General features: G+C 64.6%; 39 protein-coding genes (2 of these 39 only partly in view). 28 read left to right on the forward strand and 11 right to left on the reverse strand.

What is annotated here, in order from left to right; translation table 11 throughout:
* Window positions 1-1,693 carry the 5' portion of an excinuclease ABC subunit UvrA gene (gene uvrA, locus DCO45_RS12185; protein ID WP_116926095.1) on the reverse strand. The gene continues 1,454 nt to the left of window position 1, outside the view, so only the first 1,693 of its 3,147 coding nucleotides appear in the window; it begins with the start codon at window positions 1,691-1,693; its stop codon lies off the left edge, out of view.
* 315 nt (window positions 1,694-2,008) lie between these two features.
* Here uvrA and DCO45_RS12190 point away from each other — a divergent pair, with 315 nt between their 5' ends.
* Together DCO45_RS12190 and ssb are read left to right on the forward strand one after the other, a co-directional pair.
* The gene (locus tag DCO45_RS12190; protein ID WP_116926096.1) at window positions 2,009-3,208 is read left to right on the forward strand and encodes an MFS transporter; all 1,200 of its coding nucleotides are present in this window, start codon (window positions 2,009-2,011) and stop codon (window positions 3,206-3,208) included.
* A 190-nt stretch (window positions 3,209-3,398) separates the two neighbouring features.
* Window positions 3,399-3,983 carry a single-stranded DNA-binding protein gene (ssb, locus tag DCO45_RS12195; RefSeq protein WP_116926097.1) on the forward strand — a complete coding sequence of 195 codons (585 nt, stop codon included), beginning with the start codon at window positions 3,399-3,401 and terminating at the stop codon, window positions 3,981-3,983.
* A 442-nt stretch (window positions 3,984-4,425) separates the two neighbouring features.
* Here ssb and DCO45_RS12200 read toward each other — a convergent pair whose 3' ends face one another.
* Window positions 4,426-4,896 carry a DUF417 family protein gene (locus tag DCO45_RS12200; RefSeq protein ID WP_116926098.1) on the reverse strand — a complete coding sequence of 157 codons (471 nt, stop codon included), beginning with the start codon at window positions 4,894-4,896 and terminating at the stop codon, window positions 4,426-4,428.
* Window positions 4,897-4,935: 39 nt separating this feature from the next.
* Entirely contained in the window at window positions 4,936-5,496 is a 561-nt protein-coding gene (locus DCO45_RS12205; protein ID WP_116926099.1) for a TetR/AcrR family transcriptional regulator, read from the reverse strand.
* 329 nt (window positions 5,497-5,825) lie between these two features.
* Between DCO45_RS12205 and DCO45_RS12210 the strand changes: the two genes are divergently transcribed.
* The 4 genes from DCO45_RS12210 to DCO45_RS12225 all read left to right on the forward strand — a co-directional run bounded on the left by DCO45_RS12210 (window position 5,826) and on the right by DCO45_RS12225 (window position 10,099).
* Entirely contained in the window at window positions 5,826-6,590 is a 765-nt protein-coding gene (locus tag DCO45_RS12210) for a transporter substrate-binding domain-containing protein (RefSeq protein ID WP_116926204.1), read from the forward strand.
* The gene (locus DCO45_RS12215; RefSeq protein ID WP_182344692.1) at window positions 6,587-7,066 is read left to right on the forward strand and encodes a YbaK/prolyl-tRNA synthetase associated domain-containing protein; all 480 of its coding nucleotides are present in this window, start codon (window positions 6,587-6,589) and stop codon (window positions 7,064-7,066) included. The genes DCO45_RS12210 and DCO45_RS12215 overlap by 4 nt, the downstream gene beginning before the upstream one ends.
* A 48-nt stretch (window positions 7,067-7,114) precedes the next feature.
* Complete coding sequence (locus DCO45_RS12220; RefSeq protein WP_116926100.1) at window positions 7,115-8,629, forward strand: rhomboid family intramembrane serine protease; 1,515 nt, start codon at window positions 7,115-7,117, stop codon at window positions 8,627-8,629.
* 183 nt (window positions 8,630-8,812) lie between these two features.
* The gene (locus DCO45_RS12225; protein ID WP_243419332.1) at window positions 8,813-10,099 is read left to right on the forward strand and encodes a hypothetical protein; all 1,287 of its coding nucleotides are present in this window, start codon (window positions 8,813-8,815) and stop codon (window positions 10,097-10,099) included.
* Window positions 10,100-10,103: 4 nt separating this feature from the next.
* Here DCO45_RS12225 and mnmA read toward each other — a convergent pair whose 3' ends face one another.
* The 3 genes from mnmA to DCO45_RS12240 all read right to left on the reverse strand — a co-directional run bounded on the left by mnmA (window position 10,104) and on the right by DCO45_RS12240 (window position 14,480).
* The gene (gene mnmA, locus DCO45_RS12230; RefSeq protein ID WP_021027022.1) at window positions 10,104-11,231 is read right to left on the reverse strand and encodes a tRNA 2-thiouridine(34) synthase MnmA; all 1,128 of its coding nucleotides are present in this window, start codon (window positions 11,229-11,231) and stop codon (window positions 10,104-10,106) included.
* 125 nt (window positions 11,232-11,356) lie between these two features.
* Window positions 11,357-13,825, reverse strand: coding sequence for a penicillin acylase family protein (locus tag DCO45_RS12235; RefSeq protein WP_116926102.1), 2,469 nt, complete (start codon window positions 13,823-13,825; stop codon window positions 11,357-11,359).
* A gap of 151 nt (window positions 13,826-13,976) precedes the next feature.
* Complete coding sequence (locus DCO45_RS12240; protein ID WP_116926103.1) at window positions 13,977-14,480, reverse strand: NUDIX hydrolase; 504 nt, start codon at window positions 14,478-14,480, stop codon at window positions 13,977-13,979.
* A gap of 104 nt (window positions 14,481-14,584) precedes the next feature.
* Here DCO45_RS12240 and DCO45_RS12245 point away from each other — a divergent pair, with 104 nt between their 5' ends.
* From DCO45_RS12245 to DCO45_RS12270, 6 genes are all read left to right on the forward strand, one after another.
* Entirely contained in the window at window positions 14,585-16,027 is a 1,443-nt protein-coding gene (locus DCO45_RS12245; RefSeq protein ID WP_116926104.1) for an aminopeptidase P N-terminal domain-containing protein, read from the forward strand.
* Window positions 16,028-16,238: 211 nt separating this feature from the next.
* A complete protein-coding gene (gene pyk, locus DCO45_RS12250) occupies window positions 16,239-17,684 on the forward strand; it encodes a pyruvate kinase (RefSeq protein WP_116926105.1) in 1,446 nt (481 codons plus the stop codon).
* A 353-nt stretch (window positions 17,685-18,037) separates the two neighbouring features.
* The gene (locus DCO45_RS12255; RefSeq protein ID WP_116926106.1) at window positions 18,038-19,240 is read left to right on the forward strand and encodes an imelysin family protein; all 1,203 of its coding nucleotides are present in this window, start codon (window positions 18,038-18,040) and stop codon (window positions 19,238-19,240) included.
* A 20-nt stretch (window positions 19,241-19,260) separates the two neighbouring features.
* Complete coding sequence (locus DCO45_RS12260) at window positions 19,261-20,820, forward strand: di-heme oxidoredictase family protein (protein ID WP_243419333.1); 1,560 nt, start codon at window positions 19,261-19,263, stop codon at window positions 20,818-20,820.
* Between the two features lie 80 nt (window positions 20,821-20,900).
* Window positions 20,901-21,986 carry an imelysin family protein gene (locus tag DCO45_RS22965; RefSeq protein ID WP_165841187.1) on the forward strand — a complete coding sequence of 362 codons (1,086 nt, stop codon included), beginning with the start codon at window positions 20,901-20,903 and terminating at the stop codon, window positions 21,984-21,986.
* 10 nt (window positions 21,987-21,996) lie between these two features.
* Window positions 21,997-23,217 (forward strand): DUF1513 domain-containing protein, encoded by a 1,221-nt coding sequence (locus DCO45_RS12270; RefSeq protein ID WP_165841188.1) that lies wholly within the window; start codon window positions 21,997-21,999, stop codon window positions 23,215-23,217.
* Window positions 23,218-23,238: 21 nt separating this feature from the next.
* Here DCO45_RS12270 and DCO45_RS12275 read toward each other — a convergent pair whose 3' ends face one another.
* The gene (locus tag DCO45_RS12275; RefSeq protein ID WP_116926109.1) at window positions 23,239-23,946 is read right to left on the reverse strand and encodes a phosphatase PAP2 family protein; all 708 of its coding nucleotides are present in this window, start codon (window positions 23,944-23,946) and stop codon (window positions 23,239-23,241) included.
* A 99-nt stretch (window positions 23,947-24,045) separates the two neighbouring features.
* On the opposite strand from DCO45_RS12275, the gene DCO45_RS12280 reads away from it, so the two are divergent.
* The 9 genes from DCO45_RS12280 to DCO45_RS12320 all read left to right on the forward strand — a co-directional run bounded on the left by DCO45_RS12280 (window position 24,046) and on the right by DCO45_RS12320 (window position 35,245).
* On the forward strand, window positions 24,046-24,747 hold the full coding sequence (locus DCO45_RS12280) for a response regulator transcription factor (RefSeq protein ID WP_116926110.1): 702 nt from the start codon (window positions 24,046-24,048) through the stop codon (window positions 24,745-24,747).
* 2 nt (window positions 24,748-24,749) lie between these two features.
* Entirely contained in the window at window positions 24,750-26,099 is a 1,350-nt protein-coding gene (locus tag DCO45_RS12285) for a histidine kinase dimerization/phospho-acceptor domain-containing protein (RefSeq protein WP_116926207.1), read from the forward strand.
* Window positions 26,100-26,211: 112 nt separating this feature from the next.
* Entirely contained in the window at window positions 26,212-27,276 is a 1,065-nt protein-coding gene (gene fba / locus DCO45_RS12290) for a class II fructose-bisphosphate aldolase (protein ID WP_116926111.1), read from the forward strand.
* Window positions 27,277-27,448: 172 nt separating this feature from the next.
* Window positions 27,449-28,834, forward strand: coding sequence for a glutathione-disulfide reductase (gorA, locus tag DCO45_RS12295; protein ID WP_116926112.1), 1,386 nt, complete (start codon window positions 27,449-27,451; stop codon window positions 28,832-28,834).
* A gap of 118 nt (window positions 28,835-28,952) precedes the next feature.
* Window positions 28,953-30,185: a M48 family metallopeptidase gene (locus tag DCO45_RS12300; protein WP_116926113.1), complete on the forward strand. Its 1,233-nt coding sequence runs from the start codon at window positions 28,953-28,955 to the stop codon at window positions 30,183-30,185.
* A gap of 153 nt (window positions 30,186-30,338) precedes the next feature.
* Window positions 30,339-31,211, forward strand: a complete 873-nt coding sequence (locus DCO45_RS12305) for a hypothetical protein (RefSeq protein ID WP_133248144.1) — start codon at window positions 30,339-30,341, stop codon at window positions 31,209-31,211.
* A gap of 188 nt (window positions 31,212-31,399) precedes the next feature.
* Window positions 31,400-33,088, forward strand: coding sequence for an AMP-binding protein (locus tag DCO45_RS12310; protein ID WP_116926115.1), 1,689 nt, complete (start codon window positions 31,400-31,402; stop codon window positions 33,086-33,088).
* A 112-nt stretch (window positions 33,089-33,200) separates the two neighbouring features.
* Window positions 33,201-33,959: a 5'-methylthioadenosine/adenosylhomocysteine nucleosidase gene (locus DCO45_RS12315; protein WP_116926116.1), complete on the forward strand. Its 759-nt coding sequence runs from the start codon at window positions 33,201-33,203 to the stop codon at window positions 33,957-33,959.
* An 86-nt stretch (window positions 33,960-34,045) separates the two neighbouring features.
* Window positions 34,046-35,245, forward strand: coding sequence for an MFS transporter (locus tag DCO45_RS12320; RefSeq protein ID WP_116926117.1), 1,200 nt, complete (start codon window positions 34,046-34,048; stop codon window positions 35,243-35,245).
* 15 nt (window positions 35,246-35,260) lie between these two features.
* Here DCO45_RS12320 and corA read toward each other — a convergent pair whose 3' ends face one another.
* The 4 genes from corA to tsaB form a co-directional block, all read right to left on the reverse strand.
* Window positions 35,261-36,247: a magnesium/cobalt transporter CorA gene (gene corA, locus DCO45_RS12325; protein ID WP_116926118.1), complete on the reverse strand. Its 987-nt coding sequence runs from the start codon at window positions 36,245-36,247 to the stop codon at window positions 35,261-35,263.
* Between the two features lie 303 nt (window positions 36,248-36,550).
* Complete coding sequence (locus DCO45_RS12330; protein WP_116926119.1) at window positions 36,551-37,411, reverse strand: hypothetical protein; 861 nt, start codon at window positions 37,409-37,411, stop codon at window positions 36,551-36,553.
* On the reverse strand, window positions 37,408-37,884 hold the full coding sequence (gene rimI, locus DCO45_RS12335) for a ribosomal protein S18-alanine N-acetyltransferase (RefSeq protein WP_116926120.1): 477 nt from the start codon (window positions 37,882-37,884) through the stop codon (window positions 37,408-37,410). The genes DCO45_RS12330 and rimI overlap by 4 nt, the downstream gene beginning before the upstream one ends.
* Window positions 37,881-38,600, reverse strand: coding sequence for a tRNA (adenosine(37)-N6)-threonylcarbamoyltransferase complex dimerization subunit type 1 TsaB (tsaB, locus tag DCO45_RS12340; RefSeq protein WP_116926121.1), 720 nt, complete (start codon window positions 38,598-38,600; stop codon window positions 37,881-37,883). The genes rimI and tsaB overlap by 4 nt, the downstream gene beginning before the upstream one ends.
* Window positions 38,601-38,730: 130 nt before the next feature.
* On the opposite strand from tsaB, the gene dacB reads away from it, so the two are divergent.
* The 7 genes from dacB to DCO45_RS23240 form a co-directional block, all read left to right on the forward strand.
* The gene (gene dacB / locus DCO45_RS12345; RefSeq protein ID WP_243419334.1) at window positions 38,731-40,353 is read left to right on the forward strand and encodes a D-alanyl-D-alanine carboxypeptidase/D-alanyl-D-alanine-endopeptidase; all 1,623 of its coding nucleotides are present in this window, start codon (window positions 38,731-38,733) and stop codon (window positions 40,351-40,353) included.
* A gap of 113 nt (window positions 40,354-40,466) precedes the next feature.
* Window positions 40,467-41,099 (forward strand): ankyrin repeat domain-containing protein, encoded by a 633-nt coding sequence (locus DCO45_RS12350; protein ID WP_165841189.1) that lies wholly within the window; start codon window positions 40,467-40,469, stop codon window positions 41,097-41,099.
* 352 nt (window positions 41,100-41,451) lie between these two features.
* Window positions 41,452-46,617, forward strand: a complete 5,166-nt coding sequence (locus DCO45_RS12355; RefSeq protein ID WP_116926124.1) for a choice-of-anchor U domain-containing protein — start codon at window positions 41,452-41,454, stop codon at window positions 46,615-46,617.
* Window positions 46,618-46,909: 292 nt separating this feature from the next.
* Window positions 46,910-47,680: a hypothetical protein gene (locus DCO45_RS12360; protein WP_165841190.1), complete on the forward strand. Its 771-nt coding sequence runs from the start codon at window positions 46,910-46,912 to the stop codon at window positions 47,678-47,680.
* Window positions 47,681-47,714: 34 nt separating this feature from the next.
* The gene (locus DCO45_RS12365; RefSeq protein ID WP_133248146.1) at window positions 47,715-52,121 is read left to right on the forward strand and encodes a hypothetical protein; all 4,407 of its coding nucleotides are present in this window, start codon (window positions 47,715-47,717) and stop codon (window positions 52,119-52,121) included.
* 109 nt (window positions 52,122-52,230) lie between these two features.
* Window positions 52,231-56,403, forward strand: a complete 4,173-nt coding sequence (locus DCO45_RS12370; RefSeq protein ID WP_165841191.1) for an Ig-like domain-containing protein — start codon at window positions 52,231-52,233, stop codon at window positions 56,401-56,403.
* Window positions 56,404-57,214: 811 nt separating this feature from the next.
* Window positions 57,215-57,671 carry the 5' end (the start) of an RHS repeat-associated core domain-containing protein gene (locus DCO45_RS23240; protein WP_279324815.1) on the forward strand. It continues 3,248 nt past the right edge of the window, so only the first 457 of its 3,705 coding nucleotides appear in the window; the start codon lies at window positions 57,215-57,217; the stop codon falls past the right edge of the window.

Raw genomic sequence — 57,671 nt, forward strand, 5'->3', positions numbered from 1 at the left:
CGATCGAGGGCTCGTCGAGCACATACATCACGCCCGTCAGGCCCGAGCCGATCTGCGAGGCCAGGCGAATGCGCTGCGCCTCACCGCCCGAGAGCGTCTCGGCGCTGCGCGCCAGGCTCAGGTAGGTCAGGCCCACATCGTTGAGGAACTGCAGCCGCGTGCTGATTTCCTGGATCACCCGCGCGGCAATATCGGCCTTGGCGCCCGTCAGCTGCACGGTGCTGAACCAGGCGTGGGCCTCGCTCAGGGTGACCTGGCTGATGTCCTGGATCGCACGGGCCTGGTCACCATCGCCCACGCGCACAAAGCGCGCCTCGCGGCGCAGGCGCGCGCCGTGGCAGTCGGGGCAGGGCTGCACGCTTTGGTAGCGGGCCAGCTCATCGCGCACGATGCTCGAATCGGTCTCGCGGTAGCGCCGCGTCATGTTCGGCAGGATGCCTTCGAAGGGGTGCTTCTTGGTGACCATCTTGCCGGCGTTCTCGCCGCTGGCCAGCTCGTACTTGAAGGCGATCTCTTCGTCGCCCGAGCCATACAGCACCACCTGGCGCACGGCTTCGGGCAGGCTCTCGAAAGGCTGCTCGATATCGAACTTGTAGTGGCGGCCCAGGCTCTCGAGCATCGCAAAGTAGTAGCCATTGCGCCGGTCCCAGCCCTTGATGGCGCCACTGGCCAGGCTGAGCGTGGGGAAAGCCACCACGCGCTCGACGTCGAACACCTCGTGCAGGCCCAGGCCATCGCAGGACGGGCAGGCGCCCTGGGGCGAGTTGAAGGAGAACAGGCGCGGCTCCAGCTCGGCCAGCGCATAGCTGCAGACCGGGCAGGAGAACTTGCTGCTGAACAGATGCTCTTCGCCGGTGTCCATCTCCAGCGCCAGCACGCGGCCATTGCCTTCGTTGCCGCCCACGCGCAGTGCCGCCTCAATGCTTTCGGCCAGGCGCTGCTGCAGCCCGGCGCGTACCTTGACCCGGTCGATGACCACATCGACATCGTGCTTCTCGTTCTTGGCCAGCGCGGGCAGGGTCTCGTGCTCGTACATCTGGCCATCGACCCGAAAGCGCACATAGCCCAGCGCCTGCATCTGCGCAAACAGCTCGACGAACTCGCCCTTCTTGCCGCGCGCCACCGGCGCCAGGATCATCAGCTTGGTGTCCTCGGGCAGGGCCAGCACGGCGTCGACCATCTGGCTGACGGTCTGGGCCGCCAGTGGCAGGTTGTGGTCGGGGCAGAACGGCGTGCCTGCGCGGGCATACAACAGGCGCAGGTAGTCATGGATTTCGGTGACCGTGCCCACGGTCGAGCGCGGGTTGTGGCTGGTCGCCTTCTGCTCGATCGAGATGGCCGGTGACAGGCCCTCGATCAGGTCGACATCGGGTTTGTCCAGCCGGCCCAGAAACTGGCGCGCATAGGCCGAGAGGCTCTCGACATAGCGGCGCTGGCCTTCGGCATACAAGGTGTCAAAGGCCAGGCTGGATTTGCCCGAGCCCGACAAGCCGGTGATCACCACCAGCTGGTGGCGCGGAATGTCCAGATCGATGTTCTTGAGGTTGTGCGTGCGCGCGCCACGGATGGCGATGCGACTGTGTGCCAGCCGCGCGCCCAGGTAGCGGCTGTCGTCCTGCTGCGCCTCGGACAGGCCGAGTTCATGGTGCAAGTCGATGGCAGCGGAAGGGTCGGTGGGGGTGCGTGGTGGCATGTGGGCTTCAAGATCCAAAACCCCTCATGATAGCCAGCCTGCCCGTTCGTTGTGCAATCTGCCGGGTATCGCTGCACATGCGTTGCGGATAAACCCAGGGGCGTGGCCCGCTGTCTGGCGCCAAAACCGAGGTGAGGGCTTGCGGCAGCTTTGCGCCTAGCTATGGTTTCTGATGCGCTGCTGGGCGCAGAGATTCCGTCTGCCAGCAGGGCTTGCGGCTGCGCTCTACACTTGCCGCTGGCGATCGTCGCCATCCGTCCCTTGTTTGCCTGCGTATCGCCCTTGTCTCTCACTTCTGTTTCTTCTTCCACGGCCATGCTGCCGGCCGAGCGGCGCGCCAGTTTCAGCCTGGCGCTGATCTTTGCATTGCGCATGCTGGGCCTGTTTCTGGTGCTGCCGGTGTTTGCGCTGGAAGCCCACAAATACCCCGGCGGTGATGACCCGGCGCTGGTCGGGCTGGCCATGGGCGTCTATGGCCTGACACAGGCCGTCTGCCAGCTGCCGCTGGGCATGGCGTCGGACCGCTTCGGGCGCAAAAAGGTCATTGTGCTGGGCCTCTTGGTGTTTGCCGCCGGCAGCCTGATCGCCGGCATGGCGGGCAACCTGCATACCCTGCTGCTGGGTCGGGCGCTGCAAGGCGCAGGCGCGGTGTCCGCCGCCGTCACGGCGCTCTTGGCCGACCAGACCCGCGACGAAGTGCGCACCAAGGCCATGGCCCTGGTGGGCGCCAGCATCGGCCTGATGTTTGCGCTGGCGCTGGTGCTCAGCCCGCTGCTGGTGGTGCACATCGGCCTGAGCGGCCTGTTTTTGATGACCTGCGGCCTGGCGCTGGGCGGTATTGCGGTGGTGCTGTGGGTCGTGCCGCCTGAGCCGCTGGAGCACCGGGGCGGCGCACGCGGCGGACTGCGCGAGGTGTTCCGCCATGCCGACCTGGTGCGCCTCAATGCCGGTGTGTTTGTGCTGCACACGGTGCAGATGTCGATGTGGGTGGCCGTGCCCGCGATGCTGGTGGCCGCAGGCCTGCCCAAGGCTGAGCACTGGCAGGTCTACCTGCCGGCCGTGCTGCTGTCCTTTGTGCTGATGGGTGGGCTGTTTGCGCTGGAGCGGCGCGGTTACCTGCGCGGCGCCTTGCTGGGCTCGATCGCGCTGGTGGCCCTGGTGCAGATGGCCCTGGGCCTAGTGGCGACCTCGGGCCATGCGCCCGCGCTGTGGCTGATGGGCGTGCTGCTGTTCGTGTTTTTCTGCGGCTTCAATGCGCTGGAGGCCACGCAGCCCAGCCTGGTCTCGCGCATGGCGCCGGCATCGCTGCGCGGCGCGGCGCTGGGCAGTTACAACACCTTGCAATCTCTGGGCCTGTTTGCCGGTGGTGCGCTCGGCGGGGCCTTGACCCGCTGGGGCAGCGTGACGGATCTGTTCATTGCCACCAGCGCGCTGGCGCTGCTGTGGCTGGTGCTGACCTGGCCGCTGCAGCCGCTGGGCCGCGCCGTGGCTGGTGCTGGCGCTGCACAAAAGTAAGCACTGGCTGGGAATGGGGCAGGCCTGGCAGGCCCTGTTGCAGGATCTGCGGCCACCCGCAGAGAAGGACCGGCCGCTTTGGGGTAGGATACGCCCCTGAATCTCAGTGATGGGCGCTTTGAAGGCTGCAATGCCTGCAACACTGCCAACGCATAGTAGGCGCCCATTTTTCAAAGGAACTACCTCTACCATGGCATCCGTCAACAAAGTCATCATCGTCGGCAACCTCGGCCGCGACCCTGAAATCCGCACCTTCCCCTCAGGCGACCAGGTGGCCAACGTCACTATCGCCACCACCGACCGCTGGCGCGACAAGAACAGCGGTGAGAACAAGGAAGCCACCGAGTGGCACCGTGTGGTGTTCAATGGCCGTCTGGCTGAAATCGTCGGCCAGTACCTGCGCAAGGGCAGCCAAGTCTATGTGGAAGGCAGCCTGCGCACCCGCAAGTGGACCGACCAAGCCACCGGCCAGGAGCGCTATGCGACGGAAATCCGCGCTGACTCGATGCAGATGCTGGGCAGCCGCCAAGGCCAGGGCAGCCCAGGCGGCCAAGGCGGTGGCGATGACTATGGCGACAGCGGCTACGGCGACCAGGGCGGTGGCGGCGGCGCCCCCGCTGGCAACTACCAGCGCCGTGCACCGGCACCGGCAATGGCTCCGGCCGCTGCGCCCCGCCAGGCGCCGCCTCCCCGTCCAGCACCGGCACCTATGCCTGCGCCAGCCCCACGCGCCGCCTCGGGCTTTGACGATATGGACGACGATATTCCGTTCTAATTCGCCATCAACGCATTTTTTGTATTGCGAAAGCCCCTGGCTCCCGAGAGCCAGGGGCTTTTTTTAATGGCCGCGCAAGGCTGGCACGGCTGGCGGCGCACCGCCTTTGAACCGGTTCCTAGAACCTGTTCAAAGTCTCTACGCAGCCGCGTTGGAGTGCAATCGGGATGAGTTCGAAGGGATGGAACGCAGCTTGCACCGGGGTGCAAGCCAGGGCCAGCGCGCAGAAATCGCCCGATTTCACTCCAACCCGTAGGGACAGTGGCTTTGCGCTGCCCGGGAAGGGGCGCCCGGCGAGGGCCGCCCGGGCAGGGGCGGTCTGCGTCGTTGCAAATCCTCGCAATAGATGGGCTATTGCTGCGGTGTTGCGCGGCTGGGCGCCCCCCTCGCGTCCCATCCCGCAAAGACACTGTCGCGGCGCGAGGAGACATTGAACAGGTTCTCAGCGGCCCGTTGCCAAAGGTGCAGCGCTACCGGTTGCGCTCGCTTCTGGCGTGTTCAGCTGGCGCCGCAGATCGAACTTGAGCAGCACAACGCCGGCGCCAATCAGCAGCACGTCCTTGACGATGAAACCGTCCAGCGTGGACAGCTGGGGCAGCAGGCTCAAGGTGGTGATGCCGGTGACGATGACGATCAGGGCGCCTACGACACCCAAAGCAGGTTTTTTGAAGCCGACCACCAGTGCCAGAAACGCCAAGGTCTCCACCACGCCCAGAAAGTAGCTGCCCCCGTGCACACCGAAGAGCGTGTAGAGAAAGCTGAGCCAGGTGCTCGAGATCAGGGGCTCCAACTCGGCGACCTCAAAATCAAACCATTTGAAGGTGCCGAACAGCGCAAAAATAAAGATCACCGAGACGCGCAGCACAGCGATATCGGCATCGGAGTGAATAAAGCGATGGATGGTATTTTTCATGGGGGTCTCCTGGTTAAAAAAGTGGCTGGGATGCGGATGTCATGGGGCGGTGCTCAGCCAGTCGACAATGGCTTTGGCGGCACGGTCATAGGCCCCATGGGGCGGGATGCGGTTGAGCAGTAGCGCGCCCTTGATCGCAGAGCTCACCACCATGGCCAGCTCTGCCGGGGGCTGTGCAAAATGCAGGGCTGCCTGGTGCTGGCCCGCGACCAGAATGTCTTGCAGCAGCTGTTGCTCGGTCTGTGCCAGCTGGTAGACCGCCGTTTGCAGTGCGGGCGAAAACAGGTGGCTGTCCGACAGCATCGCGTAGACACCGCACATTTGCCCCTGCGCCGCGCAATCTGCAAAGGCATTCAGATAGGCCTGGAGTTGCGGCACACCGGCGGGCAGCTTTTGCAGCGCTGCCTCCAGGGCTTTGAAATCGGCCCGTTTGTAGTCACAGTAGGCAATGCCCAGGTCTGTTTTGCTAGGGAAATGATGGTGAATACTGGCTTTGCGAATGCCAATACCCGCCTCCAGATCGGCATAGCTGAAGCCCTGGAAGCCACGCTGCTGGATCAAGTGGTTGCTGAGAAGGATGATTTTTTCGCGGGTAGACATCGTCAATGGTTCTGGATTGGGTGATGGGTTTTGACTATACCTACTAGAAGGTAGGTTGCCAAGTTGCCAAATGATTCAAAGCGTAAATCCAGCAGCCGGCATGACCCGCGGCATGCGTGCCGGGTGCGCTGCAGGATCGGCGGGGCCAGCGGTTTTGGCGCAAAAGGCCAGTGCCCACTGCGGCTTTGCCGCCGGTAGAGAATGCGGCATGGGCGCAGAACGCGCCGCGCACAATGCCGGCCCGGCAGACCTGTGATGGTTCCCGTGCCGCCCTGGATAAGGGCGCAGCTGACGGCATGCCCTTTGTACCACCTTGCATGAAAGCGGCCATGACTCCGAGCACCGATACTGCCAATACCTTGGATAGCACCAAGATCGCATCCCTCATCGCGCCCAGCGGCCGCCTGCGTGCCGCCATCAATGTCGGCAACCCGGTGCTGGCGCACAAAAGGGCCGATGGCTCGGCCGCAGGCGTCTCCGTCGATCTGGCAGCGCGCATGGCGGCCCAACTGGGTCTGCCGCTGGACCTGCAGCTGTTTGAGGCGGCCGCCCATTCGGTCGATGCTGTCACCCAGGGCCAGGCCGATGTCGGCTTTTTCGCCGTGGACCCGGTGCGGGGCGCGGGCATCGGTTTTTCCGCCCCCTATGTGCTGATCGAAGGCGCCTACATGGTGCGCAGCGATTCGGCGCTGAGCGACAACGCGCAGGTGGATGTGGCCGAGCACGAAGTGGTGGTGGGCCAGGGCAGCGCCTATGACCTCTACCTGAGCCGGGCGCTGAAACACGCGCGCATCCTTCGGGCGCCCACCTCGCCGGCGGTCGTCGATGTCTATCTGCAACCCCAGGGAGACGTGGCCGCAGGCGTCAAGGTGCAGCTGGAGGCGGCGGTGGCCAGCCATGCCGGTCTGCGCCTGCTGCCCGGGCATTTCATGCTGATCCAGCAGGCCATGGGCCTGCCCAAGAGCCGGGGCGAGGCCGCTATCCAGTGGCTGGCCGCCTTTGTGGAAGACGCCAAGGCCAGCGGTTTTGTGGCCCAGGCGCTGGCGCAGCACCAGGTGCCAGGCGCGGTGGTCGCGCCCGGAGTGCAGCCATGAGCGTGTTTGACCATCTGCAGCAGCTGCTGGACGGCGAGGGTGCCCGCTTTCGGGTGCTGGAGCACCCGGCCGAGGGTAAATCCGACGAGGTGGCGCGCATCCGGGGCACGACGCCGGGCCAGGGTGCCAAGGCCATGCTGTGCAAGACCCGCAATGCCGGGCACTGGGTGCTGGCCGTGCTGCCGGGTGATCAGAAGCTGGACTTTCGCCTGCTGGCTACCGCGCTCGGCCTGCCCAAGATGACGATGGCCAGCGCGGAAGAGGCGACGGAGCGGACCGGTTGCGTGATTGGCGCCATTCCACCCTTCAGCCCGGGCCCGCAGGTGGCCTTGGTGGTGGACCCGGACCTGGTGGAGCGCCATGCCGAGATTGCCTTCAATGCCGGGCGGCTGGACCGCTCGATGGTGCTCAACGCGCAGGACTATGTGCGTATTGCCCAACCGGCGCTGCACCGCATCTGCGCCCCTGCTGGCTAAGGCAAAAATCCAACACCGCGCAGGCATGGCGACTGCACAATAGTCGCCATGTTTATCGCCATCCCTCTGGAAAACAAGCCCTCCTGGCAGTCACCGCCGTGGATGACGGTGCTGTTGATCGCGATCAACTGCCTGGTGTTCTGGGTCTGGCAAGGGGGTGAGGAGCGGGCGGCAGAGCGCGCATCCAAAACCTATGCGCATACGGCACTACCGGCGATCGAGGTGCCGGCCTTTGTGAAGTACCTCGACGCACAAAGCCGCAAGCCGGACAGCCGCATCCAGCCCCAGATGGTGCGCATGGTGCAGGGCCTGCAAAAAAACCAGGACTACGGCCAAATCTATATGCTGATGCAGCAGGAGGGGCGTTTTCGCCGCCAGCTGCTGGCCGGTGAGGTGATCACGGCGGCCGATCCGCTGTATGCCGACTGGCAGGCCGCCCGCGCCCGCTTTGCGCCGCTGGAGCCCAAGCCTTTTACGTCGCGCTGGGCGATGAGCTATGAGGCCGGCGCCGGGCTGCAGCCGCTGCAGGCGCTGACCTCCACTTTCTTGCACGGCAGCACCGGTCACCTGCTGGGCAATATGGTGTTCCTGTTTCTCTTCGGGTTCACGCTGGAGATGGCGCTGGGCGCCGGGCTCTACCTGTGCTTTTATCTCGTCGCCGGTGTCAGCGCCTCGCTGTTTGCGGGCCTGTTCTATGCGGGCTCGGGCAGCTATGGGCTGGGCGCGTCGGGCGCGATTGCCGGGCTGATGGCCATGTATGTGGTGCTCTACCGCATGCGGCGCATCCGCTTTTTCTACATGCTGGCCTTCTACTTCAACTATGCCACCTGGCCTGCGCTGGTGGTGCTGCCGGTGTGGATGGGTTTTGAACTGGCACAGCACTTTTTAGGGCAGCAGGGCGTGGCCTATATGGCGCACTTTGGCGGCTTGCTGGCCGGCGGCCTGCTGATGGCCCTGTACCTGCAGCTGCGGCGCAAGGAGTCGGTGGTGGAGGTGGCGGCCCGAGACAAGCAGCAGGCCCAGGCCCAGAGCGCCGCGCTGGCCGCCGCCGTGCAGCGCGCGCAAAAGCACACCGATGCGCTGGCCTTTGAGCTGGCCGCACCCGCTTGGCGCCAGGCCGCCAAGCTGGCACCGACCGATGCCGCCATCTTGCGCGCCTGGTTCGAGAGTGCCCGCCATGCGCCGGCGAGTGAGGATTTCCACCGCGCCGCTCGCGCCATCTTCAAGCTGCCGGCCAACACAGAAGCGCTGCGCCAACTGCAGCACCACAGCTGGCAAACCTATATGGACTGCGCCCGGCCCGCCCCGCGCATCAGCGACAACAGCCTGCACGCACTGGCGCGCAGCTTTGTGCGGCTGGGTGCATGGGACGACGCCCAAAAAATCTGCCAGCAGCTGGAAAGCGCTGCCGACCACCCGCACTGGCCTGCCACCTTGGCGCTGGTGGCCAATGGTCTGGCCAAGGCCGGCCGGCTGGATGACGCCCGGCGCTGGCTGCCGGCGCTGCAGCGCGCCGCACCGCAAGAGCCGGTCACGCGCTGGCTGAGCCAGGCCAGCACCTGAACGCGGGTCGAGTGCCTGGGCGGCAGTGGCCAACACCCTGGCGCGTCAGCTCCATGTAAAGTTTTCGTGAAGCCATGCCTTATGATCGCTGCCAAGCTGCGCCAGTGAGGGCGGCAGACAGAAAGGCTGGCCATGGGCCCACTGCGTTCACCACAGCAAGACGACGTTGACAGAGCCCAATGGGTGATCGAGCCTTTCTGGCGCAAGCTCAACAGCTTTTTCCTGTTTCCGCTGCAGCGCAAGCCGCTGCTGTATGCGCTGGTGCTGTCGCTGTGCGCCTATATGCTGATGTGGGGCCTATTGATCGGTCTGGTCGTTGCGGTGGGCCTGCTGCTGGCGATCAGCCGGCATGCGTTCAAGATAGCGGCCTATGCCTCGCACGGCGTGCTCGACAGCAATGACTACGATGACTACCCTTGCGATGCCGACCTCAAGGTGCTGCCCTGGAAGTTCTTTGGCGTGCTGCTGGTGCATGGCTTTCTGATCGGCATGCTCGCCCGGGTCAGCCCGGGACTGGCGGCGCTGGGCGATCTGCTCTCGTCCTTTCTGATCCCCGCCACCTTGATGGTGCTGATCACCAGCGGCAGCCTGCGCGCTGCCATCAACCCCTTCATGCTGCTGGGCACCATGGGTGCCATCGGTCTGCCCTATGGCCTGCTGTGCCTGTTTCTGTTTTTGCTGATGCAGGGCGTGCCGATGGCCTTTGCGCTCCTGGTCACGGTGATGCCCCAGGCGCTGCTCGCGCCTTTGCTGGCCTTTGTCGTGATCTATTTCAACGGCGTGATCGCCGCGATGATCGGCTATGTGATGTACCAGAACCATGCGGCGCTGGGCATCACGCCGGACAAGGCGCCGCAGGCCGAAGCGGGCGCGCCCGTGGTTGACCCGCAGACCGCGCTGGCCCAACGCCGCGATGCCCAGGTGGCCCAGCTGGTGCAGAACGGCGACATGAACGCCGCCCTGGCCGAAGCGCGCGAGTGGCAGCGCAGCGAGCCCGATAGCCTGGCCGACCAGCGCCGCTACCACCGCGTGCTCAAGCTCAGCGACAAGGCGGGTGAGCTGGCGCGCCATGCGCAAAGCTATATCGCACTGCTGCTGCAAAAGCAGCGCAGCAGCGATGCGCTGGAGGTCTGGGGCAGTTGCTACAAGCGCGACAAGGGCTTTCGGCTGAAGGAGGCCCGCCACACGCTGGCGCTGGCGCAGACGGCCTGGAAGCGCATGCAGCTGCCCCATACGCTGGCCCTGCTCCATGGTTTTGAGAAAGCCTATGCCGGCAGCGATCTGGTGCCCCAGGCGCTGGAGCTGACGGTGCGCGTGCTCAAGCAAGGCGCCAACAAGCCGGACCAGGCGGTGCGCGTGTTCATGCGCATGAAGATCCGCTACCCCGCGCATGCCTGCACGCAGGAGGCGGCCTGGATCTTGCGCGATGAGTTGCCGGGGGCAGCGCAGGCGCCTGGCGCACCTGCTTGACTATTTAAGCGGCCGCCGAGGGCGCCACGCTGGCGATGATGCCGCCGCCCAGGCAGACCTCGCCGTCATACAGCACGGCCGATTGGCCTGGCGTCACCGCCCATTGCGCCTCGGGAAAATCCAGGTGGAAATGCGCGGGCGTCGCATCGGCGCCGATGATCGCGGGCGAGTCGGGCTGGCGGTAACGGGTTTTGGAGCCATAGGTGCCAGCAGCGGGCGGGTGGCCGGCCACCCAGCTCGTGTTGTCGGCGTCCAGCGCCTGCGACAGCAGCCAGGGGTGGTCATGGCCTTGCACCACGCGCAGGATGTTCTTGTCCAGCTCCTTGCGCGCCACAAACCAGGGCGCATGCTCGCCCGCGCCACGCGCTGCGCCTTTTTCCTTCACGCCGCCAATGCCCAGGCCCGAGCGCTGGCCCAAGGTGTAGAACGACAGGCCCACATGCTTGCCCAGCTTGCGGTTGCGGTCGTCCAGGATCAGGCCCGGTTCCTTGCTGATGTAGCGGTTGAGAAAATCGCGGAAAGGGCGCTCGCCGATAAAGCAGATACCGGTCGAGTCCTTTTTCTTGGCATTGGGCAGGCCGATCTCTTCGGCAATGCGGCGCACCTCGGTCTTTTTCAGCTCACCGACCGGGAACAGCGCCTTGGACAGCTGCGCCTGGTTCAGACGGTGCAGAAAATAGCTCTGGTCCTTGGCCGGGTCCAGGCCCTTGAGCAGCTCAAAGAGCTGGGTATCGGGGTTCTGGCGCACGCGGGCGTAGTGGCCGGTGGCGATCTTTTCGGCACCCAGGCGCATGGCATGGTCCAAAAAGGCCTTGAACTTGATCTCGGCATTGCACAGCACATCGGGGTTGGGCGTGCGGCCGGCCTGGTATTCGCGCAGAAACTCGGCAAACACCCGGTCCTTGTAGTCGGCGGCAAAGTTGACGTGTTCGATCTCGATGCCCACCACGTCGGCCACGGCTGCGGCATCGACAAAGTCGATGTTCGACGAGCAATACTCGCTGTCGTCGTCATCTTCCCAGTTCTTCATGAAGATGCCGACGACCTCGTGCCCCTGTTTTTTGAGCAAATACGCGGTGACGGCCGAATCCACGCCGCCACTCAGCCCCACTACGATGCGCTGTTTAACCATGGGCGCAATTATCCGCCTGGCGGCAGGCGCCTGCTTCGCTAGGGCTATGTGGCGTTTTGTCGCCCAACGGCGACCAACAGCGCCGATAAGCGCCCAAGGTCCCCAGCAGGCGCTGCCCGCCGGGCTTATTGAGGCGTCAGCGCAATGCGCTCGCGGGTGGCTTTCTCCACCGCGCTGCGCGAGTAGGTCAGCGGAAAGTACTGGCCTGCCGCCCAGGTGTTGGCCAGGTCGCGGTAGTGGGGGCTGGCCGGGTTGCCCGATTGGCCGGGCGTGTTGACCACGCGCGAGGCATCCCAGTTGCCCACATCGACCACCATGCGGAAGGACGCGCCCGAGGTCAGCTGGTAGGTGTCCACGTTGTAGCTGGTGGCCATGGGCGTGGCCCAGGAGCCGCCGATGCCGCCCACGCCGACATTGAGCTTTTGCTTGGTCGCGCTGTCCACCACACCGGCGAGCGGGTGCACAAAGATCGCCTGGTGCAGGCTGCCCCAGGTCCAGCTCTTGGCATCGGCCCCCAGCTTGGCCTGCAGCCATTGCATCGCCGGGGCGATGGACGAGAGCAGCACCTGGTCGCGCTCGGTCTCGCTCATCCAGCCTTGGGGCTGCTCCAGCACCGCGATCATGCGGGTGGCACTGGTCTCCTTGGCAAAGCTGCGCTCGTTGGCGGCCAGCACCTGGTCGGTCAGCGCTTTTTTCAAGCTGGCATTGCTCCACACCTCATAGAGCGCAGCGGCGGCGCTGTCCTTGGCCATGGTGCCGTCCCAGCCCTGCAGCAGTGCCAGTCCCTGGGCGGTCTGGGCATCGTTGCTTTGCAGCGGTGCCAGCAGCTTGAGCAGGCGCTGGGCCGGTACGGCCACGATGTCGGTCTGCCAGGCTTCGGAGTCGGCGACGCTGAGCTTCTTGCCGTCCTTGGCAGCCTTTTGAAACAGGCCATGCAGGCGCTGCGCGCGGGCCGAGTCGGACCATTCGTAGCCAATGCCTTTTTGGTAGAGCGGGTGCGTGGGTGGCACATTGTTTTCGTTGGCGGTCACCACATAGCCGCGCTGGGGGTTGAACTCCCAGGGCAGCTCGTCGCCATTGCGGTAGCCGGTCCATTCAAAGCGGCCATCGCCGGGCACCGGCATCAGCCCGTCCCAGTTGGGGCGAATGGGGGTGAGCCCGCCCGGGATCCAGCCGATATTGCCGCTGCTGTCGGCATAGACCTGGTTCTCGCCCGGTGCACCCCAGCGGTTCATCGCTGCGCGGAACTGGTCAAAGTCCTGCGCGCGCATGTAGTCCATCGAGCCGAAATAGGGCGCCATGCCCAGGTCCAGCCAGGCGGCGCGCAGCGCATAGGCCTTGTTGCCTTCGGCGGCCAGCACCGGGCCGTGGCGGGTGTACCAGTTCTCGACGATGACCGGCTGGGCCGCGCCCTTGACGGCAATGCTCTCCGTGACGCGGGTCATCGGCTCCCAGCGGCCCTGGTACTTGTACTCCTTGCTGTTTTGCGGGTTGGTTTCGTACACATACAGGTCTTCCTGGTCCATGTAAAAGCGCGTCAGGCCAAAGGCGATGCGGCCGTTGTGGCCGATGGAGATGCCGGGCAGAAACGGCTCACCGGCGCCGATCACATCCATGCCAGGGGCCGAGATGTGCGAGATATAGCGCAGGCTGGGCGCGCCATGGGCGCGGTGCGGGTCATTGGCCAGAATCGGCCGGCCGGTGGTGGTCATGCCCGGCGCAATCGTCCAGTTGTTGCTGCCGTAGCTGGCCAAGGTGTTGGCATCGGGCTGGTTCAGTGTCGATTCGGACAGCGCCAGCAGCTGCTCGGGTGCCATGTCCTGCACCGACACCTTGACGTTCTCCTTGGTAAAGCGTGGGCTGGCGGTGGCCAGCGCATAGGCGCGCTTGAGCTCCTTGCCAGGTAGGCCACAGACCTCCAGCCCTGGCGGGACCTGCGGCTTCACATCGGGCACCAGCTCGCGGCGCAGCCAGTCCACGCGGGCGCCGTTGTGCTTGCCTTCGCAAAAGGCCTGGGCGCGGTCCACCTCGCCAGTAAAGTTCAGGGTCAGGCCATGGTGGCGGATGCGCACCGTGTCTTCTGCGGCCCACTGCGCGGGCTGGTAGCCCAGCAGCTTGAACTCTTCGGGCAGCAGGCCGGGGTCGGCCTTCGTCTGGGCGACAAAGGCATTCACCCCGGCCACAAAGGCCTCGGCCACGCGCTTGGAGTCCGAGCCATAAGCCAGCCATTCGCGGTACATGTCGCCACGAAACAGCACCGCGCGCGCCGCCTTGTCGCTCTCGACCCAGGCCGGGCCAAAGTCCTGGGCCATCTGGCCCAGGCCGCGCTTGCGCCACAGGTCCATCTGCCAGAGCCGGTCGCGTGCGGCCATATAGCCTTGCACCACAAAGGCGTCATAGGTGGTGCCCGCGTAGATATGCGGCACGCCCCACTGGTCGACCAGCACCTCGGCGGGCTTTTCCAGCCCGGCAATCCTGGCGCTGTGCTGGCGGGTGGGCGGCGTGCCCAGCGAGCTGCAGCCGGCTGCAAGCAGCGCAGCGGCCAGCGGCAAGGCCAGACGGTTGGCAAAACGACAGGCGTCGCGGTGTGGCATGGTGTGTCTCCTCGTTATGGTGTGGATGCACATTGCCATGCTTGCCCGCTGCGCGCAATCGCGTTAGCGCCAAGCGGTGCCCAGGGAGACTGCGCGCCGCCCAAAAACAAAGCCCATGGTGGTGAGCCATGGGCTTGTCGTGGATGCGCGCCTATTCGAGCGGTCTCACACCGTCTGGCTGCACCAGCACGGAAACATCGGTGTAGATCAGGTTCAGCGCAAAGCGCTGGCCGGCCAGGTAGTCGTCCAGCGACTGCAGCACCAGCGGGCTGCGCATCTGGTGGGCCTCGGCGCGCATTTCTTCGGCGGTCATCCAGACGGTGCGGCGTATGCCTTCGTCGAGCGGCTGGTTTTCGTAGAACGCGCCGACGGTGCCGGTAAAGGCAAAACGCATATAGGTGGTGTCCGCGCCGCTTTTGCTGCGCACAAAGCGGTTCATGTAGATGCCCAGCAGGGCCGAGGGCTTGAAGTCAAAGGCCGTCTCTTCGAGCACTTCGCGCACACAGGCCTGGATGGGGGATTCGCCAGGGTCCAGATGGCCCGCCGGGTTGTTCAGGCGGATGCCGTCCGAGGTGTCTTCCTCTACCAGCAAAAATCGGCCATCGCGCTCAATGACGGCGGCCACGGTGACGTTGGGTTTCCAGCGGTGGGGCATGCGGCATTATGTGCCAAGTCGCTGAAATCATAAAAAGAGCGTCAAGGGCTTGTCATGCTGTTGCAATCACCACCACAGGCAAAGCTCTGCAGTACGATAGCAGCATGCAAGCACCCGCCCCCACCCCAGCCATTCCCGCACAGTCCGTCTATGCCGAGCGCCGCGCCCAGGTCGCGCGCCAGCTGGGCGAGGGCGGGATCGCCATCATCCCCACCGCGCCCGAGCGCGCGCGCAACCGCGACAGTGACTTTCTGTACCGCCACGACAGCTATTTCTACTACCTGACCGGTTTCAGCGAGCCCAACGCCAGCCTGGTGATCACCGCTGATGGCAAGACCACCTTGTTTTGCGCACCCAAGGACCTGGCGCGCGAGATCTGGGACGGCTACCGGCTGGGGCCCGAGGCCGCAGTCGCGGCGCTGGGCGTGAGCGAGGCCTATTCGGTGGCCGAGCAGGCGGCCCGCATGCCCAAGATGCTGGAAAACCGCAGCGTGGTCTGGTACCCGTTTGCGATCCACCAGGGGCTCGAGAGCACGGTGGCCCAATGGCTCAACGGCGTGCGCGCCCGCACCCGCTATGGCGCGCTGGTGCCCGAGCAGCAGCGCGACCTGTGCACCGTGCTCGATGAGATGCGTTTGTTCAAGGATGCGCACGAGGTGCCGATTCTGCGCCGCGCAGGAGACATCAGCGCCCGCGCCCATATCCTGGCGATGCAGCGCTCAGCGCGCATGGTTCGCGCCGGGCAGGACGTGCGCGAATACCACCTCGATGCCGAGCTGCTGCAGGCCTTCCGCGAATACGGCTCGCAGTGCCCGGCCTATGGCTCGATCGTGGCCGCCGGCGCCAATGCCTGTGTGCTGCACTACCGCGCCGATGCCGCGCCCATCCGCAGCGGCGAGCTGGTGCTGATCGATGCCGGTTGCGAGCTCGATGGCTATGCCAGCGACATCACCCGCACCTTCCCGGCCAACGGCCAGTTCACCGGTCCGCAGCGCGATCTGTACGACCTGGTGCTCGCCAGCCAGGATGCCGCCATTGCGCTGGCCCGGCCCGGCAAGCGCTTCAACGACATGCATGACGCCACCGTCGCCGTGCTGGCCCAGGGCATGCTCGATCTGGGCCTGCTCGACAAGAACAAGGTCGGCAGCGTGCAGGATGTCATCGACAACCGCAGCTACTTCCAGTTCTACATGCACCGCACCGGCCACTGGATGGGCATGGACGTGCATGACTGCGGCAGCTACATCGAGCCCAGCGAGCTCGGCCACACCAGTGAGCGGCGCGATCCGCTCTCGGGCGAGCTGATCCTCAACCGCCCCAGCCGCATCCTGCGCCCCGGCATGCTGACCACGATCGAGCCGGGCATCTATGTGCGCCCGGCCGACGGCGTTCCCGAAGCCTTCCACAACATCGGCATCCGCATCGAAGACGACGCGCTGATCACCGACGAAGGCTGCGAGCTGCTCACGCGCGGTGTGCCGGTGAAGGCCGACGAGATCGAGGCGCTGATGCGCGAGGGCGCGCCCCGGCCCGCTGATCTGGCCTGATCCGACCTGTGCTCATCCAACACCTGCCCAGCCAAGCGCCTTGCAGGTGTTTTTTATGGGCCGCGCGATTGTGCAAGCGCACATCGAATGAAACCGCGATGTAACTCCCTGTGCACGTTTCTCATGTCAGAATGGAACTGAATTACATCGGGTCGGCATCTGGTGACGGAGCCGGCCCCACTTTTGAGACAAAGACACAGGGGACCTGCCCATGATTTCGCCCAAGATCCGCCGCGCCACCAAGATTGTTGCCACGCTGGGGCCAGCCTCCAGCGAGCCGGCCCTGCTCGAAGAGATGATCCGCGCGGGGGTCAACGTGGTGCGGCTGAACTTCAGCCACGGCAAGGCGCAGGACCATGTGGACCGCGCCCGCATGGTGCGTGAGGCCGCGCAGCGCGCCGGCCGCGAGGTGGCGATCATGGCCGACCTGCAAGGCCCCAAGATCCGCGTTGGCAAGTTTGCCGAAGGCAAGGTGATGCTCGAGCCCGGTGCCCGGTTTGTGCTTGATGCCTCGCGCCAGGAGCCCGGTGACCTGCAGGGCGTGGGCCTGGACTACAAGGAGCTGCCGCGCGATGTGAAGCCCGGCGATGTGCTGCTGCTCAACGACGGCCTGATCGTGCTGACGGTGGACGCGGTTCGGGGCGATGCCGTGCACACCACCGTCAAGCTGGGCGGCGAGCTGTCCAACAACAAGGGCATCAACAAAAAGGGCGGCGGCCTCACCGCGCCGGCGCTGACGGCCAAGGATATGGATGACATCAAGACCGCGATGAGCTTCCAGGCCGACTATGTGGCCGTCAGCTTTCCCAAGACCGCCACCGACATGGAAATGGCGCGCCAGCTGTGCATGGTGGCGGCGGCCGAGTACCGCCACCGCCCCGGCCTGATTGCCAAGATCGAGCGCGCCGAAGCCATTCCGCACCTCGAAGACATCCTGCGCGTGTCTGACGGCATCATGGTCGCGCGCGGTGACCTGGCCGTCGAAGTGGGCCATGCGGCCGTGCCGGCACTGCAAAAGAAGATGATCCGCATGGCTCGCGAGATGGACAAGGTCGTCATTACTGCCACGCAGATGATGGAGAGCATGATCACCAACCCGGTGCCCACCCGCGCCGAGGTGAGCGACGTAGCCAATGCGGTGCTCGACGGCACCGATGCGGTGATGCTGAGCGCCGAGACCGCCGCTGGCAAGTTCCCGCTCGAGACCGTGCTGGAGATGGTCGACATCTGCGCGCAGGCCGAGGCTTCGGCCGACTGGGATGTGGACACCGACTTTGTCGGCAAGACCTTCCAGCGCATCGACCAGAGCATTGCGCTGGGCGCGCTGTTCACCGCCACCCACCTGGGCGCCAAGGCCCTGGTGGCGATGACGGACAGCGGCTCGACGGCGCTGTGGATGAGCCGCCACCGCACCCAGATCCCCATCTACGCGCTGACGCCCAAGGTGGCCACGCAGCGCAAGATGGCGCTGTACCGCAATGTGCGCCCTTTGCTGATGGACACCAGCGCCGACCGCGACACCGCGCTGGCCCAGGCTGAGGTGCACCTGAAGGCGCGCGACATTGTGCAAAGCGGCGATATCTATGCGATCACCTGCGGCGAGCCGATGGGCTCGCCCGGCGGCACCAATATGATGAAGATCAGCCGCGTGGTGTAACGCACAACGCTCTTGCACCGACACACCAGGGGCGCTCGTGAGCGCCCCTTTTTTGCAGCTGTAGATCCGTCCAATTTTGTGCGGATTTTCGACTGCAGCGATACTATGGCGCTCAGCGAGCCTGCCTGCACGTCCGTGCGGATCAAAGGACTGCGCTGAATCCATTCGAAGCCAGGCGGTTTTGCTCCCGAGACAGGGGCTTACCGGCCTTTACAATCCTGGCCTTCGATCACCTAGCCAAGCTGCTGCGATAAGAATTCACAACACGCACGCACCGAGCAGCCCAGCCAAGCCCTTGTTGTTGAGCAGCACAGCGCCGCTGTGCCTGCCTGTTTTTTTGGAAGAGGGAATCTATGTCGCAACGACTAGTACGCCGTTCGGTGTTGGGGATGGCCTTGGGCCTGGGTTTGGGCGCAGTCGCGGGTGTGGCTGCACCGGCATTTGCACAGACGGCGGCCGCCAAGGCCAGCAAGCTGGACGCCCGTGCGGTGGCGGTGGGCTATAGCGAATTGGTCTACGCCAACTACAGCGACAGCCTCGCATCGGCACGCGACATGCAAAAGGCCATCGCCGCCTTGCTCGCGGCCCCCTCCAAGGAGACGCTGGAAGCCGCGCGCAAAAGCTGGCTCGACGCGCGTGAGTTCTACGGCCAGACGGAAGCCTTCCGCTTCTATGGCGGCCCGATCGACGACGAGAACGGCCCCGAAGGCCAGATCAATGCCTGGCCGATGGACGAGTCCTATGTGGACTATGTCGAGGGCAAGTCCAATTCCGGCTTTATCAACGACCCCAAGTTCAAGATCACCAAGGCCAACCTGGCCAAGCAAAACGAGCGCGGTGGCGAGGAAAACATTGCCACTGGCTGGCATGCGATCGAGTTCCTGCTCTGGGGCCAGGACCTGTCCGACACCGGCCCTGGCGAGCGCTCGTTTGAAGACTATGTGGATGGCAAGCGCGCCAACGCCGACCGCCGCCGGCTCTACCTGAAGGTCGTGACCGAGCTGCTGATCGACGACCTGGCAGGCGTCACCAAGGCCTGGGCACCGGGCCAGAAGAACTACCGCGCCCAGTTCGACAAGGATGGTGTGGAATCGGTGCGCAAGATCATCGTCGGCCTGGGTTCGCTCTCGCGCGGCGAGCTGGCCGGCGAGCGCATGGAAGTGCCGCTGAACTCGCAGGACCAGGAAGACGAGCATTCCTGCTTCTCCGACAACACCCACCGCGACATGGTCGCCAATGCCACTGGCATCCAGAACGTCTGGCTGGGCCAGTACAAGCGCCGCGATGGCACGACCTTGAAGGTGGCCTCGCTGGCCGAGCTGGTGGCGGCCAAGAACGCTGAGCTCTCGGGCAAGACCAGTGCGCAGATTGCCAGCACGGTCAAGGCGACCGAAGGCATCCAGGCACCGTTTGACCGCGAAATCATTGGCGGCGCCGACGCCCCTGGCCGCAAGCGCATCCAGGCGGCGGTGGACAGCGCCACCGAGCAGTCCAAGCTGCTGGTGCAGGCGGCCAATGCCATCGGCATTACCAAGCTGACCCTGGTCCAGCCCTGACGAAGGACCGTTGCTGCACTATGTCTGTGAAGATGAATGACAAGAAGCCCGGTGGCCGCGTGCAGCGGCTGGCATGGGCAGCAGCGGGTCTGTGCGCGGCCACCGCCTTGGCGGTGGCCCTGCGGCCGGAGGCCAGCGCGGCGCAGACCAGCGCGGCTGCAAAGCCCGCCGCAGCGGCGCCCGCGCAAGACCCCAGTGAGATGACCGGAGGCGACACCACGGTGTTTGCCACCGGCAAGAACGCGTTCTCGTTTCCTTTTGCCTCTCTCGCCGATGAAGAGCGCACGCGCTTTGTCATCGGCAATTCCTTTTTCAAGCGCAACTGGGTGGAGGCACCGGCCTCGACCCGGCTGCGCGATGGCCTGGGCCCGCATTTCATTGCACGCAGCTGCGGTGGTTGCCACATCATGGACGGGCGCGGTGAGCCGCCAGAGTTCCACCGCACCTTGGGTCCCGATCCCGATCCCACGGTGGCGCTGCTGATCCGCCTGTCGGTGCCCGGCAAGGCCGATCCGCATGCCGGCGTGGTGCCCGAGCCGACCTATGGTGACCAGTTCAACAATGCGGCGGTGCAGGGCGTCAAGCCCGAGGGCATCGTGCGCATCCATGGCACGCCCATCCAGGGCCGCTTTGCCGATGGCACGCCCTACGAATTGATCCAACCCCGCTACGAGCTGACCGACCTGGGCTATGGGCCCATGGCCAAGGATGTGATGATCGGCCCGCGCATTGCGCCCCAGGTGGTAGGTGTGGGCCTGATCGAAGCGATTGCCGAGGCCGACATCCTCGCCAATGTGCGGGAGCAGGCGGCGCTGGCCGGCCCCGTCAAGGGCCAGGTCAACCGCGTCTGGGATGCCTATGGCCAGCGCGAGGCGATAGGCCGCTTTGGCTGGAAGGCCAACTCGCCCAGCGTGGCGCACCAGACAGCCAACGCCTTCTCGGGCGACATGGGCATCACCTCACGCATTTTCCCGAACGAGAACTGCACCCCGGCGCAAAAAGACTGCCTGGCCGCGCCGCATGGCGGCGGTCTGGACAAGTCCACCGCCGGCCGCACGGCGGCCCAGGCGCGCGCCGATGCGCCCGAGATCGATGACAAGACGCTCGACGACGTGATCTTCTACCAGGCCACCTTGGCGCCTGCTGCCCGCCGCAATATCAATGACTCGGCCGTCAAGCTGGGCCAGCGCCTGTTTGCCCAGGCGCAGTGCGCCGTCTGCCACAAGCCCAGCTATGTGACTGGCCCCGGCCCCTTCCCACGGCTGACGGCCAAGAACATTGCCGGCCAGAAGATCTGGCCCTATACCGATCTGCTGCTGCATGACATGGGCCCGGCGCTGGCCGATGGCCGGCCGGACTTTCTGGCCAGTGGCCAGCAGTGGCGCACACCGCCGCTGTGGGGCATTGGCCTGATTCAGGATGTGAACGGCCACCAGCGCCTGCTGCACGACGGCCGTGCGCGCGGCGTGCTCGAAGCGATCCTCTGGCATGGCGGCGAGGCCGAGCAGGCCAAGCAGCAGGTGCTGAACATGGATGCCGCCGAGCGTGAAGCCCTGGTCAAGTTTGTGGAGTCGCTATGACGCAAGTTGGTTTGAAAACGGGGCCCGTCCAGGCCGCACAATCCTGGGGCAGGGCTTGCGCTCTGGTTGCCCTGGCCGCGATGGGCAGTTCTGCCCCGTTGGCGCAGGCGGCCGACACCCCCATGCCGTACTACACGGCTGCCCAGGCGCTGCAAAGCCTGTATGGCCAGCACCTGCCTGCCCGTGCGGCGGCGTTTACCCAGGCCGCCAATGCGCAGGACCAGGCGCTCGCCAGCTTCTGCGCCGGGCCGGCGGCGGCTGCCAAAACCGCAGCGGCGGAGTTGCGCGGCCAGTGGCAGCGCAGCCATACCGCCTGGCTGCAGTTGTCCACGCCCAGCGTGGGGCCCCTGGTGGAGCGCCGCTCGCTGCGGCAGATTGATTTCACGCCGATCCGCACGGCGCTGATCACCCGCGCCGTCAAAAAAGGCCCGCAAAGCGCTGCCGACATGGAGCTGGTGGGCACGCCCGCCAAGGGCTTTGGTGCGCTGGACTGGCTGCTGAGCCAGGGCCTGCAGCCAGCCAGCCCCGAGTGTGCATTTGCAGTGCAGGTGGCCAAAGCGATCAGCGCCGAGGCCCAAAGCCTGCAAGCGGCGCTGGAGCCCCTGCGCAGCAAGACCTGGAGCGTCGAAGGCTCGGAGAGCGAGCCCGAAGATGTGGCCAGCCCCGGCGCCAAGGAGACCGGCGCGGCGATCGAGGAATGGGTCAACCAGTGGCTGGGCGGGCTGGAGCGCCTGCGCTGGGCGCAGATGGAAAAGCCGGTCAAGGTGGTCGAGGGCAGCAACAAGGCGCCCGCCTTTGCCCGCATTGGGATGGCCGACAACTGGCGCGAGTGGCAGACCCAGTGGCAGGCGCTGCATGCCCAGGCCTTGCTGACCCCGGCGCAGCGCCAGCAGCCGCCCGTGCCTGGCAAGGACCTGATCTCCATCGAGGCACTGCTGCTCAGCAAGGGCCATATCGCCCTGGCCCAGCGCTGGCGCGATGCGATTGGCGTGGTCGATGCCGCGATGCCGGCCCCTGGCAAGGCGCCTGCCAAGGAAGGGGCACAGGCCAACACCGAGATCCTCGCGCTCGCCACCAAGCTCAAGGGCATCACGGCGCTCTACCAGGCCGAGGTGGCGCCGGCGCTCGATATTCCGCTGGGCTTTAGCGACAGCGATGGCGACTGAGCGACCAGCCATGACCGACGCTGCGCTGTTGTCCACACCCATGCCCCGGCGCGCGCTGCTGCGCGGGCTGGGTGCCTCGGCGATGGGCGCGCTGGGCCTGGCCGAACTGTCTTTTGCCAAAGACGCGGGCAGCACGCCGGGCGTCACCCGGCTGGCGGCAGTCTGGCGCGATGGCGCCAGTGCGATGGCGCAGGACTGGGCCGGTGTGCTCGAAGTGCTGCCGCAAAGCGGCGGCGGCCATGCCTGGCGCATTGCTGCGCGCACCGAGCTGCCCACCCGTGGCCATGGCGTGCAAACACTGCCCGGTGGTCAGCTGGTCTTTGCCGCCCGCCGGCCCGGGGATTGGCTGCTGCGCTGGCAGCCCAAAACAGGAGCGCTGCAATGGGCCTGGATGCAGGAGGACCGCTGCTTTAACGGCCATGTGGCACTGGCGGGCCCCGCGACGGCGCAGGCCTGGCAGGCCCAAGCGAGCGCAGGCGGTAGCGGGATGCTGTTCACCACCGAAACCGATCTGGAAGACAGCCAGGGCTGCATAGGCCTGCGCGATGCCACGAGCCTGGAGAAGCTGGCCGAATGGCGCAGCCATGGCATGGACCCGCATGAGCTGCTGGTGCTGCCCGCCGCGCTGGGCAAGCTGCCGGCCGGGACCCTGGTCGTTGCCAATGGCGGCATCCCCACGCAAAGCGAGACGGGCCGCAGCAAGAAATGGCTGGACAGCATGGACCCGTCGCTGGTCGCGCTGCACCCCTTTGACGGCCGCCTGCTGGGCCAGTGGAAGCTGCCCGACCCGCGCCTGTCGATCCGCCACCTGGCCTGGGATGCCGCGCGCCAGCGTCTGGGCATTGCGCTGCAGGCCGAGCATGAGGATGCACGGCGCCAAAGCGCCCCCATCTTCGCCGTCTGGGATGGCCAGCGCCTGCAGCTGGCGCAAGACCAGCCGCCGCTGGCCGGCTACGGCGGCAGCGTGGAATGCGCGCCGCTGGCGCAAGGCGGCTTTGTGGTGAGCTGCCCCAAGTCCGATTGCATGGCCTGGTTTGATGCCCAGGCGCGCTACCTGGGCAGCAGCCCTCAGGGCGATGTCTGCCCTGTGGCACTCGATGGCGCGCGGCTATGGGCCGGCGGCGGCCATGGGGTGACCGAGCGCAGCAGCCGCAGCCGCGAGCAAGCGGTAGCAGCGCTGAATACGGTGACCGGACTGATGTTTGACAACCACTGGCGCTTGGTGGGCTAAGGGACTGAGCCCAGCTGCGGTTTAGGCGCTGCGCTGCCGGCGCGCCATGCCCATGTCGATGGCCAGGCCGGCCGTCCAGCACAGCCAGGCGGTCCACAAGGTGTGGCTCATATAGTGGGCGCCGCGCATCTGCTGGCCCAGGCCCAGCAGCAGGCCCATCACCAGCGCCACCGCCAGCCACCAGCGCGCGGCGCGCGGTGTGTCGCGCGCCAGCGCAAAATAGCCGCCAACAAAGGAAAAACCGGCCGCCGCATGGCCGGCCGGAAAGCAGCGACCAGCGCCGCCATCATGCACCCCCCAGCGCCAGTGCGACACATACTCGGCCACGCCGCCAAAGACCGACAGGTCCCAGGGGCAGCTGGTGGCGCTGCTGCGCTTGAGGATGGCCACTACCGCAAGAGCCGCCAGAATGCTGACGAGCAGCTGCACCCGCCTGGCGGTAGGCAGCTTGCGCAGCAGGCCAAAGGGCATCCAGACGCCCAGGCTCAAGGCCAGCACGACCACCCAGCCCAGGTTGCGCATGCCCTGGTGCATATAGGTGACCAGAAAATGGTCGTCGCGCAGCGCAAAGCCCTGGGCCGTGCCCCAGAGGTGGGCCAGCGCCAGGTCCTGGCCTCCGGCATCCCACAGGGCGATCAGCACAAAACTGAGTACCGTGGCCAGCAGCCAGCGGCGGTTGTACAAGGGGGCGCGTGTATCGGCGAACGAGGCAGGGGGGCAGGATGGCATCTGGCGATGCTGCGGCGGCTGGCTTAAGGGCTTCTTAATGTCCCGGGTGCAGGGCGCAGGCCATAGGCGCAACGACCCAAGTCATGCACAATGCCAGCCATGCGCATACTGATGGTGGAAGACGATGCCGGCATTGCAGAGGGCCTCAAAGCCAATCTGCAGCAGCGCGGCCATGCGGTGGACTGGTGCCCCAGCCTGGCCGAGGCCTGGCGCGCGCTGACGGCCGAGGGCTTTGATGTGGTGCTGCTGGACCTGGGCCTGCCCGATGGCGATGGCTCGCGCCTGTTGCAGCAGCTGCGCAATGCCCCGCCCCCCACCGGCCTGCGCAAGACCCTGCCCGATCCGGCCATGCCGGTCATCGTGCTGACCGCCCGCGACGGCGTGCATGACCGCATTGAAAACCTGGACCTGGGCGCCGACGACTACCTCTCCAAGCCCTTTGATGCCGAAGAGCTGCAGGCCCGGCTGCGTGCGCTGCTGCGCCGCGCGGCGGGCCGCGCCAATCCGCTGATCCACTACCGCGACCTGGTGCTGGACCCGGCCTTGCACCAGGTGCGCCTGGGGGGCGAAGGGGTCGAGCTCTCACCCCGGGCCTACACCATCTTGCTGATCCTGCTGCAGGCCCATGGCCGGGTGCTGTCGCGCCAGCAGTTGGAGGAAAAGCTCTACAGCTTTGATGCCTCGGTCGAGAGCAATGCGGTGGAGGTGCATATCCACCACCTGCGCAAAAAGCTCGGCGCCGACTACATCCTGACCATGCGCGGCGTGGGCTACTTCATGCCCCAGGACCAGGCATCGTGAACCTGGCGGCCAAGCCCCAGCGCCTGCCCCAGCTGCGTACCCGGCTGCTGGTCTGGATTCTGGCGGCGCTGGTCGTCGTCTGGGCCAGTTTTGTCTACTGGGCCTACCAGACCGGTATTGAAGAGGCCGATGAGCTGACCGACGGGCACCTGGCCGGCGTTGCTGCGCTGGTGCTCAATATCCCCTCCAACGCGCAGACCCCGCCGGGCCTGCCGACCGAGCGCGTGCCGCTGCCGGGGCTGCATGCGCATGACTACCAGCAGTCGATGAGCCTGCAGGTCTGGAGCGCCGAGGGCGATCTGGTGCTCAATGTCGGCAGCGCGCCGCGCCTGCATTTTGCCGATGGGCGCAGTGGCTTTTTTGATGCACAGCTAGGCCCCAAGCACGAGGTCTGGCGCACCTTCACGCAGTGGAACACCGAGCACACGCGCAAGGTCGCTGTGCTGGTCAACCTGCAAGAGCGCGATGACCTGGCCGATGACATTGCCGGGCAGATGATTCTGCCCGGGCTGTGGCTTTTGCCGGTGGTCACCCTGGTGCTGGGGCTGACAATCCGCGCCGGCCTCAAACCCCTGACCCAGCTCTCGCGCGATGTCGAGCAGCTCGAGCCCGAGCAGGGCCAGCGCCTTTCTACCGGCCACAACTGGCAGGAGTTCCGGGCGGTGACCCTGGCGTTCAACCGCCTGCTGGACCGCAATGATGAGGCGATGGAGCGCGAGCGCACCTTGGCCAACCAGGTGGCGCATGAGCTGCGCACGCCGCTGGCCTCGATCAGCTTGCATGCGCAGTCGCTGCAAGGCGGGCTCGACCCCGCCCAGCAGGCCCAGGCGGTGCAGCGCCTGCATGCCGACGCGCTGCGCGCTGGCCATGTGCTCAACCAGATTCTGGCCTTGGCCCGCAGCAGCCGTGTGGCGCTGACCCAGCAGGCCGCGCCGGTGGACCTGGCGCAGCTGGCGCGCACGGTGGGGGCCGAATACGCCCAGGCGGCCTGGCGGCGCGGGGGCAGTGTGGCGGTGGAGCTGCCCGAGCAACTGTGGGTGAAAGGCCACGCCGTGCTGCTGGAGGTGGCCGTGCGCAATTTGGTCGAGAACGCGCTGCGCCACACCCCCGAGGGCACGCAGATCGAGGTGCAGGGCGGCAGCGATGGTGGGCAGTGCTGGCTGCAGGTCTGTGATGATGGCGGCCGCCTGCAGGAGAAGGCCGTGCCCGAGCCAGTGGACAGCCTGCAGCTGGGCCACCAGATTGTGCAGCGCATCATGGCTTTGCACGGGGGCGCTTTCGAGCAGCTAGAGGCGCTGGCACCCTATACCACTTGCTACCGCCTCAGTATGCCTCTCGCCCAGATGGCCTGAGCTTGCTAAAATAGGCAGTTACCAAGCGGTTACCATGCCGCAGACATGAATCCAGGGTGTTGCAGCAGCGGTTGCAGCACTCTTTCTTTGCATTAGAACGGACCCGACCACCATGCCTTTGATCTCGATGCGCGAAATGCTCGACCATGCTGCCGAAAATGGCTACGGCATCCCTGCCTTTAACGTCAACAACCTGGAACAAGTCCAGGCCGTGATGTCGGCGGCAGACGAAGTCGGCGCGCCCGTGATCCTGCAGGCCAGCGCCGGCGCGCGCAAGTACGCCGGTGAGCCCTTCATCAAGCACCTGATCCAGGCCGCCGCCGAGATGTACCCGCACATCCCGCTGGTGATGCACCAGGACCACGGCACCACGCCCGAGATCTGCCAGGGCGCGCTGAACCTGGGCTTTGGCTCGGTGATGATGGACGGCTCGCTGATGAGCGACGGCAAGACCCCCTCGTCCTTTGACTACAACGTCGATGTGACCCAGAAGGTCGTTGCGATGGCCCACCAGATCGGTGCCACCGTCGAAGGCGAACTGGGCTGCCTGGGCAACCTGGAAACCGGTGAAGCTGGCGAAGAAGACGGCATTGGCGCCGAAGGCAAGCTGGACCACAGCCAGATGCTGACCGACCCCGAAGAAGCAGCCGTGTTCGTCAAGGCCACGCAACTGGACGCGCTGGCGATCGCCATCGGCACCAGCCATGGCGCCTACAAGTTCAGCCGCAAGCCCACGGGCGACATCCTGGCGATCTCTCGTGTCAAGGAAATCCATGCCCGCATCCCCAACACCCACCTGGTGATGCATGGCTCCTCGTCCGTGCCCCAGGAACTGCTGGCCATCATCAACCAGTACGGCGGCAAGATGAAGGAAACCTACGGCGTGCCCGTCGAAGAGATCCAGGAAGCCATCAAGTACGGCGTGCGCAAGATCAATATCGACACCGACATCCGCCTGGCGATGACCGGCGCGGTGCGCAAGTTCCTGGCCGAGAACCCCGACAAGTTCGACGCCCGCGAATGGCTCAAGCCCGCCCGTGAAGCCGCCAAGCAAGTGTGCAAGGCCCGCTACATCGAGTTTGGCTGCGAAGGCCAGGGCGGCAAGATCAAGGGCTACAGCCTGGAGCAAATGGCCAAGAAGTACAGCGCTGGCGACCTGGCCCAACTGGTCAAGTAAATCTGCCTGCCCTGCCAGTGCCTTGGGCGCTGGATGGCCCCAAAGCCTGCAATCGCTTGCGCGTTGCAGGCTTTTGCTTTTGGCCTAAGCGATGCGGCGATAACCGCACACGCGCACTGCGCCCGGTGTTTTTTGCACAATGCTTTGCATAGCAAACAAAGGAGCGCAAAGCATGCAGACAAGCCATTCCTGGGATCTGGATCTGGTGGTGATTGGCGGCGGATCGGGGGGGGTGCGGGCAGCCCGCATGGCGGCAGCACGGGGCGCCAAGGTGGCGGTGGTGGAGTTCAAGGCCATGGGTGGCACTTGCGTCAACGTCGGCTGCATCCCCAAAAAACTCTACAGCTATGCCGCTGGCTATGCCGAGGCCTTTGCAGAGGCGCGCGGTTACGGCTGGCAAATGCCCCAGGCGATTGCGCTGGACTGGCAGGCGCTCAAAGCAGCGCGCGCGCAGGAGATCTCCCGGCTCAATGGCATCTACGAGGGCCTGATGCGCAACGCGAATGTGGAGCGCATTGCCGGCCAGGGGCGGCTCGCCGATGCCCACACCGTGGTGGTCTCTGCCGATGGCGCCGATGTGCGCACCTTGACCGCGGCCCATATCCTGATCGCCACCGGCGGCACGCCGGTGCGCCCCGATCTGCCGGGCAGCGCGCATGTGATCGTCTCGGACGAGATGTTTGACCTGGCCGAGCTGCCGCGCCGGCTGGTGGTCGTGGGCGGGGGCTATATCGGCTGCGAGATGGCCAGCATCTTCCATGGCCTGGGCGTGCAGGTGAGCCTGCTGCACCGGGGTGACCAGATCCTGCGCGGCTTTGACGACGAGGTGCGCAGCTTTGTCGCCGAAGAGCTTCGCAAGAGCGGCGTGGACCTGCGCCTGAAGACCGAAGTGAAAGAGATCACCTGCGATGCAGCCAGCGGCGAGCGCACATTGACCCTGGCCGATGGGTCGGAGCTGAAGGCCGATCAGGTGCTGTATGCCACGGGCCGCAAGGCCAACGTCAGCGGCCTGGGGCTGGAGGCGCTGGGCATTGCGCTGGACAAAAGCGGCGCCATCGTCGTCGATGCGCAGCTGGCCACTGCCCAGCCCAGCGTGCATGCGCTGGGCGATGTAGTGGGGCGCATGGAGCTGACGCCAGTGGCCCTGGCCGAAGCGATGGCCTGGGTAGACCACCTCTGGGGCCCCGAGGCCGGCAAGGCCGCGCGCGTGATGGACTACGACAACATCCCCACGGCGGTGTTCACCCATCCACAGATCGGCACCGTGGGCCTGACCGAGGCCCAGGCCCGTGAGCGCCATGGGGCGGTGCGCATCTACCGCAGTGATTTCAAACCGCTGCGCCACACCTTGTCGGGCCGCAGCGAGCGCTGCCTGGTCAAGCTGGTCGTGGATGACGCCAGCGACAAGGTGCTGGGCCTGCATGTCGTGGGCGCCGATGCGGCCGAGATCACCCAGGGCTTTGCGGTGGCGATCAAAGCTGGTGCCACCAAGGCGCTGTTTGACCAGACGATTGGCATCCATCCGACGATGGCCGAAGAGCTGGTCACCTTGCGCTAAGTAAGCCGCATGTAAGCATCAGAACGCGGTAGTTGCTGCTTTGCAAAATCTTATAAATTCTCTCTATAAAGGCCGCGTGTCTCGGGCATGATACGCGCTCTTTACAGAGGAGATACATATGAAGGAGTGGGTGTATCCGCGGGAGCGGACCCTGGGCGCCATCACGCTGGTTTTGGGCTTGCTGGCATGGTTGGCCATCTTGCTGATGACCGTGGGCACGGTACTGATCTACCTGCTCATCGCTTTCATTTTTTATCTCTTTGCCCAGTCTGCCTTGATTGCCTGGCTGCGCGGCACTGCCGTGCGGCTGTCGGACGAGCAGTTTCCCGAGCTCTACCTGCAGTACCTGCAGTGCTGCAAAAAGCTCGAGCTGGTCGACCCGCCCGAGGCCTATCTGCTGCAAGGCGACGGCCTGATGAATGCCTTTGCCACCCGCTTTCTGGGCCGCAACTTTGTCATTGTGCTGAGCGACACGGTGGATGCGATGCGCGCGCTGCCCGATGGCATCAACTTCTACTTTGGCCATGAGCTGGGCCATATCAAGCAAGGCCATTTGACCGGCCATTTCTGGCGCATGCCGGTGCTGTGGCTGCCGCTGATTGGTGCGGCCTATGCGCGCGCTCAGGAGTACACCTGCGACCTGCATGGCCGCGCCTGCTGCGAAGGCTCGGAATCGGCCGGCCGCGCGCTGTCGGTGCTGGCCGCTGGCGCGCAGAAGTGGAAGACCATCAACCTGGTGCAGTATGCGCGTCAGACCATGACGAACCGGGGCTTCTTCCCCGATCTGCATGAGCTGCTGGGCGGCTACCCCTGGCTGACCAAGCGCGTGGCGCGCATGATCAGCCCCGGCATCAAGATGCCGGGCCGCAATCCCTTCTCTTACCTGTTTGCGCTGTTTGTGCCCTACGGCGGCCGGGCAGGCGGCGGGGCCGTGGGCTTGTTGATGGTGATCGCGATCATCGGTATCGCGGCCGCCGTCGCGATCCCGGCGCTCAAGGGTGGAGCCGGGGGCGGTGCCTTCAGCCAGATGCTGATGCAAGGCATGCAGTCGCAAAAGGGCAAGGAAGCCTTCGAGAAGGAATGGAGCCAGGCCGAGCCGGTACGCCAGGCGCTGTCGCGCTACTACCAGACCTATGAAGAAGTGCCGGATTCGCTGGCCGATGCAGGTGTGCCGCCGCAGCAGGAAGGCCGGCTGATGTATGACAGCGACGATATGTCGCTGACTGCGCTGACCCTCCATGGCCAGTTGCAGATGCAGCCCATGCAGGGAGAGGGCGGCAAGGTGATCTGGCATTGCAGCGCCGATGGTGCGGCGCAACAGTATCTGCCGGCCAGTTGCCAGAGCAAGTGATGCATTTGGATACATTCACTACCAAAGTCTCCTGATTCAGCCCGGCGGCCTCAGACAGAATCCGCAACGGCCTTGCTATGATGCAGGGCTTGGCGGTGTGGCACAGGCCACGCACTGTCTGTTGGCCGCCGCTACTGTTTTCAGGATCCGTCTATGTCTTTTTCCGCTGCCCGTTCTCTGTCCTGGCTGGGGTGCGCTGCCGCAGCCGTGGTGCTGAGCGCCTGCGCGCCGCTGCCGTCGAGTGTGGAGCCGGTGGGCCGCACCTTGGTGTCCATGGACCAAAACACCGACCTGCGATGGACGTACTGGGGCACGGACAGCGAGGTGCTCGATGTACTGCCCGAAGACCTGGCCAAGGACAAGCCCCTACAGGCCAGGCTCTGGCAGATGCGCACCAAGCTGGGCGAGCTGGTGGGCGTGATGTCGCTGCGCTCCAGCGTCGATGACCTGAACAACCAAAACACCGTCTGGACCCAGAACTGCCCCAAGCAAAAGGGCGTGCTGGTCGAGCGCACCCAGGGCCTGAACATTGGCCGGGTGGACTGCCTGCGCATCAAGCGCACCGCCAACAGCAGCGACTGGCTGGCCCAGAACGATGCGGCCATGGCGGGCCGGCTGGAGGCGGCCGGTGTCTACTTTGCGCGCCCGGTGGCCTATGTGTCCTACCAGTTCACCACCAGCAATGGCGGCTATGTCGAAGCGCAGGTGCTGGTGGACCAGCGCCTGGTGCGCCCGCCGATCCGCAGCAGTGTCGACTTTCTGGCCGCCGGCCGTTCGCTGGACCACTGGGCCCAGGACCTGGCGCGTTCCATGCGTGAGAGCACCGGCTACTTCAACGGCGTGCTGACCGTGCCACCGTTCCCCTACGAGATCGACCAGCAGCCCTACTACGAGACCAAGCAGGACGACTCCGATGTGCTGTTTGGCAAGGAAAAGCCCAACCCCCAGGCCGCCGAAGAGAAAGCAGCTTCGGTGGTAGCGCCGGCAGGGGCAGCACCTGCTGCGGTCGCACCCGCCAAGCGCTGAACGCTTCGCTCGCTCAGCAACCGCCATGACCCCGGTCATGGCTTTTTTTTGCTTTTTTACGGGTATATCCAGACTTGGAATGAGCGCAGAATTTGCACAATAGGGCGAGATCGAACAACATGGCTCAGCAGCGGGCCGTGCGCACAGGGCGCCGGCACCCCGCTGTATGACCGACAGGAGACTTGTGCATGACCGAACGCCCATGGCTGGCCGCTTACCCACCCGAGATCCCCGAGGACATTGACCCTGAGCGCATTCCGACCTTGGTGCAGCTGCTCAACCAGGCCTTTATCCAGTATGCCGACCGCACGGCGCTGCACTTCATGGGCGCGCGCTTCAGCTACCGCCAGCTCGACGACTACAGCGTGGCGCTGGCCGCCTACCTGCAGACCCTGCCGCTCGCCAAGGGCGACCGCGTGGCGCTGATGATGCCCAATGTGCCGCAGTACGCGGTGGCCGTCGCAGCCGTGCTGCGCGCCGGGCTGGTCGTGGTCAACGTCAACCCGCTCTACACCGCCTCCGAGCTGGACCACCAGCTCAAGGACAGCGGCGCCAAGGTGATGATCGTGCTGGAGAACTTTGGTGCCACCGTGCAGAACTGCGCAGCGCACCGCCAGCTCGACCAGATCATCGTCTGCAGCATGGGCGATTGCCTGGGCCTGATCAAGGGCAGCATCGTCAACTATGTGGTGCGCCACAGCAAGAAGCTGGTCGCGCCGTTCACCCTGGAGCGCAACATCCGCTACCCCGATGCGATCAGCCAGGGCGAGCGCCACACGTTCTCGCCGGTGGACATCGGGCCTGACGACATGGCCGCGCTGCAGTACACCGGCGGTACCACCGGCGTGGCCAAGGGCGCCGTGCTGCTACACCGCAACCTGGGCGCCAATGTGATGCAGGTGCAGGCCTGGTATGGGCCGGCGCTCAAGACCATTCCACAAGGCGAGCAGCCGCTGTGCGTCTGCGCGCTGCCGCTCTACCATATCTTCGCGTTCACGGTCTGTTTTCTGCTGTCCATGCGCCTGGGCCACCAGGTGCTGCTGATCCCCAACCCGCGCGACATGAAGGCGGTGCTGGGCGAGCTGGGCAAGTACGAGTTCCACACCTTGCCAGCGGTCAACACCTTGTTCAACGGCCTGATGAGCCACCCCGATTTCGACAAGGTGAACTGGAAGAACCTGCGCGTGGTGGTGGGCGGCGGCGCGGCCGTGCAGTCCTCGGTGGCTGAGCGCTGGCTGCAGCGCACCGGCCAGCCCATCGTCGAGGGCTATGGCCTGTCCGAGACCAGCCCGGTGGCCAGCTGCAACTTTGTCGGCACGGGCCAGAAGGCCTCGGGCTCGATCGGCTACCCGATGCCGGGCACCGATATGGCCATCCTCGACGATGCCGGCGAGCCGGTGGCGCAGGGCGAGCGCGGCGAGGTCTGCATACGCGGGCCGCAGGTGATGGCCGGCTACTGGCAGCGCCCGGACGAGACCGCCAAGTCCATGACCGAGGACCAGTTCTTCCGCTCCGGCGACATCGGCATCATGGAGCCCGATGGCATGTTCCGCATCGTTGACCGCAAGAAGGACATGGTGCTGGTGAGCGGCTTCAACGTCTACCCCAATGAGGTCGAAGACGTGGCCGCATCCTTCCCCGGCGTCGCCGAATGCGCGGTGGTGGGCGTGCCCGATGAGAAGACCGGCGAGGCGATCAAGCTGGTGGTCGTGCGCAAGTCGGCCGATGTGACCGAGGCGCAGCTGCGCGCCCATTGCGCCGAGCACCTGACCGGCTACAAGCGGCCCAAGTACATCGAGTTCCGCGACAACCTGCCCAAGACCCCGGTGGGCAAGATCCTGCGGCGCGAGCTGCGCGACGAAACGACCAAAGCCTGAGTGCTGCAGCGGCACTGCGCCGCAGCAGTGCTGCCGCCGACACAGTAGCGAAAGCGCAGAGGGCGGAGATTGCAGCGACAATCTCTGCTTTGCTGTTTTTTGGGATTCCCCCGTGACCCTTGCCATTCTCAGTGCCCTTCCCGAGGAGCAGGCCGGCATTGCCGCGCTGCTGGCGGATGCCCGCACCAGCGACTATGCCGGCCGCCGCTACACCTGCGGCCAGCTGCACGGCCATGCGGTGGTGCTGGCGCTGTCGGGCATTGGCAAGGTGGCGGCGGCCAGCACGGCCGCAACCCTGGTCGAGCGCTTTGGCGCCCGGGGCATCGTGTTTACCGGTGTGGCCGGTGGCCTGGGCGCGGGCGTGCAGGTGGGCGATGTGGTCGTGGCCAGCAGCTATGCGCAGCACGACATGGATGCCTCGCCGATCTTTCCGCGCTACGAGGTGCCGGGCTATGGCCGCGCGCGCTTTGACTGCGACGTTACCCTGAGCGCGCAGCTGGCCGTAGCGGTGCAGCAGTGCCTGGCCGGGGGCGCCGCAGCCTGGACGGCCGAGCTGGGCCTGCCCGCGCCGCAGATGCACCAGGGCCTGGTCGTCAGCGGCGACCGCTTTGTCAGCAGCGCCGCCGAAGTGCAGGCGCTGCGCAGCGGCTTGCAGGGCGCAGGCATGGAGGCGCTGGCCGTCGAGATGGAAGGCGCTGCCGTCGCCCAGGTCTGCGCCGACCATGGCCTGCCCTTTGCGGCCATGCGCAGCATCTCCGACCGGGCCGATGACAGCGCGCACCTGGACTTTCCGCGCTTTATCCGCAGCATTGCCAGCCGCTACGCGCAGCACACCATCGGCAGCCTGCTGCGGAACTTGGCGAGAGGTTAATCGGCTACCCGGTAGCGCGGGTGACTGTGCACTGCGGCAAGCCTCGTCACAATGGCGCGCTGCCTTGATGCGCTGTTTTGCCGACCATGCCCCTTTTTCCCGCCCACTCCTTTGCGCCCGGCCAGGTGCTGACCACCTGCAAGCTGGGCCTGGGGCAAATGCTGTCCTGGGGCTCGGCCTTCTACCTGCCCGCCATCCTGGCCGGCGCGATGGGCGAGAGTCTGGGCATAGCGCCATCGCGCATCTTTGCGGCGTTCTCCGTGGCGCTGCTGATGATGGCGCTCACTGGCCCGGTAGCGGGGCGGCTGATTGACCGCTGGGGCGGGCGGCCGCTCCTGATGGCCACTAATGTGCTGTTTGCGCTGGGCCTGGCGCTGCTGTCGCAGGTGCAGACCCAGGGCCAACTGTTTGCGGTCTGGTGGCTGCTGGGGCTGGCGATGGGGGCGGGCCTGTACGAGGCAGCCTTTGCCACCTCGGTGCGCCTGTATGGCAAGGCCGCGCGCGGCAGCATTGTCGGCATCACCTTGTTTGGCGGCTTTGCCAGCACCCTGAGCTGGCCGCTCACCACCTGGTTGCTGCACAGCTGGGGCTGGCGCGAGGCTTGCCTGGTCTGGGCGGCGGTGCAGCTCTTGGTGCTGCTGCCGCTGCATGCCAGCTTGCCCCATGCTCCGGCTCGCGCCCGTACCGATGCGGCAGCCGACCCAGCGGGCGTGCCTGCAGCGCCAGCTGCTGCCCTGCGGGGCCAGTGGCTCAGCCTGGTCTTGCTGGCGCTGACCTTTGCCGCCATCTGGTTCATCGGCACCTCGATGATGTCGCACCTGCCGCGCCTGCTGATGGTCAGCGGCGCCACGGCGACGGCAGCGGTCGCTGCGGCGGCGCTGGTGGGCCCGGCCCAGGTGGCCAGCCGCATTGCCGACTATGTTTTTCTGCGCCGCGCCCATCCGCTGTGGTCGGCGCGCATTGCCGTCATCGCCTACCCCGTGGCGGCGCTCGCGCTGGCGCTGTTGGGTGCCTCGGGCGCCTGGGTCTATGCGCTGGCCTTTGGCCTGGGCAACGGCATCATGACCGTGGTGATCGGCACCTTGCCGCTGGCCATGTTTGGCGCGCAAGGCTATGGCCAGCGCCAGGGCCTGCTGATGGTGCCTGCCCGCATGACCCAGGCCAGCGCCCCTTTTCTGTTTGGTCTGGCGCTGGAGCAGTGGCAGCTGGGCGCGCTGTGGGTGCTGATGCTCGCCGCATCGATCGCCGGCACGGCCCTGTGGTGCCTGCGGCCCAAGCAGGTGTAGTGGGCGCCTCCGTGCTTACTTGAGCCAGCCGCGCTTGCGGAAGTACAGCATCGGTATCAGCGCGCTGCCCACCATCAGCGCAATGCCGTAGGCATAGCCGTATTGCCAGTCGATTTCGGGCATGTACTTGAAGTTCATGCCGTAGACGCTGGCGATCAAGGTGGGTGGCAGCAGCGCGACGCTGGCCACCGAGAAGATCTTGATGATCTTGTTCTGGTTGATGTTGATGAAACCGACCGTCGCATCCATCAAGAAGTTGATCTTGTCAAAGAGGAAGGCGGTGTGGTTGTCCAGCGATTCGATGTCGCGCAGGATCTGGCGCGCGTCCTCGAACTGGTCGGAGTTGAGCATCTTGCTGCGCATGACAAAGCTCACCGCGCGGCGGGTGTCCATCACATTGCGGCGAATGCGGCCGTTCAAGTCTTCCTGGCGGGCGATGGCCGAGAGCACTTCACTCGCGTGGGTGTCGGTCACATTGCCAGCCAGCACCTGGGTGCTGACATTTTCCAGGTCGTCGTAGATGCCTTCCAAGGTATCGGCCGAGTACTCGGCGTCGGCGTCGAACAGCTTGAGCAGCACGTCCTTGCTGTCCTCGATGAGGCCCGGCGCGCGGCGCGCACGCAGGCGCAGCAGGCGGAACACCGGCACATCCTCATCGTGGATGGAGAACAGCACGCCATAGCTTTTGAGCGCGGCGTTGTGCAGGTTCATGATGAAGGCCACACGCACGCTGCGCGGGTCGTCTTCGTCATCGATCAGGAAGTCGCTGCGGATGTGCAGGTCGCCGTTGTCTTCTTCGTAGAAGCGGGCCGATTCCTCGATGTCCTGGTCCATCGCGTCTTCGGGGATGGACAGGCCATAGTGCTGCTTGATCCAGCGCTTTTCTTCGAGGGTGGGGGATTCGAGGTCAACCCAGATAGGCTGAAAACGGGCCAGGTCCTGGAGAGACTCGATCTCTTCCTGCACCAGACGGCCATTGGCAAGCGTAAAGATGTTGAGCATGGGCTCACTTCCTTGTTGTTATTGGTCTGCAAAAGGGGGGCGGGGGGCGCTTCCGACCCTTGTGCAGCCATGTGCTTGCCAGGGTGGAAGCTACCAACTAGGGTAGGGATCCAAGGAGAGACTCCGGTTTGTGAATGGGCGCCATTATGGCATTCCCGCATCCGCTGCGCATGACGATGCGCTTTGTCCGCGCGCAGCGTTGTCAACGCCCCACGCCACAGCCTGTCAGTGGGCGCCTACACTCACCAAATGGCGGCTATTTGGCGGCTAAATGGCGGCAGATTGGCAGGTTGGTGAAGAAAATTAACGCCCGGCCTGGGCCAGTGCAAAGCACAGATCGGCCCAGGTTGCTGCCTTGGCCTGGGGGGTGCGCAGCAGGTGGCTGGGGTCGTAGCTGACCACGGCAGGCAGCTGGCAGCCGCCCAGCAGGTGCAGCTGCTGGCGCAGGCTGGAGAAAGGCAGGTCACCCGGCACCAGGTGGCGCACCGCCGGCAGGCCCAGCAGCAGCGCCATGGCCGGCTGGCATTCCTGCACCAGCGCCTCGATGCTGAAGCTGGGCAGGCCATCATCGCCTTCCTGGTTGGCAGGGATGCGGGCCAGCGGCACCCAGTAGACGGGGGCATCGGTCAGGCGCATGGCACGCAGCATCTGCACCAGCAGCTGGCAGGCTTCGCTCTGCTGGGGCGCGCCCTCGGGCAGCTCGGCCACCACCAGCCAGGACGGCTGGGTGTGGGGCACTGCGGGCTGCTGCTTGCCCTGCAGATCGAGCAGGACTGGCGCGCGCAGCGCAAAGCGCACACGCGGAAAGCCGGCGGGCAGCGCCTGTGGGGACGTGGGGCGTGCAGCTGCTGCAGGCGCTGGCGTTGGCTCAATAGCGGCAGCGGGCACGGCCGTTTCTGGGAGCGCAGCAGCCGGCATCGCCGCTGGAGCGGGTGCAACAGTAGGTGCATTAGCTCCTGTAGTCGCTGCTGCAGCCGCTGCCGTGGGAACAACCGCTGGGGCAGGCACCGCCTCCGCGCGCGATGGCGGTGCAGCCACTGGCGCAGGAGCGGAAGATGTCTCAGGCGCGGCCTGGGCGGCAGGCGCGGGCGATTCGGGCCACCACAGCGGGTGGCCCATCTCTTGCAGCATGGCGCGTTGGCGGGCGTCCAGGTTCAGGCTCATGGGGTGGTAGGCAGCAGATAACGCATGACCATGGCGTCCTCGCGTTCGACATGGGATACCGGATAGTAGCGCTTTCGCAGCCCTACCGATTCAAAACCAAACGCCAGGTAGATCTGCTGGGCGCGCAGATTGCTGATGCGCACCTCCAGCCAGATCGCCTGCGCGCGCGCACTGACGGCCCAGCTGCGCAGCTGATCGAGCAGCACCTTGGCCCAGCCCTGGCGCTGGTGGCGCGGGTTGACGGTGATGTTGAGCAGGTGCAGCTCATCGACGCCCTGCATCGCAATAAAGTAGCCGATCAGCTCCTCGTCGGCCCAGAGCAGCTGCATCGCATAGCCCATCGCCATCGAGTCGATAAAGTTGCCCCGCGTCCAGGGGTGGGTGTAGCACTGGTTCTCCACCGCCAGCAGTGCATCCAGGTCATCAATGCGCAGCGCGGACCAGCGCAGCTGGGGCGAGGCCGGCAGGCTCATGGCGCGCTGCCTGGGCTGCCGGCGGCCTGGGCTTGTTTTTCTGCCTCGCGCTCGGCCGTGGTCTTGGCGACCTTGTCGCGGATATAGAGCGGCAGCGCATCCTGCGCAGCCACTGCCTGGCCTTGCGCCAGCAAATAAGGCGCCAGGCTCAGCAAGGCCCGGGCCGTGGGCATGGCCTGCAGATGGGTGGCGCCGGGCGCCAGGCGCTCGCCATATATGGCCTGGGCATTGCCGGCCACGACAAAGCCCGCGGGCACCTGCACCTCCTGCGGCGGGCAGACCTGCAGATCGCCCAAGGTCTGCCAGTGGCCATCCACATACTGGTAAACGGCGTTGTAGACCTCGTCCATGCGGGCATCGAGGCAGGCCAGCACCTGAGTGCAGCCGTATTGCAGGCGGGCCTCTTCAGCGACGGTCATCAAGGTATCGACCGGCAGCACCGGCACGCCCTGGCCGCCCTTGGCCACAAAGGCCAGGCCCTGGGCAATGGCGCAGGCGGTACGCAAGCCGGTGAACGAGCCCGGGCCCCGGCCAAACACAATCGCGTCCAGCGCATCAAAGCCCAGGCCTGCATCGGCCATCAGGCCGCGCAGCGCCGGCAGCAACTGGCTGGAGGTGTGCTGGCCACCGGCACCGCTGTGCAGCCAGCGCTGGTCATCCCGCGCGGTGGCAATAAAGAGGGTGTCGGTACTGGATTCGAGGGCAAGCAGGTTCATGGGGTAGGGCGCGCACGGGCGCTATGCTGGCGCCCGGTTTCAGCCCCTGTAGAGGGGTGGCAACCTGCCATTATCGGGGCAAAGCCAAGGCTGCATGCCGGGCTTGGGCATAGCCGCTAGACTGCTGCCCATGCAACAGATTTCTTCGATGGCGCCCCTTCCTCTGTCCCTGGCGCGGCTGAGCGCTGGCCTGCCTGGCAGCAGCGGCCGCTGGCTGCTCCCGGTCGCGATTGCGCTGAGCCAGGTGGCCTGCGCGCAGACGCCGGCCGCCCCCTCTAGCGACCCCACGCCCACGCCCATCCGGCTGGCCCAGCCGGTCGCTGGGGCGCCCCAGGCACCGGCCTCCGTCGCACCTGTCGCTGCAGCACCTGCAGCCCTCGCCGCCCCGGCCAACGCCTGGCCCGCCGGCCGCTTGCCGGCCGAGGTCGAAGCCGCCCTGCAGCGGGGCAAGGTCGCGTCCGATGCGGTCTCCGTGGTGGTGATGGATGTCAGCGGCGCGCAGCGCCCGCTCCTTGATGTGCACAGCGATGTGGGCCGCAACCCCGCCTCGGTGATGAAGCTGGTGACCACCTATGCAGCGCTCGAGATCCTGGGCCCCGCCTACACCTGGGACACCCGCATTGCCACCGACGGCCAGGTCGCCCAGGGTGCCCTCAATGGCAATCTTTATGTACAGGGCTCGGGCGACCCCAAGCTGGTGATGGAGCGCCTGTGGCTGCTGCAGCGCCGCCTGCTGGGCCAGGGCATCCAGGTCGTGGTTGGCGATGTGGTGCTGGACCGCTCGGCCTTTGCGCTGCCGCCCATCGACCCCGCACGCTTTGACAACGAGCCCTACCGGCCCTACAACGCCGTGCCCGATGCGCTGCTGCTGAACTACAAGTCGCTGACGATGCGCTTTATCCCCGATGCCGCCGCTGGCGTGGCCCGCATCGCCTACGAGCCGGCCGTCGCGCATCTGCGCCTGCCCAGCACGGTGCCGCTGCTCAAGACCAAGGGCAATGCCTGTGGCGACTGGCGCGGCGCGCTCAAGGCGCAGATGGCCGATGCCACGCAGATCCAGTTTCTGGGTGGCTACCCGGCCGCTTGCGGTGAGAACAGCTGGGCCGTGGCGCCCGCCGCCCCCGACCGCTTTGCGCCCCGCGTGTTTGAAGGCATGTGGCGCGAGCTGGGCGGCAAGGTGACCGGCCAGGTGCGCATGGGCACCACGCCTGACGGCGTGCAGCCGCTGATGAGCTTCAGCTCGCCCACCCTGGGCGAGGTGGTGCGCGATATCAACAAGTACAGCAACAACGTGATGACCCAGCAGGTGTTTCTGACCCTGGGCAAGGAGCGCGCCGGCGTAGGCACCTTTGAAGGCGGCCGCCAGGCGGTGGCGCAGTGGTGGAGCGAGCGCGTGCCCGGCATGGCGCAGCCCACCATCGACAATGGCGCCGGTCTCTCGCGCGATGCCCGCATCACCGCCGGGTCGCTGGCCAAGATGCTCTCGGTCGCCTGGAACTCCAACGTCATGCCCGAGCTGATGGCCTCGATGCCGATCGTGGGTGTGGACGGCACGATGAAAAACAGCAAAAGCGCCCATACCGGCGGCGCCCACCTGAAGACCGGCACCCTGCGCGACGCCTCGGCCATTGCCGGCTATGTCAATGGCCGCGACGGACGCCGCTGGGTGGTCGTGGCCATGGCCAACAGCGACAATGCCCCGCAGGCACGCCCCGCCTGGGATGCGCTGATCGACTGGGTGGCGGCCCAGTAACCCCAGAGGCGCAGGCAGGTCGGGAAAAACCTGCCTGCCACCAAGGTTGGGATGCGGCGGTATCGGTGTACATTGCGCGTTGGAGCATGGTCACAAGCCATAAGGAGCCCTGCATGAGTCTGCCTTCGAAGACCTCGCTGTTTGCTGCTGCCAAGCGTTGGGATGCCGCCTTGGTGGCCCAGCTGCTGGCGCAGGCGCCGCAGTGGGCCCAGGCGGTGGATGGCAAGGGACGCACCGCCTTGCAGGTGGCCTGTGGCGTATCCGCGCAAAACGCCCAGTCAGCCGACACCAACGGCCTGGAGACCGTGGCCACCTTGCTGGCCGCCGGTGCCGTGCTGGAGGCCGAAGCCCCGATGGGCGAATGCAATGGCGACTTTTGCGCCACGGCGCTGTGGTTTGCCGTTGCCCGGGGCGAAAACCTGCCGCTGGTCGAACTGCTGCTTTCGCACGGCGCCAATGCCAGCTACTCGCTGTGGGCTGCCGTGTGGCGCGATGACGAGGCCATGTGCCGCGCGCTGCTGCAGGCACAGCCCCTCCTTAACCTGCGCGAGCACGGCGAAACCCCTGTTTTCTATGCCGCACGCCTCGGTCGCCTCAAGACCCTGGAGCTGCTGCTCGACGCCGGCGCCGACGTCTCGGTAGCCGACTTCAAAGGCCGCGATGCGGTCGACATCGCGCTCTCCCGGCGCCTGCCCCAGGGGCTGATCTACCGCATGCAGCAGCTGCGTCAGCCCAGGCTGGCCTGACGCCCCTTCCACTACTTTTTGTCCTGGTCGCCCTGCAACCGAGGGTGATGCACTGCCTTGTTTTTCTTACGGCGCTTTCTCACCGTCTGCCGCTTTATGAGGCGATAGCTCAGCAAGGCTGCCCATGCCTTGCTCCGGAAGATTGTCAGTACTTACCCCTGTCGGCGACTGTTGTGTTTGCCTAACTGCGCGTCAGCGTCATGTAAGCAGTGTTCATTCAAATGCGCTTCAAAATGCAATAAAACTATCAATAAATATCCATAAATTTTGGAAATTCGTTGATAGGCATCAATTGGGGTGGAGGGCCAGAAGGCGTTCGCAATTCTGGGCCTACTAAAGATGGACACACAGCATGTATGAAAAAATGAGGGGCCGCCCGCTGTTTACCAGCTGGGCGACGGTGGTGGGCATGTTCGTGCTGGGGCTGCTGTATTCGATCAGCAGTGCCTTTGCACAAGCCGCAGATGCCGTGTGTGCAGAAGTCAAAATTGTCATTGAGCAAAAGCTTTCGCTGGAGCGCCAGGCGTTTGACGCCAAGATGGTCATCACCAATGGCCTGGCGGACCAGAAGCTGGAGAACGTCTCCATCGAGCTGAGGTTCCTCGACGCCAACAACAACCTGGTCATAGCCACCTCGGACCCCAATGCCCAGGGGGCGACGTTCTTCTACCGCACCGACCAGGTCACGGGCATCACCAACCTGCAGAATGGCGTGATCGCGCCCAAGGCGGTGGCCCATATCAACTGGCTCATCATTCCTGCTGCGGGCAGTGGTGGCAGCAACCCGCAAGGCGCTGTGTACTACGTGGGGGCCAAGGTCAGCTACACGCTCGATGGCAAGGCCGATTCCGTCGAGGTGGCGCCAGAATCCATCGTGGTACGCCCCCAGCCCGAGCTGGTGCTGGATTACTTTTTGCCGCGTGATGTGTATGCCGACGACGCTTTCACGCCAGAGACCGAAGCGGCAGAGCCCTTCACCCTGGGCGTCCGAATCAAGAACCAGGGCGGCGGCACATCCCACAAGACCAAGATCGACACGGCCCAGCCCCGCATTGTGGAGAACCGTCAGGGCCTGGCGATCAGCTTCCAGATACTGGGCGGCTATGTGGGCGACCAACCAGCAGGCAAGAGCCTGCTTTTGGACTTTGGCGATATTGAGTCAGGTACTTCCAAAATGGGCCGCTGGTCCATGGTCACCAGCCTGGCGGGCAAGTTTGTCGAGTTCAACGCCAGCTTTACCCATGCCGATTCCCTGGGCGGCGCGGTCACCTCGCTGATCAAGGAAGTGCGCACGCATACCTTGGTCCAGGATGTGCGCGTCGATCTGCCAGGGCGCGACAAGGTGCGCGACTTTCTCGCCAAGGATGGTGATGTTTACCGGGTCTACGAGTCCGATGGCGCAGACACCGAGGTGCAGAACCAGACGGCATCGGCGCAGATGACCGTGCAGGGCAACAACGCCAGCCTGCGCTTTAGCCCTGTAGCCCAGGGCTTTGCCTATGCCCAGGTGCCTGATCCGGCGCGCGGCGCCAAGCTGCCGGTGCAGGTCACGCGGTCGGACGGCTATATCGTGCCTGCAGAAAACGTCTGGTTGTCCAAGGAGCGCAATGAGGACCTGAGCTGGAGCTACTTTCTCAATATCTTCGATGCCAACACCAGCGGCCAGTACAGCATCGGCTTTGTGGCCGGCGCGGCCGAGGCCAGCATTGCGGGCCTCGTGTACCGGGACAGCAATGCCAATGGCCTGCGCGACAGCGGCGAGCCGGGCATCCCCGTGACCGAGGTCAAACTGAGCGGTACCCAAGCCAGCACGGGCGCCGCCGAGCTGCAAACGGCGTATACCGATGCGCAAGGCGCGTTCCACTTCACCAACCTCAAGCCAGGCGTCTACACCTTGGTCGCCGGTGTCAGCGATGGCCTGGTGGATGGCGCGGCGCTGGCGGGCTCTGCGGGCGGGCAGAGCGCGGCGGGCAAGTTCAGCAGCATTGAGCTGACTGCCGGCACCGCCGCATCCGGCTATCTGTTTGCCAAGCGTGCCGCCACGCCCGACAACCCCGATCCCGAGCCCAAGGCTGACCTGGCAGTGGCCGCCGGTGCCACCCCGGCCACCGTCAAACGCGGCGATACATCCACCATCACGATCACCGCAGAAAACCTGGGCCCGGCAACGGCTGTGGCGACCACGGTGAATGTGGAAATACCTGCGGGCTTAACCGTGCTGAGCCCATCGGCCGCTGTGGGCAGCTATGCCAATGGTGTCTGGACCCTGGGCGATATGGCAACGCGTTCCACCGCCATCCTGACCCTGCAAGTGCAAACAGCCAAGGACGGCAGCGCTAAGGAGTTTGCCGTGGCTGCGCGTATCGGCTCGTCCACCAAGGACGATATCAGCAGCAACAACAGCGCTTCTACCCTCATCCGTATCCAGAGCAGCGAGGCCGTGACTGCCACGCAAACAGCAGACCAGGGTCTGCGCGTGCTGGCCTATATCGGCTGCGGCGCAGACACCGCCTGCGCCGCGCAAAAGCGCCAGACATCACAAACCGTGCTGGCCGCGTATGACGATGAGGCAGAGATCGTTGAGACAGCTGCTGCCTTCCAAAAGGCGCTGCGTGCCGGCGACTTCAGCCTGCTGTGGCTGAGCGGGTCGCTCACTGATCTGGGCGCCCACCTGCAAGAAGAAGTGCGCGCTGCCGTGCTGCGTGGTGCCTCGTTGGTGGTGGACGGCGCTGCCGATACCTCTTTGCGCGCCATTGCCGATATGTGGGGCAGCTATGCCGATCAGCCGTTGGCCAACGCCGCACTGCAGTTGGGCGCTAACGCGCTGCCGCTGACCCGCCCAAGCTGGGCCTTGGCCGCTGATGCGCAAGCGACCAGCGAGCTGCGCTACGCGACCGGAGAAACCGCCGCAGCACGCAGCAGCTACGGCAAGGGTCAGGTGCTGGCCATGGGCTTTGACAGCCTGGCTGAGCAGCTGAGCGGCACGGAATGGACGGCATGGCTTCAGGCCCAGAGGGTGCTGAGCAAGCCCAAGCTGGCAGACCCCATGCTCGCCCAATCCAGCGTGTACCTGAAGACCGTCATCCACAATGGCGACGACAAGGCCCGCCAGCTCACGCTGAGCACCGCCTTGGCCAACGGCGCCCAGCTGCTGTCGTCCAAGCCAGCAGCCGCGCAAAACGGCGACCAGCTGAGCTGGCCCATGGACCTGGCTGCCGGTGCAGACCAGGGCGTTGAGCTGTGGCTGCAGCTGCCCGCAGATGCCAAGGCATTCAGCCTGGAATCCCAGCTGCGCAATACCGCAGATGGGGTGGTAGTGGAGAGCTGGTCGCACAGCCTGCGCACCATCGCGCAGCAGCAGGCGGAGGCCAATGCACGCACAGCGCTTCCCGCCATTGCAGGTTTGACCGATGCAGCAAAGGCCCAGCTGGTGGCCCTGTTCGACCAAGCCGCCGATGCTGTCCAGCAGCAAAAGCTGGGCGATGCGATTGCTGCGCTGCTGCAAGCGCAAGAAAAACTGCGTGCGCTGCCCCAAGCTGCTGGGCGCGATGCGGCACTACAGTCCGTAGCGCAGTGGATCGGCCTGGTATCTGCCGCCTGGAAGGATGACGGCTCTGCCACCAAGAACTGGACCTTGGCCATCAGCAGCGGTAATCAGCAGGTTGCCGAAGTAAGCACTGCGTTTGCGGCGCCGCTGCAGGTACGTCTGGCCGATGAGAATGGTGCCCCGGTAGCCGGTCAGACCCTGCGCTTTGCCGCACCTGCCAGTGGCGCCAGTGCGGTGTTTGGCAACGGCACTGCCGCCTTGCAGGTCAGCACCGACGCCCAAGGCCTAGCGAGCACCGATGCCATCACGGCCAATGCCGTCGTGGGTGCCTACCAAGTGTTTGCCAGTGTGGACGGCGTCAACACCCCCGCTAGCTTTGACTTGCGCAACAGCGATGCGGCAACCCCCATCTTGACCTTGCAGCGGGTGACTGGCGACGGCCAGACAGCGCAAGTGGGCCAGGCCTTTGCCCAGCGCTTGCAAGCCAAGGTGGTGGATGCGCAAGGCGCAGCGGTGGCGGGTCAGCTGGTGGTGTTCACGCTGCCAATGGCTGCAATGGGGAATGCCACGGCCAGCTTTGCCGATGGCTCACAAACCGTCAGCGTCTCTACCGATGCCCAAGGCCTGGCGATCTCGCCGGTGCTGACGGCTAACAGCGCGGAGGGTAGCTACCAGGCGAGCGCTACAGCGGCAGGTGTCTCTGGCGAGGCGACATTCGCGCTGACCAACACGGCCCAGCCGGTGCAGGTGCTCCAGCTGCTTGGCGTTGCCGGCAGCGGCCAGTCGGCCCATGTAGGCGCGGCCTTTGCGCAAGCGCTTGCCGTCAAACTGGTGGATGGCCAAGGCCTGGGCGTGGCCAACCACAGCATTCGTTTCGAGTTGCCTTCCAACGGAGCAAGCGCCACGTTTGCAGGCGGCGCTTTGCAAGCAGAGGTGCAAACCGATGCCAATGGTTTTGCCAGCGCGCCGGTGCTCACGGCCAACAACACCGAAGGCAGCTTCGAGGTGCTGGCCAGTGCAGGCGGTGTGGCAGACGGCGTGCGGTTTGCATTGACGAACACGGCTGCAACGGCGCCCGTGCTGAACCTGCAGGTGCTTGCCGGTGGCGGCCAGTCTGCGGTGGTGGGTACGGCCTTTGCCGAGGTGATCCGTGTCAAGCTGGTCAACGGACTGGGTGAACCGGTGGCAGGGCGTGTGCTGAGCTTCAGCATGCCCACCAGCGGAGCAGGCGCTGTCTTTGCGGGTGGCGGCTTGACTGCGCAAGCGACGACCGATGCACAGGGTCTGGCGGCATCGCTGATGTTCAGCGCCAACCCAACCGTGGGTGACTACGAAGTGGTGGTGACCACCGCCGGTGCGCCCGATGTCAAGCTGGGCCTCAAGAACACTCCGGCCCCCGCGGGTGACAAGCAAGTCACCATCCCCACGCCCACGGGCACGGGCACGCTGAAGGCCTCGGTCACGGGTGGGGGCGCTAGCTGCCACTTCAACCCTGACAAGACCGCCGTCAAGCGGGCGCAGGGCTGGCTGCCGCTGTTTGATGTGCTGGTGTTCCCCCATGGCGTGTTCGAGTACGAACTGGTCGGCTGCGACGTGGGCAGCACGGTGACCATCACGACCGAGTGGCCCAACCTGTTTGGCGTGAGCAACTACATGAAGTACGGCCCTACACCTTCTTCGCGTGGCCGCAGCCTTTGGTATGTGCCCAAGAACCTCAAGCTGGAGGGCAACCGGGTGAGCTTCAGCATTACCGATGGCCAGCTGGGCGATGACGACCTGGTCGCCAATGGCGTCATCAAAGACCCGGGTGGCCCGGTTATCCAAAGTGGACCGCTGCCTGCCGATGAGCAAGCCGTGCCCGTGCCGGGCTTGGGCTGGTTGGCCGTGCTGATGCTGTCGCTGCTGACCGGTTTGGCGGCGCTGGTGGGGGTACGACGCAAGGCTGTGCTGGGAGCTGGCCATGGCCGTTAAGCACAAGGTGTGCGGCCCCAGATGGGGCACGCACGCTGCGCTGGCCGTCTTGGTCGGCGCAGCCTTGGGTGGTACTGCCTGCGATGCAGCAGCTTGGTCGCGGCCAGTCACTGCGCCTCCGCCTTTGGTGGAGTCTGAATCGGCTTCTGCCCCGTCCAAGGAGTTGGGCTGTTCGGCTGCGCAATATGCAGCGCAAACCACAGAGACGCCCGCGTTGGCATGGCCGGTGCAAACCGCGCCGCTCGCGCTGGACCAGGCCTGCTGGGTAAACGCTGCTGAGGCGGCTGCATCGATGCAAAGCGCCCAGCCTCCTACCTTGGTGGATGTGCGGCCGCGCAGCCTGCAACGCGCAGCGCCCATTGCGCGCGCCTTGCAGCTGGAGCTTTCTGACATGGCCAGCAAACGCTTCTTGCAGCAAACGTCCGTAGTGCTGCTGGGCACCGGGCTCGACAACGCCGAGGTTGACCAGGCCTGCCGTCAGCTGCGCCAGCAAGGCTTTGCCCAGTTGCAGGCGGTGCGGGGCGGTGTCCGAGCATGGCAGGCCGCGAAAGCGGCGACGGCAGGTAGCCAACCGTTGTTGCAGCCCTTGGATGCGCAGACTTGGATAGCCGCTCTGGGCCAAGGCATGCAATGGACGGTGATCTCTGCCAGCGAAGCCATGCAACGTGCGCCTCAGGCGCAGTGGCCGGTGCCGCCTGAGCAGCTAGTAGCCGTCAGGGCCGAAGGCAAAGAGCGCGATGCCAAGTTGGTGGCCGCCATTGCGCGCGCCTACCAAGACCGGCTCAAGCGTGTACGTCATGCGGGCTACGCTCAGGGCTTGGTGGTCATCACCGATGGCGTGGTCAGCGACAGCTTGCGTGCCCAAGTCGAAAATACCTTGGCGCCTAGCACCGATGCATCCAAAGCGGGCCGTTCCGCAAGTGAGACCAGTGCCGCAATGGCCACCTTGCCTGCCTATTGGCTAGACGGCGGCTGGCAAAGCTACACACAGCAAGTGGCCCAAACCGCCGCCATCCAACAGACCGCCAACCACCGGCTGCAAGCGCCGTGTGGACGCTTATGAGCGCAAACAACAAATGAGAAATACCGGGGGAAGCATGTACCAACAACAATCACCATCTTCGCTGCACCAAGCTACAGCATGGGCACGCAAGGCCTGGCAGGGCTTGCAGATGCTGGGCCTTTGGCTGATGCTGCTCTGTGCGGCCCAGTCGGCTTTGGCACAAACGCCAGTGACGGGCGTGATCACCAGCAACACAACATTGCGTGCAGCGCAGTCGCCCTATCTGTTCCAGGGCGATGTGATTGTGGATAACAACGCTACCTTGAGTATTGAGCCCGGTGTCACCATCCAGATGGCAGCGGCGGCCAGCTTTACTTTGAAGCGGGGTGCGCTCCAGGCCGTGGGCACTCCCAGCTTGCCCATCAAAATCACCTCGGCATCTGCAACGCCCGCCGCCGGTGACTGGCGGCAATGGCGCTTCACCGCAGGCACCAACCAGGCGCTGACGCAGCTGGGCCATGTCGTCATCGAATACGGCAGCGGCGTGGCGATTGAATCGGCTTCCCCCGTTATCAACAACACCGCCATCAACCACCACAGTGGCCCTGCGATCAGCATGGACCTGGCTTCGTCACCGGTGGGTACGGGCAACACCGCCAATGGCAACTCGCTCAATGCAATCTCTGTGCCCTCAGGCACCATTCGCACGCAGGTGGTCTGGGGCATCGTCGGTATCCCTTACCTGGTGCAGCAAGGCCTGGTGCATATCGGCCAGGCACCTTTGGCGCTGGAGCCAGCCAAACTCAAGCTCAGTCCCGGTGTGGTGGCCATGCTACGGGTGTCGCTCAATGCCCCAGCCCCCGCAGGCGGCACGCTGATCGATGTCAGCAGCAGCGTTCCTTCGGTCGCCTCAGCCGTTACCCGCGTCACTGTGCCTGAGGGGCAAACCAGCGCCGATCTGGAGGTGCAGGCCAGCAGCCTGGGCACCACCAAGATCACGGCCAGCCACGCGAGCTTGGGCATGGCGGAAACCGACATTGAAGTGGTCAGCCTGCCTTCTCTCGGTTTGGCCCCTGCCAGTCCCACAGTCGGGGTCAACCGCAACTATCCGATGACCTTGTCGCTGCCTGCGCCTGCTGCAAGCAATGTGACGGTGCGGTTGGACAACGCGGACACGGCGGTGCTTTCGGCCTCCAGCAGCTTGGTAGTGCCTGCCGGACAACAGAGCGTGAATTTTGAAGTGACGGGATTGGTCGACGGTACCAGCCGTTTGACCGCGCAGGCAGACGGCTACGCCAGTGCACTGGCCACCGTCGCCGTACGAGGCAAGGCCCTGGTATTGCCATCCAGCGTAGTGGTAGCGCCTGCAGGCAGCACCAACGTGACTGTGGAGGTTACTGAGCCAGCTCCTGCAGGCGGCTTGACCGTTAGCTTGGCTGTCGCGCAAAGCAGTCTGGCCCAAGCCCCTGCCACCGTGCTCATCCCTGCGGGTCAAAGCCGGGTGAGCTTCAGCATCAATGGCAAGGCCTTGGGTGCTACCACCTTGACTGCAACCGCCACTGGCTACCAGTCCGGCCAGACCAGCGTGAATGTGGACGCCATCAGTCTTAACACTGATCCTGCTGCAGATCTGGTGATGAATGAAGAGCTCAGCCGAACGGTTCGTGTGCAGTTGAGCAAGGCGGCGCCTCAGGGCGGGATTACTGTTTCTGTCGTTAGCCAGAATCCTGCGGTTGCTGCTGTGAGTCCGGCGGAGGTGTTTGTGCCTACGGGGCAGATTTATGCGACGGTACCGGTCACTGTGAATGCTTTGACCAAGGGTAAGACCGCGATAGATATTACGGCGCCTGGGTTGATTCGCAAGGTGCTGAATGTGGAGGTAAGGGAGAAGTTTGGCTTGCACGTACGTCGCTACAGTGGCGTGTTCAAGGTGGTTGTGGGTAAAGGGCTGTATACCCATCCCAACGAGGTATATGTGGAGCGCTTGATCAATGGCGTGGTCAGCAGTGGTGCAGATGCGGTGGTAGTTAATCTGCGGTGCGTGGCCGCAGAAGTGTGCTCTACGTCGGAGACGGTGACTATTCCAGCAGGGCAAAGCCGTGCATATTTTTATGTGACAGGACTGGATGCAGGCTCGACACATATCGAGGCAACTGCACAAGGAGCGACCGCAGCCACACCGATTCCGACGGATGTCATTGTCCCCACAGTGGTGTTTAACAGTCTAGATGGGAGCCGGACGACAGCCAGCGTGAGGGACGACTTCTCGATTACTTTCAGTGTGCCAGGAGCTTATTGGCCTAATAGCCAAGTTGCGGCCAACGCATTGCAGGTCAATGTCGCAGCGAAGGAGCAGAGCCCAGCAGGGGTCGTCAATGGCATCTACGACAACAGCAACAATTTGATTACACAGTTGTTGATACCCAAGGACAGCTCTACGTCTCGCACTGGCTATGTGGCCCAGCCAGCGGCTGCGGGAACCTATAGGGTAGAAGCCGAAGTAGTAGGCATAACGACCGCTCAGTCTGCGGTGCAAACGGTCACGGCTGCCGCACAAGGCTTGCAGGTGCGCCGCTACAGCAATGCGTCCAAGGTGGTTGTGGGCAAGGGGCTGTATACCCATCCGAACGAGGTATACGTCGAGCGCTTGATCAATGGCGCGGTCAGTAGTGGTGCAGATGCGGTGGTAGTTAATCTGCGTTGCGTGGCCGCAGAAGTGTGCTCTACGTCGGAGACGGTGACTATTCCAGCAGGGCAAAGCCGTGCATATTTTTATGTGACAGGACTGGATGCAGGCTCGACACATATCGAGGCAACTGCACAAGGAGCGACCGCAGCCACACCGATTCCGACGGATGTCATTGTCCCCACAGTGGTGTTTAACAGTCTAGATGGGAGCCGGACGACAGCCAGCGTGAGGGACGGCTTCTCGATTACTTTCAGTGTGCCAGGAGCTTATTGGCCTAATAGCCAAGTTGCGGCCAATGCATTGCAGGTCAATGTCGCAGCGAAGGAGCAGAGCCCAGCAGGGGTAGTCAATGGCATCTACGACAACAGCAACAATTTGATTACACAGTTGTTGATACCCAAGGAAAGCTCTACGTCTCGCACTGGCTATGTGGCCCAGCCAGCGGCTGCGGGAACCTACAGGGTAGAAGCCGAAGTAGTAGGCATAACGACTGCTCAGTCTGCGGTGCAAACGGTCACGGCTGCCGCGCAAGGCTTGCAGGTACGTCGTTACAGCAATGTGTCCAAGGTGGTTGTGGGTAAGGGGCTGTATACATATACCAGCGAGGTGTATGTAGAGCGCTTGATCAATGGTGTGGTCAGTGGCGGTGCGGATGCGGTGGTAGTCAATCTGAGTTGCGTTGCGTCGGAAGTTTGTTCGACGCCGCAGACGGTAACCATTCCTGCTGGTCAAAGTCGTGCATATTTCTTTGTTACTGGGCTAGAGGTGGGATCGACATATATCGAGGCAACTGCGCAAGGAGCGACCGCAGCCATACCGACTCCTATCGATGTCGTTGTCCCCACAGTGGTGTTTAACAGTTTAGATGGAAGCCGTACGACATCTAGTGTGAGAGATGACTTCTCAATTACCTTCAGTGTGCCAGGAGCTTATTGGCCTAATAGCCAAGTTGCGGCCAACGCATTGCAGGTCAATGTCGCAGCGAAGGAGCAGAGCCCAGCAGGGGTCGTCAATGGCATCTACGACAACAGTAACAATTTGATTACACAGTTGTTGATACCCAAGGACAGCACTACGTCTCGCACTGGCTATGTGGCCCAGCCAGCGGCTGCGGGAACCTACAGGGTAGAAGCCGAAGTAGTAGGCATAACGACTGCTCAGTCTGCGGTGCAAACGGTCACGGCTGCCGCGCAAGGCTTGCAGGTACGTCGTTACAGCAATGTGTCCAAGGTGGTTGTGGGTAAGGGGCTGTATACATATACCAGCGAGGTGTATGTAGAGCGCTTGATCAATGGTGTGGTCAGTGGCGGTGCGGATGCGGTGGTGGTCAATCTGCGTTGCGTTGCGTCGGAAGTTTGTTCGACGCCGCAGACGGTAACCATTCCTGCTGGTCAAAGTCGTGCATATTTCTTTGTTACTGGGCTAGATACGGGGTCTACCCAGATTGAAGCTAGCGCTGCTGGATTCACTTCTGGCGTGGTCACGACAGAAACTATTACTCCGCTTTTATTATTGAACGGTGCCCCTAGTGCGCTACGCGTAGGTCAAACGTATACGAATATATATGTAGCTGCGCAAGTAAACGGGGCCTATTGGCCCAATAGCCAGTACCCAGCCGTCAATCTGTCCGTCACCTTTACCAGCTCTATTCCGTCGATAGGCACTGTGACGAACACCGCTACCTGGGCCAAAGAGGCAGGCTCCTCCGCCCGCCCCACCTTCACCGCCATATCTCCAGGCACCACCCAAATCACAGCCAGCAGCCCCGGCTTTGTGCCGGCCACCAGCGGCGTGATCACCGTCAACCCATAAGAAGGAGAAGACCATGCAACTCTCCCATATCACTTCGTTATTCTCCCGACAAGCGTGGGCCTCCATATGCCGCAGGGCGGGCACGGCGGGCAAAAGGCATAGCCAAACCATGGCGGCGGTAGTTCTGGCAGGCACCGGGTTGGCAGGCGGTGCCGTCGCACTGGCGGCAGGCAATGCCAAGCTCAGCATTGCCGACGGTGTTGTCGTTAAATTTGGCGAGGGCGCTGGCATCAATGTGCGCGATCAGTTGCAGACTGGCTCCAACGTCCTATTCACCAGCCAGTTCGATGACAGCGCCATTGCGGCCACCAACCCAGAGCCTGGCACTGCACAAGCAGGTGATTGGCTGGGCGTGCTGGTCGAGGCAGGTGTGCCTGCGGCTGGCCTCAAACTCGATGGCTTGCAGATTCGGTATGCCGGTGGCACAGCAGGTTTGCCCAGCTATATGAACGGGGGCGCTGGCCTGGTCGTGCATGGCGGTGCCTATAGCTTCAACCGTTTGCAGCTCAGCCACAATGCCGTGGGTATTCGGGTGATAGGCAGTGGTAGTCCCAGCATCAGCGCATCACGCATCACCCATAACGAGGTGGGTCTGTTGGCCGAGCAAGGTGCAACGCCTGCCATCGCTGAATCCGATATTTCGGCCAATACCCAGTTTGGGGTGCGTAACACCCAGCCCGCTGCCGTGGTGCAAGCGCGCGGCAACTGGTGGGGGCATGCCAGCGGCCCCAAAGATGCGGTGGGCAATCCGGCAGGCCAAGGCAATGCTGTCAGTACCGGTGTGGACTACGGCAGCTACCTGAGCGCAGAGCCGGTGCTGGCCTGCACGATGGCGCCCACCCAGGGCTATGTCACCCGAGTTCGCAATGTTGAGCTGGTCTTGGAGTGCCCACAGGCAGCGCAGTACCGTATTCAGGAATCCGACCAGTTTGGCGAGGCACTGCCTTGGCAGACCATGGCAAGCCATCCGAACAAGGTGATCTACACCGTATCAAGCGGCGGTGGCGACAAGATGCTGTATGTGCAGTTCCGCACGGCGCAGAACAAGACCAACCAGTTCTCGCTCAGCCAGCCCATTGCCTATGCACCTGAAGGCCCGGTGGTGCAGTTCAGCCAACCTGCAGCAAACGCGGTGCTGGAGCAAGACACGACCATCGCAGTAACAGCCAGCGACGCTGATGGCCTGCGGGATGTGGAAATCTTGGTGAACGACAAGCGCCTGGCCCTGCTTAGCGCCGCGCCGTACCAAGTGCAATGGTCCTTGGTGGGCGTGCCCAATGGCAACTACACCCTCAAAGCCAAGGCTACCAATACGGCTGGCTTGAGCAATACCGCTACCCGCACCGTCCAACTACAAAAGCAAGGCGGCAACGGCCCAGCCATAACGGCCAGCTTTGCCGGCCAAGCGCTGCAAGCCAATGCCACCATCACCCAGCCGGGCACGTTGGCGGTTGGCGCAGAAAGTGCCGTGGGTGTCACCAGCCTCAAGGCGGCCGTCAACGGCGTGCAGATTTTTGAGCGCAGCTATGGCCGGGCCAGTCCGGTCAGCCACAGCCAGATGGTGGACTTTGCCCAGCTACCCAATGGCAACCATAGCTTCAGCATCACCGCGACCGATGCCGATGGCATTGCGGCGGTGCTGGATATTCCTTTCAGCCTCAATCTGAGTGCCCCTGCCGCTCCGGTCATCACCCAGCCAGCAACGGGTGCAACCGTGGCCGTGCCGCAGCTGAATGTAGCGGGCACGGCAATGCCGGGCTCGCAGCTGCAGCTGTTCTTGAATGGGCAGACATCGGGTTCGCCGGTGACCGTGGGCGCCAATGGCAGCTTTGCGGTCAGCATCAGTTTGCCGGCCGAAGGCGTGCACCAGATGGAGGCGACTGCCAGCAACACGCGCGGCACCAGCCCCAAGAGCGCAACGGTCACCGTGACCTATGCCAGCGCGCCACCCAGCATCAGCTTTGTGGCGCCTGCGCCCAATGCGGTGTTGTCCAGCGCGGCTACCATCACCGCCGTGGCCTCTGCCCCAGCGGGCATTGCCAAGGTAGATATTTACGCCAACGATGTGTTGCTGGCATCGCCTACCCAAGCGCCTTACAGCGCGCAGTGGGCTGCCAACGCGGCAGCCGATGGCAGCTATACCTTGAAGGCCGTGGCCATCTCAGCCGCAGGCAAGACCGCGCAGGCCACCCGTGTGGTGACGGTGCAAAACGCCCCCGTTGTGCCGGAGGTGCCCAAGACGCCTTACACCGGCACGGTGGCCAATATCAGCCCTGCGCTGTCTTATGGGGCGCAAAGCATTGTCATCACCGGCGCTGCCGTCACCCGCGATACCGCGCAGGCGATCCCGAATGCTGCGCTGCGCATCGTGCTGGATATCGCAGGCTTCAAACGCCGCATCAATATCGCAACCGATGCGAGCGGCAATTACCGCTATGAGTTTGTGCCCGCGGCCAATGACAACGGCACCTATGTCGTCTCGGTGGTCCATCCCGATGAAACCGTAACCGCTGAGCAAGGGCGCTTCACGATCAACCGTCTGAGCTTTAACCTCTCCAGCTACAACCTGACGGCGGCGCGCGATTTTGCGAGCAACATCACCATCCAGGCGCGTGCCAGTGCTGGCACGGGCGTGGAGGGGGTGCGCTGGGCCGTCGTGCCCGCCAACCAGCCCAGCGGCAGCCTGCCACCGGGCATCAGTGTGGATGCAGGCCCGCCCGTCAATATTGCGGCTGGTGCCTCCGTGCCCATGGTCATCAAGTTCACCGGCAGCGCTGCCGCAGGTGAGTCGGGCACGGTCGTCCTCACCGCCTTTGCAGCCGATTCAGGCGATACGCCGCGCGGCACATTCAGCATCAACTACAAGCTGGTGCAGGCCCGGCCAGATCTGTTTGCCAAGCCCACGTTTATCGAAACCGGCGTGCAGCAAGAGAGCTCCGTTACCGAGAGCGTAGTTATCGGCAACCGCGGTTTGGTGGCTGCGCAGAATGTGCAGGTCAAGCTGGTAGACAACAGCGGCAACCCGCCGCCTGCCTGGGTGTTCCTGGCCAGCGGCAACCAGATCGGTGCCATCGATGTGGGCGGCGAAGTGCCCATCCAGGTAACGGCCAGCCCAGACAAGAGCGTGGCCGATGGCATCTACAACTACCGGCTGATCGTCACCGCAGGCAACAGCGGCGATGGCGTCATTCCGGTATCGGTGGCCGTGACCCAAAGCGGGCAGGGCGGCGTGAGCTTCCAGATCACCGATCTGTTTACCGGAACCCTGGGCGCGGACAACCAGCCGATCAAGGGTGTGGCCGGCGCACGCATCCGCCTGCAAAACGATGCCGTGCTCACCTATCTGCGCACGCTCACCACCGATGCGGAAGGTAAGGCTGTCGTGACGGACCTGCCACCAGGCACCTACACCTACCGTGCCAGCGGCCCGCGCCACTCTGACAAGACCGGCCGCATCTTTGTGCGCCCGGGCATTACCACCACAGAGCGGGTGCACCTGCAGTACCAAACCATCAGCATTGATTTCAGCGTCACGGAAACCACCATTCCCGATGTCTACGACATCACCCTGGAAGCGACTTTCCAGACCCAGGTGCCTGCACCCGTGGTGCTGCTGGAGCCGCTGTCCATCAACCTGCCCGAGCTGCAAATTGGCGAGGAGCACACCGGCGAGCTGACCTTGACCAACTACGGCCTGATCCAGGCAGAGGAGGTCGTCTTCAAACCGCCCCAGTCCGATGAGTACTACCGCTACGAGTTCTTGGCGGACATCCCCAAGGTGCTGGCAGCCAAGCAGCGTGTGGTCATCCCCTACCGGGTGACCGCCGTCAAGCTGCACCCCAAGGGCATTGGCTTTACCAATGCCAAGGCGGGCGACTTTACCGCTGTGCAACGCGCGTTGGCCAACACCTTCAGCAGCAAGGCATCGAGCTGCTCGTCATACAGCGTATGGGCCACGGCTGAGTGCTCGTTTGAATGCGTGAACGGCGAGCGAGAGAACCGGGTGGTGTTCTCCCAATACAGCCGCTTGGTCGGCACCGGTACATCTTGCACCGGCGGAGGTGGAGGTGGAGGTGGAGGTGGCGGAGGCTGGGGCGGCGGAGGTGGCGGCTGGGGCGGTGGTTCTGGTGGAGGAACCGGCACCCAACTGCCGCTGGCGCCACAGTGCACGCCCCATTGCCGGGGTGAGTGCTGCGCAGGTGCCGGTTCAGGCCCCGGCGGTGGTGGCGGGGGCGGAGGAGGCGGTGGTGGATCTGGCCCTGCTGGCCCTGGCAGTAGCTAAGCCTTCAGCCCCTGAACAACCCAATCAAAAAACACTGGCCATCAAGCCTTGCTGCCGCACAAAGCCGCAGCAAGGCCAGGCATCAGCCCATGCCAGGCCAAGCAATATGAGGGAACGAGATATGACAATGACAAAGAAAAACACAGCGGGATTAGCGACTGCTGCGGCAAAGCCTGCAGCACTCACCAATGCAAATGGGGGCGCCCCCGCAAAGCACATATTGCGCACCAGCCTGCTGGTGTCCGCTTTGGGGTTGGCCAGCCTCGCCTCCGCCCAAGGCATCTCAGGCATCGGCGCCTTCGTCCCCAACACCGAGTTGGGCTTCACCCCAGTCGCCAAAGCCGGCGAGCCACGCATCAACTGGATCAATGGCGAGTACCAAGAGAGCAACATCGACCTGAGCGTCAAAGTGCTGGGCGGCAGCTTGGACATTGCCCGCTCCTGGAGCCAGGGACGCTGGTGGCTCAACCCCGCCTGGGCGCCGCTCAGCTTTGAGCTCGATCCGCTGGGCAGCGATGCCAAGGTTATCGAGCGGGTAGGAGTGCTCTACGAGCGCAGCGGCCAAAGCGATCTGTACATGGCCAAGAGCAAAGGCAACGCCCCCGTTTACATCAAACGGCTCAAAGATGCTGCCGGCCAACACACCGGCTGGCAGTGGTACGACCGCTTTGGCAACACCATCCACTACAGCGCAGACGGCGTCATCCAAAGCTATGCCAACGCCAGCGGCGTCAAAGTCAGCTTCGCCTACGACAGCGCCACCAGCGCCCGCATCCTGGACCACGGGGGCAAAACCATCTACACCGTCACCATGGCAGGGGGCCTGATCACAAGAATAGAAGACCTGGCTGGGCGCAGCGTCAGCTACCAATGGGCAGGCCAGCGCCTGGCCCAGGTCACCGACGTCATGGGCCACGCCTGGAAATACGAGTACGACGCCAACGGCCAGATCACCAGCCGCACCGACCCGCTGGGCCTCAAGATCAGCGCCCAGTACATCCAAAGCATCCCCGCGCCCGAGCCCATGCTGAGCCTGGGCAAAAAGGGCGTCACCATCGACCCGACAGGCACCAGCGGCACCACGCAAAAGCTCGCCAACCTCTGGGGCGGCGGGCGCGTCGGCCAGTTTGATGGGCAAAGCGGCTGCGCATCCACGGGCGCCAACAACTACCTGCGCGAGCGCCGGGTGTTCGAAGTTACCTACACCGACTGCAGAGGCAACGCCACCGTCACCCAGTACGACCTGCAAGGCAATGAGCTCAGTCGCA

It is taken from the genome of Comamonas sp. JNW, assembly GCF_003105075.1.
GTDB classification, from domain to species: domain Bacteria; phylum Pseudomonadota; class Gammaproteobacteria; order Burkholderiales; family Burkholderiaceae_C; genus Comamonas; species Comamonas squillarum.

Coding starts and splice junctions, on each gene's coding strand:
- DCO45_RS12190 (WP_116926096.1), top strand. CDS start 2,009: ATGCTGCCGGCCGAGCGGCGCGCCAGTTTCAGCCTGGCGCTGATCTTT.
- ssb (WP_116926097.1), top strand. CDS start 3,399: ATGGCATCCGTCAACAAAGTCATCATCGTCGGCAACCTCGGCCGCGAC.
- DCO45_RS12200 (WP_116926098.1), bottom strand. CDS start 4,896: ATGAAAAATACCATCCATCGCTTTATTCACTCCGATGCCGATATCGCT.
- DCO45_RS12205 (WP_116926099.1), bottom strand. CDS start 5,496: ATGTCTACCCGCGAAAAAATCATCCTTCTCAGCAACCACTTGATCCAG.
- DCO45_RS12210 (WP_116926204.1), top strand. CDS start 5,826: ATGACTCCGAGCACCGATACTGCCAATACCTTGGATAGCACCAAGATC.
- DCO45_RS12215 (WP_182344692.1), top strand. CDS start 6,587: ATGAGCGTGTTTGACCATCTGCAGCAGCTGCTGGACGGCGAGGGTGCC.
- DCO45_RS12220 (WP_116926100.1), top strand. CDS start 7,115: ATGTTTATCGCCATCCCTCTGGAAAACAAGCCCTCCTGGCAGTCACCG.
- mnmA (WP_021027022.1), bottom strand. CDS start 11,231: ATGGTTAAACAGCGCATCGTAGTGGGGCTGAGTGGCGGCGTGGATTCG.
- DCO45_RS12235 (WP_116926102.1), bottom strand. CDS start 13,825: ATGCCACACCGCGACGCCTGTCGTTTTGCCAACCGTCTGGCCTTGCCG.
- DCO45_RS12240 (WP_116926103.1), bottom strand. CDS start 14,480: ATGCCCCACCGCTGGAAACCCAACGTCACCGTGGCCGCCGTCATTGAG.
- DCO45_RS12245 (WP_116926104.1), top strand. CDS start 14,585: ATGCAAGCACCCGCCCCCACCCCAGCCATTCCCGCACAGTCCGTCTAT.
- pyk (WP_116926105.1), top strand. CDS start 16,239: ATGATTTCGCCCAAGATCCGCCGCGCCACCAAGATTGTTGCCACGCTG.
- DCO45_RS12255 (WP_116926106.1), top strand. CDS start 18,038: ATGTCGCAACGACTAGTACGCCGTTCGGTGTTGGGGATGGCCTTGGGC.
- DCO45_RS12260 (WP_243419333.1), top strand. CDS start 19,261: ATGTCTGTGAAGATGAATGACAAGAAGCCCGGTGGCCGCGTGCAGCGG.
- DCO45_RS22965 (WP_165841187.1), top strand. CDS start 20,901: ATGGGCAGTTCTGCCCCGTTGGCGCAGGCGGCCGACACCCCCATGCCG.
- DCO45_RS12270 (WP_165841188.1), top strand. CDS start 21,997: ATGACCGACGCTGCGCTGTTGTCCACACCCATGCCCCGGCGCGCGCTG.
- DCO45_RS12275 (WP_116926109.1), bottom strand. CDS start 23,946: ATGCCATCCTGCCCCCCTGCCTCGTTCGCCGATACACGCGCCCCCTTG.
- DCO45_RS12280 (WP_116926110.1), top strand. CDS start 24,046: ATGCGCATACTGATGGTGGAAGACGATGCCGGCATTGCAGAGGGCCTC.
- fba (WP_116926111.1), top strand. CDS start 26,212: ATGCCTTTGATCTCGATGCGCGAAATGCTCGACCATGCTGCCGAAAAT.
- gorA (WP_116926112.1), top strand. CDS start 27,449: ATGCAGACAAGCCATTCCTGGGATCTGGATCTGGTGGTGATTGGCGGC.
- DCO45_RS12300 (WP_116926113.1), top strand. CDS start 28,953: ATGAAGGAGTGGGTGTATCCGCGGGAGCGGACCCTGGGCGCCATCACG.
- DCO45_RS12305 (WP_133248144.1), top strand. CDS start 30,339: ATGTCTTTTTCCGCTGCCCGTTCTCTGTCCTGGCTGGGGTGCGCTGCC.
- DCO45_RS12310 (WP_116926115.1), top strand. CDS start 31,400: ATGACCGAACGCCCATGGCTGGCCGCTTACCCACCCGAGATCCCCGAG.
- DCO45_RS12320 (WP_116926117.1), top strand. CDS start 34,046: ATGCCCCTTTTTCCCGCCCACTCCTTTGCGCCCGGCCAGGTGCTGACC.
- corA (WP_116926118.1), bottom strand. CDS start 36,247: ATGCTCAACATCTTTACGCTTGCCAATGGCCGTCTGGTGCAGGAAGAG.
- DCO45_RS12330 (WP_116926119.1), bottom strand. CDS start 37,411: ATGAGCCTGAACCTGGACGCCCGCCAACGCGCCATGCTGCAAGAGATG.
- rimI (WP_116926120.1), bottom strand. CDS start 37,884: ATGAGCCTGCCGGCCTCGCCCCAGCTGCGCTGGTCCGCGCTGCGCATT.
- tsaB (WP_116926121.1), bottom strand. CDS start 38,600: ATGAACCTGCTTGCCCTCGAATCCAGTACCGACACCCTCTTTATTGCC.
- dacB (WP_243419334.1), top strand. CDS start 38,731: ATGCAACAGATTTCTTCGATGGCGCCCCTTCCTCTGTCCCTGGCGCGG.
- DCO45_RS12350 (WP_165841189.1), top strand. CDS start 40,467: ATGAGTCTGCCTTCGAAGACCTCGCTGTTTGCTGCTGCCAAGCGTTGG.
- DCO45_RS12355 (WP_116926124.1), top strand. CDS start 41,452: ATGTATGAAAAAATGAGGGGCCGCCCGCTGTTTACCAGCTGGGCGACG.
- DCO45_RS12360 (WP_165841190.1), top strand. CDS start 46,910: ATGCAAAGCGCCCAGCCTCCTACCTTGGTGGATGTGCGGCCGCGCAGC.
- DCO45_RS12365 (WP_133248146.1), top strand. CDS start 47,715: ATGTACCAACAACAATCACCATCTTCGCTGCACCAAGCTACAGCATGG.
- DCO45_RS12370 (WP_165841191.1), top strand. CDS start 52,231: ATGGCGGCGGTAGTTCTGGCAGGCACCGGGTTGGCAGGCGGTGCCGTC.